The sequence below is a fragment of the Fibrella forsythiae genome (assembly GCF_017353175.1).
In the GTDB taxonomy this organism is placed as follows: Bacteria; Bacteroidota; Bacteroidia; order Cytophagales; family Spirosomataceae; genus Fibrella; species Fibrella forsythiae.
Genome location: NZ_JAFMYW010000006.1, coordinates 114,735 through 172,405, shown reverse-complemented (window position 1 = coordinate 172,405; position 57,671 = coordinate 114,735). Strand labels below are relative to the sequence as shown.

Sequence of the window (57,671 nt, the reverse complement as noted above, 5' to 3'; positions counted from 1 at the left end):
CATAACCGAGTAAGAGAATATTCATTGGTACTATAAGGTAGTAAAAGCTACTTTTTAAAGTTCATGGTTAGCCTTATCCCCGGAACAGGTCCGGAGAGCGAGGGTAGAACGGTTGGTTCGTATTTCAGGGTGAGACTGTCTGACAGGTCAAACGTTTTCAGGTGGGCTGTTACGTTGGCATCAACCACGTTCAAACCCCAGAACAGCGCCGTAAAGATGATGTTGTAATCACGCCAGCGCCGGAAATAGTCAACGCTGGATTTTAAGTAGTTTAATGGACGCGATTGACCGTAGACTATAGCCACTTTTACACGATTCGGATCTTCTCCAACTGCTACTGGCTTACTATATGCTTCAGTATATCCGGCCAGAAAGGCTTTGTATTTGGTCGTTAGGTCAACAATGAAAAAGCCGAATGTACCAAAGCCAGCATAAATCACGGGCACTTTCCATTTCTGGCCGTTATAGATCTGACCAAGGCCCGGTAAGGCTAATGACAGCAGCGCAGCTCGCTTCGGAACGATCTTTCTGATCTCTTCATTCACTTTTGCTGATAACTGAACGGTATCGGTCGCCACACTATCCTCATCATCAACGGCCAGTGAATCGACCAGCATGGCGTTGTTGTCCCTGGCCATTTCAGGCGTAAGCGTATCGCTTTTCGCTGGCACGCCGGGCCTGATAACAGGGCGTTGCTTTGTTGTGTCGGGCGTTTGTGCCCGTAACGTACCCAGTGTGGATACACTCAACAAACTGATCCAGAGAAAGAGAACGTATCCGGCCGGTCCGCCAGTGCGATGGAGGCGCTCAGAAGAGATGTGCCTGGAAAGATGAAACCTGTTTTTCACTTACATACCCGGTAATAACGCGACCGGCGCGAACGTTTGTAGCCATGCTCGTAACGTAAACGCCGGTCGAAATGACACTGTACTGTTGTTAAAGTAACTTAAGCCGAGTAGTTCAGGACATTTAAAATGCGATCAAGATCTTCCTGAGAGGTAAACGGAATCTTGATTTCTCCGGTGTGTTTCTCGTCGGCTTTAATAACCACCTTGCTGCCAAACATAGAGGAGAGCCTGAATTGAAGGCTACGCATTTCCTGCTTAGGCAATGTTGTCTTACGAGCCGGTCCGTTGTCTTCAGCCATCGAAAGGTTCCGCACGGCTTCTTCAACCTTACGGACCGACCAGTCTTCTTCAATGATCTTGTTGAAGAGCTTGATCTGCGTTTCGGGGTTCTCGATGTTGATGATCGCCCGGGCGTGGCCCATCGAAATGCGTGTGTCGCGCAGAGAGGCCTGAATGGCGGGCGGTAATTTCAGCAGCCGGATATAGTTATTGACTGTTGTCCGGTTTTTACCGACGCGTTCACCCAGTTCTTCCTGTTTCAGGCTGCATTCGGTAATGAGCCGCTGGTAGGAGAGGGCAATCTCGATCGAGTTCAGGTTTTCACGCTGAATGTTTTCGATCAGGGCCATCTCCAGCATTTGCTGGTCATTCGCCGTCCTGACGTAGGCCGGAATGTGCAGCATACCAATCAACTTGGATGCCTGCAACCGGCGCTCGCCCGAGATGAGCTGGTAATGGTCTTTACCCAATTGCCGTACCGTGATGGGCTGAATGATTCCCTGTACGCGGATCGAGTCGGCCAGTTCGTTCAGCGCCTCCTCGTCGAATCGGGTGCGGGGCTGAAACGGGTTGGTTTCAATCTGATCGAGACTAATCTCGGTCATGGTGCTGATCGACTCGTAGGGCGATGGCTTGGTTTGCTGCCGTCCGTCGCTGTCTTGCAACAAGGCACCAAGCCCCCGACCAAGGCCCATCATTTTATTGTTTTTTGGCGCACCCGCCTTCGTATTTGTCGTGTTCATTACGAAAAAGTGTCTTCTGTTTTCTGTTTTCCGTCTTCTGTTGCGTTGCCGTGCTAGCGTCAGGTACGTTGATTGGCAGAGCAACAAAAGACGGAAGACAGAAAACTCTTTAAACTGTTTCCTGCGGCATGAGGCCGTTTTTGACCAAAATCTCGCGCGCTAAATTCAGGTAGCTTATAGCACCTTTGCTGTCGGCATCCTGCGCCAGTACGGGAACGCCAAAGCTTGGCGACTCACTCAACCGAATATTCCGGGGAATAATCGTGTGAAATACCATCTGCTGGAAGTGAGAGGTTACTTCACCTACCACCTGGTTCGAGAGCCTCACCCGCAGGTCATACATCGTAAGCAGAATGCCTTCGATGGCCAGATCCGTGTTGAGGCGTGACTGAATAATTTTGATCGTATTAAGCAGTTTGCCGAGCCCTTCAAGCGCAAAGTATTCACACTGTACCGGAATAATAACCGAGTCGGCAGCGGTAAGGCTGTTGATCGTAATCAGACCCAGCGATGGGGAACAGTCGACGATAATGAAGTCGTAGTCATCACGAATCTGATTCAGCGCGTCCTTCATCTTGTCTTCCCGGCTTTGCAGGTTGATCATCTCAATTTCTGCCCCAACCAGATCGATGTGGGAGGGAAGTAAATCAAGATTGGGGAAGTCGGTCTGAATGATGGCGTCGCGCGTCTGTACGTCTTCAATCATGCATTCGTAAATGCTGTTCTCTATCTCCTTAGGGTTATAACCCAGCCCGGAAGTGGAGTTTGCCTGTGGGTCAGCATCGACAATTAGCGTTCTAAATTCTAAAGCGGCCAGACTGGCAGCCAGATTAATCGTTGTTGTGGTTTTACCGACGCCACCCTTTTGGTTGGCAATGGCAATAACTTTACCCATGGGTTTGTTCGTTGCAGTCCCAAAGATGCCGGAACCATGTTAGCTTTCCAAGAAACGTTTCACGAAAATGTTTCACAAAGCAATAAAGAGTGGAAGATAGAAAGCGAGAAAGAGCGACTATATCGACAAAGTCTTCGGGCAGAGCCCTCACTCTTGCCCTCATTTGCTCTTTCGTTCTGTAAGTCTACGCCCACACCTTAGCGCCCTCAGTACAATTTTTACACATCTCAATATCGGCCCGGCTCTGAATTAGTGTTTGACGGAAACGGCGGTACGCGTCGCTGAACCATACCTCACGGAAGCTATGGTCCTGTAACGTACCCAGCTGATGGTCAGCGTCTTTATCGAAACAGCAGGGCACTATTCGCCCGTCCCAGGTCATCACGCAGGAGTGCCACATGCGCCAGCAATGGTCGAGTAGCGCGTTCTTAATGCCGAAGGTTCCGTCTGGTTTAGGGGCATAGCGGCTGTACTTTTCGATGGTTGGCATGAGGTCTGAACCATGTTCGTAATCGTAGATCTGAGCCGTTTTCAGTTTTACCTCATCGACACCCAGCTCACGGGCCAACTGATGCACTTCGGCAATCTGATGTTCGTTGGGCTTCACCACCAGGAATTGAAAGATCACGTGCGGTGTAGCCGACTTTAACTCTTTCTTCCAGCGAATCAGATTCCTGGTGCCTTCCAGCACCTTGTTCAGATTTCCGCCAACGCGGTACTGTTCATACACGTCCTGCGATGTACCGTCAATGGAAATAATCAGGCGGTCGAGGCCCGATTCGATGGTCTTGCGGGCGTTGTCGTCGGTGAGGTAATGCGCGTTGGTGCTGGTGGCCGTGTATATGTTCCGGTCGGCGGCGTATCGAACCAACTCCAGAAAGTTTGGGTGCAGGTACGGTTCTCCCTGAAAATAGAAGATCAGGTAGAGTAGGGTATCGTGCAGTTCATCAATGGTCCGTTTAAACATGTCCACGCCCAGCATACCCGTTGGCCGCGTGAATGAGCGAAGGCCACTGGGGCATTCCGGGCAGCGCAGGTTGCACGAAGTTGTTGGTTCAACAGATAAGGAAACTGGCAACCCCCGTTGATTAGGTAAGCCTGACTGGCGGGAAGCGTAAAAGCTGGTCAGCACCTTCAAGGCATTGGCAATGCGCCGTGGGGTGAGTTTTCCGGCAAAGTTCAATCCGTCGCGGGTACGTCCCCGAAGTGATGAGCGCGTCATATTCGTAAAGATACGACGTACCTGGCATGAGCGCTGTTAAGAATTGGGACAGGGTTTGTTTTTGACAGGCCCGACAACAGCTGCCCAGGTCCGATCCTGTCAAAAACAAAGAAGGTATCCGCCAGAAGCAGATACCTTCAACGAGTACAACAAAACCACAGTCCGATGGGCCATAACCTGGGCTACGAACACAACACCTAAGCCTGTGGGTCTGTCGTTATATTTTAGTTCAGAGTTGAAGTGTTTATAATCGCCCGACTGAGGAAGTCAATCTCCTGAATCAGCCGCAGCGCCAGAAAAAAACCGTGACTAAGCGTCGATCAGGAACTCATCGTGCTGGCTGACATCGAGGCCTTCTTTCTCGTCGGCTTCTGATACGCGCAGGGGCAGAATCAGGTCAGTAACTTTCAGCAACAGCAATGACATAACGAAAGCGAACGCCGACACAACGACCAGTGCGATCAGGTGGGTGGTAAACAGTTTGGTAACACCGTAAGCCAGTCCTTCATCAACAACGGCTGCGTTAACGCCTTTGCTGGCGAAGATGCCGGTCATCAGCATACCAACCATCCCACCAACACCGTGGCAAGGGAACACATCGAGCGTATCATCGAGCGTTGATTTAGAGCGCAGATGGGCAACGAAGTTCGATACCATCGAAGCGATCGTACCGATGAAGATCGCCTGTGGAATGGTAACGAAACCAGCGGCAGGCGTAATGGCAACCAGGCCAACAACAGCACCGATACAGAAGCCCAGAGCTGATACTTTTTTGCCTTTGGCCGCGTCGAACAGCACCCAGCCAAGGCCAGCAGCAGCGGCAGCCGTGTTGGTCGTAGCAAAAGCGATAGCGGCCAGTGGTGAAGCACCTACTGCTGAACCGGCATTGAAACCAAACCAGCCGAACCACAGCAGGCCTGTTCCCAGCAGCACATACGGAATGTTGGCTGGTGGCAGGAAGTTAGCGTTTACGTGGTTCTTACGGCGCTTCAGGTACAGAGCACCGGCAAGCGCGGCCCAACCGGCCGACATGTGTACAACGGTGCCCCCAGCGAAATCAAGCACGCCCATTTTGAACAGGAAACCTTCTGGGTGCCAGGTCCAGTGAGCCAGTGGAGCATATACGAACAGGCTGAACAGGATCATGAACAGAACATACGACCGGAAGTTGATCCGCTCGGCCATTGAACCGGTGATAAGGGCAGGTGTGATAACGGCAAACTTCAACTGGAAGAAGGCAAATACAACCAGGGGAATCGTTGCCGCTAATGACCAGGGCTTGCCATCCAGCACACCTTTAAACATCAGGAAGGTGCGCGGGTCACCAATGAAACCACCGATTGAGTCACCGAAAGCCAGGCTGAAACCACAAACGACCCAGATAATACTGATTACGCCCATCGCCACAAAACTCTGAAGCATGGTTGAGATCACGTTTTTGTTGCTCACCATACCACCGTAGAAGTACGCCAGACCGGGCGTCATCAGAAGAACAAGGGCTGCCGCCATAAGCATCCAGGCAGTATCGCCGGAGTTTATGCCTTCAGTCACGATTGTTGTTGGCACCGACGGACTGAGAACAGCCCATAAGCTGATAGCCAGCAGGATAATCAGAGGAACAATTGCAGGTTTTTGCATGACAGTTAACTGGTTTTGTTGTAAAAGGAAAATTGTTTGTGTGTTTGTTGGTTTGCTGATGTCGTCGTGTCGCAATCAGCAAACCAACTACAGACGAACAGTTTATTTTAGAACTTGAAGATCGCAGCCATCCCAAGCGTAGCCTGGCTTTTGCTTAATGTGCCGTCGTTCATTTCAAACTTGTTGGCCGAATAGCTGTCCAACCGGAACTCAGGCTTCAGTAACACGTGACCGTTGGCACCGGTAATGTTGCCTGTGATCGTGATCGAGTTTACGCTGGCACCGGCACCAGAGGCATCGGTCAGCGCCCGTGCTCCGTTTTTGTTGTCGAATGATTCGTAGCGAATACCCAGGCCAAACTTATCCGTGAAAGCATAGTTTGAATAGATGGCGGCACCGCCCCACGTTTTGGCAGACGTTGGCCCGCCATAGTTCTGATAGTCACCTGTTTGTGAACCGGCGGCGGCGTTCAGGCCAAGGAAGAACTTAGATGTAACCTGGTAGGTAGTCGTCAAGTCGAAGAGTGAATAGCTGGCATTGTCAGCAGAGACAGCTACGCCCGTTCCGTTTGCATTCGGAATGTCTTTCGACGCTTCGTTTGAGACAATCGCGTTCAGGTATACATTCCAGCCGGTGGCAGGCGATACGAACAACTGACCAATCAGGCCTTTCTTCTTATTGTTATCAACCAGGTTATCCACGTTGTTTACCAGACCAACCATCAGATACGCTTTGTCGCTGAACGCATACTGCGCTTTCAGACCGATGTGGTAGAAAGGACCATTGTTGAAGAGGTTAGACAGCGAGTAGTTGTAGTTAACCGGCGCATCGATCACTTCGTAACCAATATGCGTACCGAACTGACCGGCTGTGAATGACAGTTTTGGCGTTGCCTTAAATACAATATACGCCTGCTTGATAGCAAGGGCGGTTGACCCCTGACCCAGCGGACCTAAGTAGTTACCATAGTTTCCTAGGTCAGCGAAAGGCCCGAAAGTGAGGTCCATAACGGCGTCAACTTTATCGGCTGTATATACCGCCTTAGCCTGAATCAGACCAATGCCAAACTGGCCGGACCGCTGGTCGAACGCACGAGCATTGCCTACGCCTGTGCCATTTAATCCTAAGTTAGACTGGCTTCTAGGGTTATTGAAGTTTCCGAAATAATACGTGTCGAGGTAGCCTGAAAAAGTAAACTTACCAGTGTCGTCGCCATCGGCTTTAGGTTTAGCCGCCGTTGGTTGAACGACTGCAGGCTGAGGCACGGTAGGTGTGTTAACACTAGTTGTATCTGTTGCGTTAGCTACTAAAGTTGAACTTGCTAGAAATGTAAGTAAAAGTGATTTTTTCATGCTGTTTGTTTTGTTAGACTCGACGATAGTAGTAGTTAGGTTTCGTGCAAATTTTATCTAACAAAATGGTCTGTGCAAGGTTTTGTCCAATGTTTTTAGACCAAAAAGACCGTAAAATAGAATATTCATTAAATAATAACATTAAATAAAGACAAAAACATAAGGTTCTACCTATAATAATGCAACTTTTAATAAATTCTGTGTTTTCGCGTAAAGGCAAAATATTCTATTGATCATGAAATAAGCTAAAATTTTCTGGAATAGAGTCAAAACAAGTCCGGTTGTGCCAAAAGCAAAAGAGCCCTGACTGTACAGCCAGAGCTCTTCATTATATAAAGCAGATAAAAACTAGGATCGACGTTCGCTCATCAGGCTACTTTGCATCGTACTCCGTCCATAGTGCGCAGGGCATTCAATAAGGTGTTGGCCGGAAAGACGCGGATCGTTCGTGACAGTAGATTAACTTCCACTGGTTCCTCCGGGTCTTGTACTTTCATCGAAAGCGTACACGTACCTGGATGGGCTTTCACCAGGTTGTTGATTGTTTCGATCAGCTCTTCACTCAGGTACGCCAGATTGATGGTGATGGCCAGTTCCTTACACATCTTCTCCCGAATTTCGCTCAGGTACCGGATACTTGTCGGCTTAAATTCCAACTGATCCGAATTCCAGCGGTTTTGGGTTTTGCCTGACACGTGCAGGAACAGGCCCACTTCCACATACTGCGCCATACGGGCATAATCGTCGCCGAAGAGGGTCATCTCCATTGATCCCTGATAATCTTCGAGTTTGAAGATCATGAACGGATTACCATTTTTGGCAATGCGAGTCTGCACAGCCGAAACGATACCTCCAATCTTTATATCGGGCGCGTTGGTCTCGTAAACCTTGTCCAGCGTGCAGTTGCAGAATCCGTCCAGCTCTACCTGAAACTCATCGAGCGGGTGACCGGTGATGTAAAAGCCAACGACGTCTTTCTCGTATTTCAGTTTCTCAATCTGATTCCAGATCGGAACAACCGCTGGTCGAGGCCGGGGCATCGCTACGTCGTTTCCGGCACCGCCACCGAAAAGCGACACCTGAGAAGCGGCTTTTTCGGCGTGGTGTGTGTTGGCAAACCGGATGATCTTCTCAATAAACGTTGCATTATCGCCCGGGACAATCTCAAAGTATTGTGCTCGATGAATGGTCTCGTCGAGCGCATCGAAGGCTCCGGCATAGGCCAGCGATTCGATTGTTTTTTTGTTGACCGTACGCAGGTTGACCCGGATAATGAAGTCGTAAATATCTTTATAAGGCCCATTCTGGGTACGTTCAGCAATGATGTTTTCTACTGCCGCATCGCCCGAGCCCTTAATCGCCCCCAGCCCAAACCGGATTTCGCCCTTCTTGTTCACCCCGAATACCCGTTCTGATTCATTCACGTCGGGGCCAAGCACCGGGATGTTGATGTTTTTACATTCTTCGAGGAAGAACGTGATTTTCTCGATGTTACCCAGGCACGAGGTCAATACCGCCGCCATGTATTCTGAGCGGTAATGGGCTTTTAGCCAGGCCGTCTGGTACGCCACGAAGGCGTAGCAGGTAGAGTGCGACTTGTTGAAGGCATACGACGCGAAGGCTTCCCAGTCGGTCCAGACTTTGGCGCAGGCTTTCAGGGGCAGTTTATTGGCTTCGCAGCCGTCCATAAACTTACCCTTCATTTTGTCCAGTGTGGCGCGGTCTTTCTTACCCATCGCCTTCCGCAGAACGTCGGCATCACCTTTGGTAAAGTTGCCCAACTTCTGCGACAGCAGCATCAGTTGCTCCTGGTACACCGTAATCCCGTAGGTGTCGGCCAGAAACTCTTCCATCTCGGGCATGTCGTAGGTAACTGCCTCGCGACCATGCTTCCGGTTAATGAAGTTTGGAATATACTGAATCGGGCCGGGGCGGTAGAGGGCGTTCATCGCAATCAGGTCCTCGAAGCGGTCAGGCTTCAGGTCCTTCATGTACTTCTTCATCCCGTCGGATTCAAACTGGAAAATGGCGTTTGTTTCGCCCCGCTGGAATAGTTCGTAGGGTTTCGGGTCGTCGAGCGGAATCTTGTCGATATCGATAACCAGCCCGTAGTTCTGTTTGATGAGCCGGAGACATTCTTTGATGATCGTGAGGTTCCGCAGACCCAGAAAGTCCATCTTGATAACCCCGGCATCTTCGATTACTTTCCCCTCATACTGCGTGATGATCAGGTTGGTATCTTTCGAGGTCGAGACCGGAACGATATCTGACAGATCGCTCGGGGCAATGATGATCCCCGCCGCATGAACCCCCGTGTTGCGCACTGTACCTTCGAGTCGACGCGCCTGTTGCAGTACGTTCTGCACCTTGTCTGTGTCGATCAGCTTCATGGTCCGGCCAACACTCTGATCGCCCGACTCGAGCGCGCGCATTTTCCTGACGTTCTCTACTTCATCGGGCGAGATGATGTTCGACAAGCCGCCGGGTCCGTCAATCGGATCTTCAAAAATCCGTTTCAGGGTCATATTATACGTCGGCTTGTCGGGCACCAGCTTGGCCAGCGCGTTGGCGTCGTTGAGGGGCAGGTCCATCACCCGCGACACATCTTTGATGGCCGACTTGGCCGCCATGGTGCCGTAAGTGACAATGGCCGCTACCTGTTGCTTGCCGTACTTATCAACCACGTAATCGATCACCTTCTGACGACCTTCATCGTCGAAGTCGGTATCGATATCAGGCATCGACTTCCGGTCGGGGTTCAGGAATCGTTCGAACAGCAAGTTGTACTTGATCGGGTCGATGTTGGTAATTCCGATGCAGTAGGCCACCGCCGAACCCGCCGCCGAGCCACGACCGGGTCCAACCATCACGCCAATGTCGCGCCCGGCTTTAATGAAGTCGGCCACGATGAGGAAATAACCCGCAAAGCCCATTGTCCGGATCGTGAACAATTCAAAGTCCAGTCGTTCCTGCACTTCCTGCGTTATGTCGACATACCGTTCTTTGGCACCCTCATAGGTCATGTGCTTCAGGTACTCCCACTGGTTCATAACGTCGTCGGCGTGCTGCTGAAACTCCTTCGGGATCGGGAAGTTGGGCAGCATAATGTCGCGCTTCAGTTTCAGCGTATCGACCTTTCCGACAATCTCATTCGTGTTGTCGATGGCTTCGGGCATATCCTTAAACAGCGTGGACATTTCCTGGGTGTTCTTGAAATAGAACTGATCGCTGAAGAACGCAAAGCGCGTGTTTTTGGGCATCGCCTCGTCGTCGCTGAACTCCTTCATCGACGGCGTGCTCTGCTTTTCGCCGGTGTTTACGCACAGCAGGATATCGTGCGCCACCCAGTCGTCCTGATCCACATAGTGCGAATCGTTGGAGGCAATAATCTTAACGTTGTACTTTTTGGCAAACTTCACCAGCACCTCGTTGGCCTTGATCTGATCGGGAATTTCGTGGCGTTGAAGCTCCACGTAGTAATCTTCGCCGAACCGGTCGAGCCACCATTTGAACTCGATCTCGCCAGCTTCTTCGCCCTTTTTCAGAATGGTCTTCGGCACCATGGCCCCAATGCAGCAGGTTGATGCGATAAGGCCTTCCTTATACTGCTCAATCAGAGCTTTGGTAATACGCGGATACTTACCGTACAGGCCTTCCATGTAGCCCAGCGAGCACAGCTTCACCAGGTTTTTATAGCCCGTTGCATTCTTGGCCAGTAACAACTGGTGATACCGAACGTCTTTCTTTTCTTTCGTGAATTGTTTAACGTGGTGATCCTCAACTACATAAAATTCGCAGCCGACAATGGGTTTAATGCCCTGCTTGGCGGCTTCGGCCACAAACTCGAACACGCCGAACATATTGCCGTGGTCGGTAATAGCCACGGCGGGCATATTATCCGCTTTTGCCTTCTTAATCAGCTTCTTAATATCTGCCTGCCCGTCGAGCAGTGAATATTGCGTGTGGCAGTGGAGATGTGAGAATTGCATATCTAAGAAATGTCTATAGCCGGATTTAGCCGAGCTTGAGAACGGTAGGCTTGGCTCTAGTAAAATTAAGCGAATTGATGAGGGGATTTGTGCCCTGCGTTAGCAGAAATATTTCGGGTTACACTGAATGGGAAGTGTAATGACGTTACCAATCAACAGATTAGCCAGTTACAGAGGCTTAAACTAATTCTCAGTCATCAGGCGACATGTATCCTGGTAGTCGAGCCTGTCTGGCGATTATCGGATAATTATGCATTCATCCAATGCACAAGTAAGTAAACGACAGCCGAAATGTGTCGTTCATCGGTTGCAGGAGTCAGGTAAGGTCTAACTTTTGGGCATAAGTAAGTATGAATGTGCCTTGATTGCCGTAAAATGCAGATATTGCTCATTCAACCGAAACAGTGGAGAGACGCTTCCGCTGAAACGTAGCCTCAACCACAGTTATGCCCTATCTTTTACTCCACACTAACTCGTTGATGGCTGTTAGTTTAGCGTTGGTGATGGGGAGTATGTGGGTTTTTGTTCGAAAATCGCCCGTCGAAACGCTCACCCGAAGCTGGTTACTGGTGTTTTACTTATGCCAGATGGTGTGGCAGATCAGCGAATTCTTTCACTACGCCGTTCATCCAGCGTACATTGGGAGCTTACCCTACAAACTACTGCTTACCTGCTGGACATTTCCGGCCCTTGCCCTGGTCGAAATTGCTTTTGTGCAGTTCAACTATGTCTTTCTGGACGACACGTTCCCCAAAGAGCGGCGTGTGGTGAGGTACCTGTCGTTTGGGCTGGGTACGTTGCTGTGTCTGTTTACAGTCTGGAATGAGTTTTTCAACAACAGCAATCTGGAATCACTCAATTTCGCCGGATTTCTATACGGCTCGCTAACGAACGTATGGGCACTGATTGTCTGTACGCGTAAGGCCATCCGGCTTCGTCAGCAAGATTCGCCAAATACCACGGGGGTGCGCTGGATGACGGCAGTTAACTGGATTTTTGTCGTCATGTGTCTGGTCGTCATATCGGTCGGCTTCTATTCCAACGTAGGCTACTGGACGTACTCAACGCTGCTCTGGTTTGGGAATCTGACCGAAATTATCGTTTATCTGACGTATTCGGCGGTTCCTACCAGCCTGAAGGTGAAACAGATCGGGTTCACCCAGATTTCGATTGCGTCAATACTGCTAACGGTCATGCTGGTGTTTTGCCCGCCGGTCGATATCCTCGATTTGCCCGCCCGTGTTGCCCAGCAGGATAGCCTTCTGAAAATTCTGCTTCTGATTGTTGGTACTGCCTCACTGAATTTCCTGCTCTTGCCTCGCCTGATCAACGCAGCCTTAACGCAGCCTGTACTTCGCCTGCTCGACGGTGTACGACATGTGAATGCGGGTGATCTGACAGTACAGGTCGTTCAGTCGACGCAGGATGAAGTTGGGGTGCTCACGCAGCATTTTAATCAGATGACTCGTTCGTTGTATAATGCACAAACTGAACTAACCCGCTATGCACAAACGCTGGAAGAACAGGTGGCTGACCGAACGGCCGAACTTCAGGCCGATAAAGCACGCATTGAGGAGCAGTCTGTTCAACTGCAAACGGTAATGCGCGAACTGCACCATCGGGTAAAAAATAATCTGGCTATCGTTTCGGGCTTGCTGAGCTTACAACTGAACCGCCTTGAAGACGAGCAGGCCATTAAGGCTTTTCAGGAAGGGCAGCGGCGTATTGAGGCGATCTCGCTTATTCATCAGCGGCTCTACCAGTCAGATGAGCTCACCAGCATTCATATGGGGCAGTTCCTGGAAGAGCTTACGCACAGCATCATGCAGGCGTATGGGTATTCGCCACAATCCGTGGCGTTACATATCGATAGTGACGTTGATGTGCTGGATATCGATATGGCGGTCCCTATGAGCCTCATCATCAACGAATTATTAACCAATTGTTTCAAATATGCGGTGCCAAACGTACGCGAGCCGAAACTGTCGGTATCCTTGCTGAAACGGGAGGGGCTGTTACTCGAAGTAGCCGACAATGGACCGGGCATTGATTTGCAGATGTGGAACCGGCCGACAACCTCATTCGGGAAACGGCTCATAAAAGGGCTAAGCGAACAGGCCGGCGGAACCCTCACCGTTGAGAATCTGGCACCTGCACTCGAAGAAATCAGTTTCCCGACCAGTGGTCAACCAGCTATATACAATCACACTGCTGCTCAGGGAACCCGGTTCAGGCTGTATATCCCTGAGCAGCATCTAACGCAATAACCGGCTCTAAAGCTAGCTACATTCAACTGACAGGAAGTCAACGATTGCCTCGGCAGTGAGTTTCTGCTGCTCGCCGGTTGTCATGTTTTTTACCGAAAGCTGACCTGATTGTACTTCGTCTGAACCAATCAGTACAACGTATTTAATCTGCTTCTGATTGGCGTAATCGAGTTGTTTTTTCACCTTCGCTACATCAGGATACAACTCAGCAGGTACGTTTGCCGCCCGAAGCCGACTAAGTAGGGGTAACGCAATGGAGCGACCGTCGGTGTCCAGACACGCCAGCAACACCTGTGTTCCCTGCGCTGCCGATGCCGGAAACAGGTTGAGCTCCTCCATCACATCGTAAATGCGATCAACGCCGAAAGAGATACCAACACCCGACAGGCCCGGCATCCCGAACGTACCTGTGAGGTTATCATAACGCCCTCCACCACTGACGCTGCCGATTGACACGCCATTCGCTTTCACTTCAAAAATAGCTCCGGTGTAGTAGGAGAGCCCCCTTGCCAGGGTTACATCAATCTCAATTAGTGCGTCGGCCAGGCCCAGCCCATCAACTAGCTGAAGCGTTTCTTCCAGTTCGGCTATTCCCTGTTGGGCCAACGCCGATTCTGTAAGCCAGGTACGTAGCGTAGCGAGCACATCAGTGGGCTTACCGTTGATCGTAAAGAGCGGTTGCAACGCAGTGATATTGTCGTCTGAAAATCCCCGCTCGCGTAACTCGTCGATTACTTTTTCCTGGCCGATCTTATCGAGTTTATCAATGGCAACGGCCAGTGTACTTTCTTCACCAGCGCGGCCAATGGCCTCGGCTATTCCAGCTAAAATCTTGCGGTTATTAATTTTCAGCGTGAAGTCAGCTACGCCCAGGTTATGGAATACCTCATGTACCATGAGCACGATCTCGGCTTCGCAGAGCAGCGAATCGGTGCCTACCACATCGGCGTCGCACTGGTAAAATTCACGGTAACGGCCTTTCTGTGGACGGTCGGCGCGCCACACGGGTTGCATCTGATATCGTTTGAAGGGCATTGGCAGGGCGTGCCGGTTCATAACAACGTACCTGGCAAAGGGCACCGTCAGGTCATAGCGCAACCCCTTTTCGGCCAATCGAGAGGTCATCTTTTTGCTGCCCTGGGCCAGATCAGTTTCGGTGAGGCCCGCCGCAAAATCGCCGGAATTCAGAATTTTGAACAGGAGTTGATCGCCTTCGTCGCCGTATTTCCCCGTCAGCGTCGACAGGTTTTCCATGCTGGGTGTTTCCAGAGGCTGAAAGCCGAAGCGCCGGAATGTTTGCCGGATGGTATCGAAAATAAATAGCCGTTTGCTCATCTGCTCCGGCCCAAAATCACGCGTTCCTTTAACAACTGATGGTTTCATGCCACAAAGGTACGATGGCCGCCCGAATGGCACGATGTGAAGATAGAACTGCCGTATACATTCGCCTATTTTTAGAACCATCTGATTCCGCGTAGCTTTGTCATCTTCAACAGGGCTCGCGGGGGTGAGCCCGACAGACTGGTCATTTCGGCAGTGGATGGTCGGTGATTTGGGCTGAACGTGCCAATTCAATCGTGTGTAATGCTTTTTAACTCGCTACATTTTTTACTGTTTTTCCTGTTTACCACGCTGGCCTATTTTAGTTTGCCATTGCGTGGTCGCTGGGTTTTGTTGCTGCTGGCCAGTTGTTATTTCTACATGGCCTTCATTCCGGTTTACCTGCTCATTCTGGGTCTGGTGATCCTGATTGACTATGTTGCCGGCATTTATATTGAACGATCGCAGGGCCACAGGCGGAAGTTACTGCTCATTATCAGCCTGGTAGCCAACGTTGGCCTGCTTGCCTTTTTCAAGTATTACGATTTTTTTCATACACAGATATCGTTGCTGCTGGGTACCGTTGGCATCACACACTCTGTTCCGATGCTGGGCGAACTCATACCCGGCATTGTGCTTCCCATCGGCTTGTCATTTCATACATTTCAGTCGATCAGCTACACAATTGAAGTTTACCGGGGCAACCAGAAGGCCGAACATAATATTGGGGTGTATGCGCTTTATGTGCTCTTCTACCCGCAATTGGTAGCTGGCCCCATTGAACGCCCCCAGAATATTCTGCACCAGTTTCATGACTTTCAACCCTTTGACTGGGCGCGTGTCCGGTACGGGTTGATGTTGATGGCGGGCGGCTTTGTGAAAAAAGTAGTCATCGCTGATCGAATGGCACTGGTGGTCGACCCCGCTTTCGCCCACGTCGAAACAACCAACGGCGCAACCTTTATCATAGCAGCGATCTTCTATTCTATTCAGATCTATTGCGATTTTTCGGGCTATACCGATATCGCCATCGGTGCCGGGCAGGTGCTGGGAATCAGGATGATGAAGAATTTCGATACGCCTTATCTGTCGGCCTCCATAGCCGAATTCTGGCGGCGGTGGCACATTTCCCTGTCGAGCTGGTTTCGCGATTACGTCTATATTCCGCTGGGGGGCAACCGGGTATCTACTGCCCGAACGTACCTGAACACGATGACCGTATTTGGCCTGAGTGGCCTCTGGCACGGCGCCGACTGGAAATTCATTATCTGGGGTCTGCTGCACGGCTTTTACCTGGTCGTAGGGCAATTGTGGTCACGCCGATCAACCGACACCAGCGAAGCGGTTCGTCGCGAATCGCAGCTAAAGGGGATGGCGGTTCATCGGCTAAATCAACTGCTGACGTTTGCCCTGGTTACCCTAACCTGGATATTTTTCAGAGCGGCCAGTACCAGTGATGCGTTTGTTGTGCTGAAAAAAGTATTGACGGCCAATTTGTCGGCACCCGTTCAGACGTCTGCTTCGCTGACCGAACTCTGCTTCTGCGCCCTGCTGATTGCTGCCCTACTCTTCGAACCCCGCTGGATTGCCTTTACCAAACGCCTCTCAAACGGGCACTTCTGGATCACGATCATCGGCCTGCTGCTGCTCTGCTATTTCTTCGGCGTATTTACGGCCAACCAATTCATCTATTTCCAGTTTTGATTTATAAACGTATGATTACCAGGTTGATACGCTTGGGCTTTCTGGTTATATCGGGCATATTGTTTGTGGTGGCCCTCTCGCCACCAATGCAGCGGTGGCTTGATCAGCACGGCTTTATTCCCAACCAGTATAGCTATGGCGATTTGTACAATATGTCGAATCTGCCGGAGTTTAAAGAAACGGATATTTATGTCAATGGCGAGCTTACCGACGCCGACAGGCCCACCAAACACTACCACGACGTAGATGTGTATACACTAGGTGACAGCTTCACCAACATAGACACCAGTTTCTATGCAGGCCATCGCAATTTCCACCGGTGGGTTGGTAATAAAATCCCCCTGAAAGTATCTCTGGATACGACACGGACGAATATTCTGGTCGTTCAGATAATTGAACGAGTGCTGCAGGAGCGAATGTATTCACCTGAGTATGAAGCCATATTTATAAACGGTGGTTTTGTGCCCAGTTCAGCCTCGCATCCAGGTGCTGGCCAGATTCAGTCGGCCGAATCGCCCAAAGAGGAGCCAAATACATCCTGGTTACTGACCCGGTTTGGAACAGAAATTAATCAGCGAATCGAATTCATACTCTTCAACGGTCCGTTGGCCATTCGTTTTAAGGAAGCGAAAGCAGAACTTCTGTTCAAACTGTTCGGGCGAACGGCAGGGACGGCGGCGTCGAAAGACAAAAAACACCTTTTTTACAAAGTAGAAGTCGATTCGACCACGAGCTACAGCTCATTCTATCCGATCACAGATAAGCGCCTGGATACGCTGGTTAGCAACGTCAATTCACTTCGTCGGCATTACCTGCAAATGGGTTTCAGGGAAGTATACCTGTGCCTGGTGCCTAATAAAGCAACTATTTTGGACCCTACATATGGCACGTATAACCATCAGATTGAGCGCCTAGAAGCAAATCCCCGTTTAGAAGCGCCTATCATCTCAACAATTGACACCCTTCGGCAACATCCAGACTGGTATCACCTGGGCGACGGGCACTGGAACCGGCAGGGGAAGAAATTCTGGCTCAGGCAGGTCAACCAGAAAGCTGCCTTGTGGAGCTCGATGCGCGAGAAGTAAAACGTGTACTTTAATTTAATCTGATAATGGACGTAAAAGACAGTAACGGAACGCTTTTGAGCGATGGTGATGCCGTGACCCTGATCAAAGACTTGAAGGTCAGAGGATCATCGACCATATTGAAACGCGGCACAACAGTAAAGAAAATTCGACTTACCGACGACCCCGATGAGGTAGACTGCCGGATTGGTGGCACGGCGATGGTGTTGCGTACCGAGTTTCTGAAGAAGGTGTAGGTGAGTTTATTGTGAGGCAAAATTCAGGGCCAATACCGATTTTTTGCCTGAAAATGCCTACTTTTGCGTTCCAAAAATTTGAACCGTCAATTAACGATATATCACAATGGGAGTTACCAAATTACTTCGGAAAGGCCGTAAAAACCGCGCTATTGCTAATAACGCTGTTAAAGCCATCAAACAACTGACACTGAAGCCAACCATCAAAAATGTTGATGTAGAAGCAATCAAAGCGTCTTTCGCCGAAAAGAAAGCAGCATAATGGCGTGTCAGTTTTTAAGTGGCAGTATGAGTTGTTGCTCCAGTAAGTAAACAGCGTCAGTTGACACTTGAAGATTGATCGTACGTTTTAAGAGGCTCCGTCCCGCTTAGGTGACGGAGCTTTTCGTTTTTTATTAACCTCTTTCAGGCGGCGTTTCAACTCTTGCCGGATAATCTGGCGTGTGTCGATCATCACCCGAAAGCGAATGGCGGAGCCGAAGATCGACAACCCTCCGTTGATCAGAATAAGGCTATAGGTACCTTTCAGGAACCATCGCATAAAGGGTGCGCCAGTTTGCATATCATAACCGGCACCGCTAAATACACACAGGCCAAAGCCAATCAGCAGCAGCCCGGTGGGCGCCATGATCAACCACTTTGTGCGGGCACTCATGCGTTTTACCAACCGCTGTCCGGGGGGCTTCGGGGGATTAGCCATGTACTACGTCAGGGGGTTCTGTAGAATAAAGAGCTGCAAAATACAGCGTTTCAGGTACCAGTCGGCTTTCTGGCGTCTTCATTCCCCTTTTTTTGCGGAAATAGGTGTAACCATTCACCCACAAACCCGAAACCGTAGGCCGAAAGCTGGGTAATGGCTGCCTGTAGACTAAGCCAGCCGATCGGTAAACTCTTTTCCTGCGTTGTGGCGTCGACCAAAACCAGCAGCGCAAAAAGCAGATAAACAGCTGCACCCAGTTTGGCCAGCGGTAACCAAATAATGGCTAACAAGGGTAAGCTTACCCAGCCAAGTGTGAACAGAACGGGGAACGTGTGGACAAGTTTGATTGGAATGCCAAACGATCGCTGTAGTTGAACACGCGTACGGCCAAAGTCAATGATCTGCCGAAAGAAGGCACTTAGAGTACCCCGGCGTTTGTGAAAAACAACGGCATCAGGAATAAGCCCCACCTTGTAGCCGAGGCGAATTAGCCGGGTGCTCAGTTCCATGTCTTCACCCATATCGCGTTTGGCAAATCCGCCGGTTTGGGCAAATACCTGCCTCGACATCCCCATGTTGAATGATCGGGGTAGAAAAATACCGCCCACGTTCTGTTTTTTGCCTCGAATGCCACCGGTTGTAAATACCGACGTCATTGCATAACTGATCGCCTTCTGGGTATCTGAAAAATCAGGACTTGCTCCGTCTGGCCCGCCGTAGGCATCCAGGGGCGTATGCTTCAGGTACGTATCAACGGTTTCCAGGTACGTTGGTGGTACCACCGCATCGGAGTCGAAGACAATGAAATAATCGCCGGTAGCGCGCTCGAAACCGTAATTCCTGGAAAAGCCCTGGCCTGTATTGGGCTTGTCGTAGTAACGTACCCGGAGCTTGTCCAGGTACGTCGCCACCACGTTGTTGGCTTTATTCGTTGAGCCATCTTCAATTACCAGCACCTCGAAATCCGTCTTAGTTTGCCGGGTCAGGCTATTCAATAAATCAGCCAGCTCGTCGGGACGATTATAAACGGGAATGATAATTGAAAAGGTCATATTCACGATGAGTCCGCTTAGCTGATTGCCACCGCTAATGATTCTTCGCTAGCCTGAATCACCTGATCGATCAGCTCATCAGTTAAGGCGGTCGAGGCAAACAGACTTTCGTACTGAGCAGGAGCGAGGTACACGCCCCGCTCGAGCATAGCATGGAAATACCGGCCGAACTGAGGAATGTCTGATGTTTTGGCTGAGTCCAGATCGGTGACCGGTTTGTCAGTCATGAAAAGGGTAAACATTGAGCCAATCTGGTTCACCGTGTAGTTCAGCCCCAGTTTAACGGCGCTGGCCCGGAAACCATCGGCCAGGCGCCGACCAACTTCATCAAGACGTGTGTATACCTCGGGGTGGTTGTTCAGATGGTGAAGCATAGCCAACCCCGCCGACATGGCAATGGGGTTACCTGATAACGTACCTGCCTGATACACAGGCCCCGCCGGTGATACCATGTTCATGATATCGGTACGTCCGCCGTAGGCCCCAACTGGCATACCACCGCCGATGATCTTGCCCATGGTGGTCATGTCGGGCAGTATACCGAAACGTTCCTGCGCTCCCCCTTTGGCAAGCCGGAAGCCAGTCATTACTTCGTCGAAGATCAAGATGATGCCGTGTTTTATGCAGAGATCACGAATTCCCTGCAGAAATCCTGGCTCAGGCAAAACGCAGCCCATATTACCCACTACCGGTTCCAGAATGAGAGCGGCAATCTGATTAGGATTGGCATCGATCAAACGCTCAACGGCAGCCAGATTGTTATAAGGTGCCGTCAGGGTGTCGTGGGCAGTAGCTTTCGTTACGCCAGGGCTATCAGGCGTACCCATGGTCATGGCTCCGCTACCGGCCGCAATAAGAAAGGAATCGCCGTGGCCGTGGTAGCAGCCTTCAAACTTGATTAATTTGTCGCGTCCGGTAAAGCCACGAGCCACCCGAATGGCGGCCATAGTGGCTTCCGTTCCCGAATTGACCATACGAACTTTCTCAACGGAGGGCACCATTTCGATGATCAGTTCGGCCATTTCTACCTCTTTTCGTGTTGGCGCGCCGAATGAAAATGAATGCTGAATGGCGTCGCGAACGGCTTTTTCAACTGGTTCAAACGCATGGCCGAGAATCATCGGCCCCCACGAATTGATCAATTCGATATACTGCCGATCGTCTTCATCGGTGATGTAAGCGCCCTTCGCTGATTTAATAAACAGGGGATTTCCACCTACCGCCCGAAAAGCCCGCACCGGTGAATTGACACCGCCGGGAATCAGCAGCTTTGCTTTCTCAAAAAGTTCTTCGCTCTTCATAGTGAATGAGCGAATGAGCAGATGATTGCATGAACGAGTTAGGCGTTGCCTATGCAAATTGGAGGGCATAGGCACTGTATTAATCACTCGTTTTTCTCATCTGCTCATTCGCTAATTGATTTTTACGAACCGGCTGCCATCAAACTTAATAATGGGAACAACCTGATTATCATTTGATTTAGAGTAATCGAAGCCTGATAGCACGTAGTCGTCGCTTACGTCTGATCGCATCAGCACTTTTGATCTGATTGTTCCTCGTGCCAGTTGGCGGCCAAAGAACAGCAGCATATCGTACCCCTGCGCCGCAAACGTTGACGGAATGATGTTGCGCTTGGCCAGGTACGTTTCCTGAAACACTTCAGTGGGGCTGCGCTCGATATCCATGAACTCCGGTGCAACCAGGTACAGCTCCCGTCGTGTGAAGGTCGACAGCGAGTTCCGGAAATAATTGAAAGCCGGGTAGGTGGCAATCAACGGACTTGATATGCCCCGCTTGCTCAGCGCATCCAGCATAGCCGTCCCGTCATCGTTATTGCTGCTGGCAAGGAAAACATGGCCAGGTTTATTTTCTTCCGTCAACTTCATCTTAGCCGCCATCGCCGTAGCATTACCGATCAGACGCCGGAATTCGACCACTTGAAATCCCTGAGCCTTCAGGGTAGACTGATAAGCTGATGCCAGCAACGAATCTTTGCGGGATGCTCCGAAATACACGGCTGCTTTCCGGATGGTTGTTATTTCTTTGGCAAAGTTGGCGGTTTCAATGGCCTGCTGTGTGGTTGATGGCTGGGCCAGGAAGGCATTGGGCTGGTTCGCAATAAGTTCGTGATTAGTGGCGATAGGATTCACCAGGGGAATGTCATTCTGGGTTGCAAAGGCTGAAACCAGCCGATTTGGCTCGGTGTAGAGTGGCCCGATGAGCAGGTCGTTCTGGGCGAACGACGCGTTGTTCAACAAATCCAATGTCTGATCGGCGTCATTATCGATGTCATATGCGAACAGATTAACGATGATACCTTCGGCCATGAGTTTGGTCTTAGCCAGTTTCATGCCTTCATACAGATCGTATACATACTGATTTGAGCGTCCCCGTTCAGTAGTGTTGAACCGATTTACCCGAAACGGGAATAGAACACCTATATTAAAATAGCCTTTTGCCTTGGCTTTGTCAACACGCGCTGTTGTGGCTGGCTGGCTTACAGGTACGTTCGGTTCCACAGGCCGGCCAACTGGAGGCTTGCTGACGGGCGTTGGGACAATGCCATACCGATTGGATAGACGATCCGATAACTCCAGATCTTCCTTATCCGACGACGTTCGTTGGATGAGGTCAACCAGCGTTCGGGCGAGCGTTTTGTTTTTCGGGTACTGTTTTTGAAGCGCTTTAAGTCGATTCAGGTCGCTGATCCGGGGCAGAAAGGTTTGCTCCATTCGGTCGAGATCATTCCTCAGGTCGGGATCGGCGATCAACTGCGTGTAAGACAGGCCTTCATCGTATAGCCCCTGTTCATACGCTGCTGCGGCGGCCAGGTAGTAGGCTTCTTCTTTCTTGAGCCAGTTTGGGAACCGATCGATCAGTTCTTTCAGCGTAGCCCGGGCTGCTTCGTAGCGCTTTTGCCGGTACGAGGCATCGGCATAATAATAATAGGCGAAGGGCGCGTAACTACCATCCCGTTGCATTACCGGCTGTAATTCAGCTCGCGCCTTATCGTAATCGCCCATTTGTACCAGACGAACGCCAGCCTTATAGCGCCGTTCTATGTCTTTGTTTTTCTGAGCATTACCTTCTGTGCTTGCTAGGAATCCGGCCCAACAGAGCGCAACTAGTTTAATCTGCTTCCTGGTCATAACTGTCAGTGGAACGCGAAAAAAGCAACGCCTTCGCTGCGTTGCTTTTTTCGCGTTGCCAGTTTAGGCATTTTAAGTGATCCGCTGCCAATTGTGGAACACGGCGGTTTTGATGCGGTTATGACGTAACAAACCGGCTAAGGCAACTGATACACAAACTTATTTTTTAGCCCGTTTTTTGGCCTCTTCAGCTTGCTTGCGGGCATCTTCGGCAGCTGAGAGCTGTTTCTGAAGCATCTCCTGGAACTTCGACTTCTTGCCACCACCAGCGGCAATCTTTTTTCGGTTCTCATCGAGCATGGCTTTCAATTTCGTTTCGTCAACGAAATTCCGGATGAGGAGCTGCTGGGCAATAGTGACCACGTTTGAAACAAAATAATACCAGGTCAGACCCGCCGGGAATGAGTTCAGGACGAACATAAACATGACCGGAAAAATGTAACTCATGGCCTTCATATTCACCGGACCAGGCTGTTGAGGCGTTGTCTGGTTATTATAATAGGCATACGCAATACTCGAAATGGTCATCATCACCGTGAACAGGCTCAGGTGGTCGCCAACGAACGGAATGGTGAAACCAAACTTGATGAACGAGTCATACGTAGACAGGTCGGGCGCCCACAGGAAGGTTTTCTGCCGTAATTCAATCAGGTTCGGAAACAGCTGGAACAGCGCAAACAGAATGGGCATGGTGGCCAGCACCGGAATACAACCGCTGAGCGGTGAAACGCCCACCTCCTGATACAGCTTCATCTGCTCTTGCTGCTGCTTGGTCATATCATCGCCAACCCGTTCTTTAATAACGGCCAGTTCAGGAGCCAGCACCCGCATTTTAGCCATGCTGATGTACGATTTATACGTCAGCGGAGTCAGGAGAAGCTTGACAAAAACAACCAGGCAGAAAATCAGCAGACCGTAATTGCCAATGAATTTCTCGAGGAAATTAAAGACTGGTACAAAGAAGTATTTGTTGATTGGCTTAAGAATTGAGTAGCCCAGATACACGTTCTGGTCGAAGTCAGGGGCAACGCCCTCTTTAATGATCTGGAAATCGTTGGGGCCGTAATAGTAGCGGAACTGGCCTTTACCCGATTTGATGTCGGCGAGCGGAATGCTTACGTCGGCAATCGCCGTTTTCACGGTGCTGCTATCGGCAAGGTCAACAATGGTCTGAAACTTCGCCTTGTTCAACTGCGTATTCTGGGCTATGAACGCAGACAGGAAGTATTTGTGCTTGATAGCAAACCACTTAACTGGATCCTCTACTACGGCCTCGTTGCTACTTTCGTTTTCGGCCAGGTGGTCGAAATTGTCTTTCGTTGTCAGGTAGTTGATAGTAGCCGCACGGCGGTTGTTGCTCAGGTCATTCTCGAACTGCGGCATCCGGTCTTCCCACAGGAACCGTACTTCTGCAGTTGCAGGTACATTATCTATGTTGCTGGCTTTCAATGCATAGTCGATCGCGTAGCCGGTAGCCGGAACAGTGTATGACTGTTCAATAGCCTGCCCATTGCCTGCGTTGGCCCGGAAGGTGATTACCTGCGGTTGGCCCGAAACGGAGCCACCCTGTGAGGTGGTCTGATAATACAACTCGTGTAGATCGACTTTGCCCGTTTTGGTAGGCATTTCAAGCACTGTACGGTTCGTTTTGGCATCGACCAGCAGGAGTGGCTTATTGTCGAACGTCTTGTATTTCTTCAGGAGCACTTCTTTTACCCGGCCGCCCAGCGTACTGAAGGTTACTTTAACTTCCGGATTTTCAACAACGATATCGCGGGCTTCGCCAACTGCTGCTGGAGCAAAATCGCCAAACTGGGTACGTGCGGCGGCTGAATCGAGCGGGGCGGCGGCGGTAGAAGCGCTTCCCGGTGCTGGCTTGGTTGTTTTAGTGATTTGGGCCGGTTTCTTTTCCGGCGGGGGTTTCGGTACCAGGTACTGGTAACCGACAAACATGGCCAGAATAAGGAGCAGGCCAATTAGTTGATTGCGATCCATTTTTTATGTTTACAGTTTTCTGTTTTCTGTTTTCTGTTTCGTGTGGCACAGGAGCAACAGGCACCCGCAGCAGGAGACAGCAGACAGAAAACAGCAAACCATATTTCCGAGTGCAAAATTACGCCAATACGTCCGGTTAACCAACAAGGGTTTCGGAGGTCGCGGGCGTAGCATATGCCTGCCGGTGATCCGAGAAGGCCATGGCGGCTTTTACAAATTGCACAAACAGGGGCTGAGGAGCCATAACCGTACTTTTCAGTTCAGGGTGGAACTGAACACCAACAAACCAGGGGTGTTTGGGGAGTTCAACAATCTCGATCAGGCCTGTTTCGGGGTTTGTACCCACAGCGCGCATTCCGCCTTTTTCAAACTGATCGGCATAGGCGCTGTTGAATTCATAGCGGTGCCGGTGCCGTTCGCTGATAAGCGTTTTACCGTATGCCTGATAGGCCAGCGAATCTTTTTTAATCTTGCAGGCGTACGCTCCCAACCGCATAGTGCCGCCCATATTGACCACTTTTTTCTGGTCTTCCATCATGTTGATGACCGGGTGTGGCGTTTCGGGGTTCATCTCATACGAGTGCGCATCGGCCAGGCCCAGTACGTTGCGGGCGTATTCGATCACGGCGCATTGCATGCCTAAGCAGATGCCGAAGAAAGGAACGCCGTTTTCACGGGCATACTTAATCGCGTTGATCTTGCCTTCGATACCCCGTTCGCCAAAGCCCGGCGCCACCAGAATACCATCTAGATCGCGCAGGCGATCTTCTACAGCCGCTTCATCAGCCAGATTTTCTGACTGAATCCAGTCGATATGCACTTTGCACTCATTCTTCGATCCGGCATGAATGAACGATTCGGCAATTGACTTGTAGGCGTCGTGCAGTTCTACGTATTTACCCACCAGACCAATACGTACCTCGTGGGTCGGGTTCTTGAGGCCGTTCAGGAATCCTTTCCAGGCCTCAAGGTCGGCGTCCTGGTCATTATACAGGTCAAGCATGTACAGTGCGCGCTGATCGAGCCGTTCCTTTTTCATTAGCAGGGGTACGTCGTAGATCGTCTCGGCGTCCATTGCCTCAATTACCGAGTTCACCTGTACGTTACAGAACAGCGCAATTTTCCGCCGGATGTCCATTGGAAGGGGATGTTCGGTTCGGCAAACGAGGATATCTGCCTGAACACCCGACTCCTGAAGCATTTTTACGGAGTGCTGCGTTGGTTTTGTCTTCAGTTCACCCGCCGATTGGAGGTAGGGTACCAGCGTGAGGTGAATGATCAGCGTATCGTGTTCATTCAGTTCAAACTTAAACTGGCGAACTGCCTCGATGAAGGGCAGCGACTCAATGTCGCCCACGCACCCGCCAATTTCGGTGATCACGATATCAAATTCTCCGGAGTCGCCCAGTAAACGCAGATTACGCTTGATCTCATCAGTAATGTGCGGTACCACCTGCACGGTTTTTCCAAGGAAATCACCTTTGCGTTCGCGGGTGATTACGTTGTTGTAGATGCGCCCAGTGGTGATGTTGTTGGCCTGCGATGTGGGTGTGTTCAGAAACCGTTCGTAATGACCCAGATCGAGGTCTGTTTCAGCGCCATCATCGGTTACGTAGCATTCGCCGTGTTCATACGGATTAAGCGTACCGGGGTCGATGTTGAGGTATGGATCGAACTTTTGGATGGTGACCGACAGACCGCGTGATTGAAGCAGTTTGGCCAGAGAAGAGGCAATGATGCCTTTTCCTAAAGATGATGTTACCCCGCCGGTAACAAATATGTATTTCGCGGAAGTTCGCGTAGAGTTGGTGCCCGTTGCCGCCATGAGAATAATCAGGTTGAAGCGTTACGGGGTATAAAGATACTACTAAGCAGGGAGGAAAAAGGAAAGCATCGTCGGAAATAATCGGTTAGGCTTTGTCAACGGCTACCATTTATCCCACAAATCCCCGACTCAATCATCTGACAGTGACAGCACCATACTCACCTGACTGCTTCGCTAAATTTTTTTTAGTATTTGACTTACCTCATCACAAAGCGCCAGTGAATTGCCGGCGTTTCAGGCTGGAATTGGTGAGGTGCTTACGAAAGGCGTTCGGAGATATAGGGCGTATTCCAGGGATGGAGCCTATTTCGCCAGTGATACTGCCTGGGTTGCCTGAGCTGTTCTACAGTCGTATGCAAGTGAAGTAGCAGGAATGCCGTATTTTGCGTACCCATATTTTTCTTTGCATGACGAATTCTGATATAATCGACAGCCTCGAACTCACAGCCCGTCTAATGGAACTTCATAACGGAGATCCATTTCGGACGAAGGCGTTTTCCGGGGCTGCCTTTTCCCTCGAAAAAGTAACTGAGGATCTCACCGGGCAATCGGTGGCTGATCTGATCAAGCTGCCGGGCATTGGTAAAACGGTCGCTACCAAAATCCGTGAATTTGTAGAGACCGGTCATCTGGCTGAATTGGATGAACTGCTGGCACAAACGCCGCCCGGTGTGCTCGATATGTTCAGGATTAAAGGCTTGGGTGTGAAGAAAGTAAAGACGCTCTGGCATGAATTGGGCATCGAAACGCTGCGTGATCTTCGGCAGGCCAGTGAAACCGGACGCGTGGCCGCCATTAAAGGGTTTGGTGAAAAAATTCAGCAAAACATTCTCGATAACCTCGATTTCCTCGAAAGTCAGTCGGGGAAAGTCCGAATGGATAAAGCCGATCGGTTAGCCATTCAGCTTCGCGATGAACTGGCCGAGTTGGGTAGGGTAGAAGTGAGCGGTCAGGTACGTCGGCGGTCAATCGAAGTAGATACCGTGGAGTTACTGGTTGAATCAGATGACCCGCTCGCCGTTCAGATGTACCTGAATGCTAAGCCCGGATTGACTCAGGACGTGCCTGCTTCGTCGCCCTTCACATGGCGCGGACGGGCAGAAGGAACCGACGTCCGGGTCGCTATTATAACGTACCCGGCAGCGCAGTTTGATCAGCAGTTGTTCATTCGATCTGCTTCTGGAGTACATCTGGCCGAAACTGGTCCAACAGGTAAAACGTTGCTGCAAAGCGCTACGAACGCCTCGGCCGGATCAACGGAAGAAACGATCTATGCGCAGGCGGGGTTGCCTTTTGTGGTTCCTGAAATGCGTGAGAATGAGCAGGCGTTTAGGTGGTCGCAACGTCATCAGCCTGATGAACTGATCACTTGGGATGATTTACGGGGTACATTGCATAACCATAGCACCTGGTCAGATGGAAAGCATACCCTCCGGCAGATGGCCGACTATGCCCGCGAGCTTGGCCTGCAGTACTTCGGTATTGCCGACCATTCCCAGACAGCCAGCTATGCCGGTGGCCTCACGCCTGAGCGGGTTGCTGCCCAGCAACTGGAAATCGATGCGATCAACGCTGACTATAAAGCTGCTGGCCTGGAATTTCGCATTCTGAAAGGGATTGAATCTGATATACTTGGCGACGGTTCGCTGGATTATACCGATGAAGTATTAGCCACGTTCGATTATGTAGTGGCTTCTGTGCACCAGACCCTGAATATGACCCAGGAGAAAGCTACTGCCCGGCTGTTGCGGGCCATCGAAAATCCGTATACCACCATTCTGGGGCATCCAACCGGTCGGCTGCTGCTGGCCCGTGAAGGGTATCCACTCGATTTCAGGGCTATTATCGATGCCTGCGCTGCTAACCGGGTTGTCATTGAAATCAATGCCAGTCCTTACCGGCTTGATCTCGACTGGCGCTGGATCGATTACGCCATGAATCGTGGCGTATTGTTGAGTATTAATCCGGATGCTCATGAAATGCGCGGATTACACGACATGCAGTATGGCGTATATGCTGCCCGCAAGGGCGGGTTAACCCGCTCAATGACATTTAATGCATTTACACTCGACCAGATGAATCAATACGTGGCGAAGTGAGTTTAGAGAGTACGGAAAACTGGAAAAAGTACTATTTTTGCAGACCGTAATTTTGATTTAATCAGATTTAAAGCCGTAGCGCCGATTTTCTGTATAAACTTTGTGCATTGAATTACACTCCAGCCAGTCTGAAGCGTATTTAATCCTTAAATCCGAACATTCATCATAAAAGTGTTTGGTTAGACTGGCATCCTGTACTTAATTTAGACCCCAAAAATTAGCTCGTAGCTTCCTTGATCGTACACAGTTACAACTGTCGCCAATATGAGAAAACTGCAATGCCCTAAGTTTGAACTGGGCGAGACCCTCACCGCTGAACAGAAGAATTTTTTTGACAAGCACGGAATAATCATCTTTCCGAATTTCCTGAACCGTGATACTGTAAAGCTATTTTTAAGTGAACTGGCCCGTATTGAGCAGGAATGGCTCGCCGATGGTCGGGATAAAATCAACGGCGTTCCCCTCAAATTCGGGCGTGACGAAGCCGGTAACAAAGTCATCCAACGGTCGTGTTTCCTGTCGCACGCCAGCCAGGTGTTGCACGAGTTTTTGCAGGATCCGCGCTTACAAACCGTTGTTGACCTGCTCCAGCCTTATGAAGGCCGGATGGGTGAAAACGAAAAAGACGGCCTGGTACTGAACAACTACGTTCGGACACCAAGCAGCCAGTATTCGCAAATGGGTTGGCACACAGACAGCCCCCGCGATATTTTTCTGGGTCAGCGCATTATGCCGATGCTCAACGTAGGTATCCACCTCGATGATTGCCCAATGGAAAATGGTGGTCTTCGGGTTTTACCTGGAACGCATAAGCAGAGCACGTTCCGGATGCTGTTTGGCAAGAAATACTTTGTCGACAATAATCCCGACCCTCGCGAAGTAGGTCTGGACATTCAGGCTGGTGACCTGACCGTACACGATGGCCGTATCTGGCACCGTGTGCAGCAGTCGCCGCTGATGGGTGAGGCTAGCCGCCGCCGGGTGATGTACGTACCTGTGGTTACGGGTAAATACAAGCCGAAAAACGAGTTCAGCAAAACGCCATTCTACCACCGCTTCATTCAGAAGGTGAACATTTAATAGGTTCCTACCCATTACGTTTGACTTTTCATGACAAATCCTTTCGAGTGTTTGTCATGAAAAGTCAAACTTTTTTTATGTCCTACGCACTCATCACCGGAGCCAGCCGGGGTATCGGTTTGGCCATCGCCGCCGAACTGGCCCGCCGTAAGTATAACCTGTTGCTTGTAGCCCGTTCAGGCGATCAACTCCAGAAATTGGCGCAGCAACTGGCCGCCGATCATAACGTAAAGGTCGATTCACTGGCCGTTGACTTGTCAGATGCCGTGGCCCCGCAACAGGTAATAAATTGGTGTAAGACGAATAAGTACGATGTGTCGGTGCTGGTCAATAACGCAGGTTATGGATTGAGTGGTCAGTTTGAACAGTATTCGCTGACTGACAACCTGGCAATGATGCAGGTGAATATGACCTCGCTGGTGCAGCTAACCCAGCTGTTTTTGCCGGAACTACGTCGACAATCCCGTGGCTATATTCTGAACATAGCCAGTTCAACGGCGTATCAGGCGTTGCCCGGCATGAGCCTGTATGCGGCAACGAAAGTGTTCGTGCTGAATTTTAGTCGTGGCTTGCATCACGAACTGGCAGGTACGTCGGTGAGTGTGACCTGCATTAGTCCCGGTGCTACCGATACCGGATTTAACGACCGGGCACAGATTAACCAGAAAGCGCGGGACGCTGCCAAGAAGATCACCATGACGCCCGACGATGTGGCTCAACAAGCAGTAGCCGCCATGCTGGCCGGCAAAGCAGAGGTGATTACTGGTGGTATCAATAAACTCGGCGCTTTCGCAGCCTGGTTGCTACCGAAAGGGCTGGTTGAAAAAACCGCTTACAAAATTTATAAAGAATCCTGATTCAGTACGGTCAACTCCGTGAAAGGAACCGGTCTATTGACACTTTCTTCCAGTGAAATAAAGGTTTCGGTGCGCTGAATGCCACCAACCTTCTGAATTTTGTCGTGAAGTACCTGACGAAGGTGGAGCGTATCCCGGCAAACGATTTTAGCGAAAATACTATAGATACCCGTGGTATAGTGAATATTCACAACCTCGGGTATTTTCATGAGCTGCTGAGCTACATCTTCGTATAGGGAGCTTTTGTCGAGGTAAATGCCCAGAAAGGCGCTGATGTCCCAGCCAAGTTTGGTGTGGTCGATGATGAGCTGCGAGCCGCGCACAATACCCATGTCTTCCATTTTCTTCATACGAACGTGTACGGTGCCGCCTGAAACAAAGATCCGTTTGCCAATCTCGGTATAGGCCATGGTGGCATCCTGCATTAACAGATTAAGGATTTTCAGATCGACGTTATCAATTTCTAAATTTTTGGCCGGTTTTTCCATATTGGTTTTGATGAATTGACAACAAAAATAGATTTTTTTTATCTAAACCGTAAATTTTGAGTTATTTTAATAAAATACTTGCAATGAAATGTGCGTGTCTATTATCTTTGCATTGTCAAGTTAATCAGGGAGTTGAGACGCCCGGATACGTAAACAGGACAACGTTTTTTTTTCATTGTAGGGTGTCGAAATTGGCAGACGTGCCCTCCTGTCTCGGGGGTGGTGATAAGGGATAAACGCAGCATAATGCCGCTTTGCGGAATTCGTTTCTTCGGAGCGACTGGGGTTGACCACCAGATGTTGTACTGTAGCTAACCGCACCGTGGGTGGTTCGAGTCCCCCTCCTACAGCTTTTTGGTTTTTAGTTTGTTGATGAAGTGTAATTACGACACGCCGGCTCAAATTGAGGCCGGCGTTGTTTATTTTGGGGCAGTCGAACGTCAATAGTCGGAGGTCGTTCTTAGTATTGCTGACAGATGCGTTGTCGGCGATCGGGTAGCCAATGTCTGCAATGCGCTTCCATCGAGTGTCAACCTCTTTTTATGACTGCCCCAGTTCTCTTTGGCGTTCTGCTGCTCATCATTGCGGGCGTACTCACTTCGGCCGCAAGTTCCCGGCCTGTCTGGCAACGATTCTACGGCATCGTCCCGACAACCCTTCTCTGTTATTTTTTGCCTTCGTTACTCAATACGGCTGGTTTGACCAGGCCGGAATCAGTAGATGCACTGTACTCCGTTGTCACCCGGATGTTGCTGCCCTGTAGCCTCGTCTTGTTTACGCTTGGCGTCGACGTGCGGGCGTTTCGTCGGTTAGGAAGGAAAGCCGTATTGATGTTCGGAGCGTCGGCTGTCAGTATTATGCTGGGTGGTCCGCTGGCAGTGTGGTTGCTGGCGTATGTAGCTCCGTCGCTTGTTGGTGGGGTGGGCCCTGATGCTGTTTGGCGGGGCCTGGCTACGCTTGCCGGTACCTGGATTGGCGGTGGTGCCAACCAGACGGCGTTGAAAGAAGTGTTTAAGCCGGGCGACGCTTTATTCTCTGCCATCGTCGCGGTCGATGTGTTTGTAGCCAATCTTTGGCTGGGTACGTTGTTATACGGTGCTGCCCGAGCACCGCGCATTGATCGGTGGCTCCGTGCGGATGCGTCGGCCGTTGATCAGGTACGTCAACAGGTGCAGCAGCAGGCCGAGATGAGTCTCAGAAACCCGACTACAGCCGAACTGGTGCAGATACTGGCGGTGGGATTTGGTTGTACGGCCTTGGCTACGGCCATTGCTGACCCACTGGCTTTGTATATCAACCTGCACTCACCGATACTGAATCGGTTTAGCCTGGGTACGTCGTTTTTCTGGCTGGTTGGGCTGGCAACCGCTCTGGGTGTAGCGGCTTCATTCACCCGTTTACGGAATCTGGAAGGGGCGGGGGCGTCAAAACTGGCTAGTGTGTTGCTTTATATCATGATTGCCACCATTGGCCTGAAAATGAACGTACTCGCCATAGCCGACCAGCCGGGGTTGATCATTGTCGGGCTTGTCTGGATGGCCTTTCATGTGCTGTTGATGATCGGGTTCAGCCGGCTGATCCGAGCGCCTTATTTCTTACTGGCCGTAGGCAGTCAGGCCTGCATCGGTGGCCCGGCAACGGCACCTATCGTGGCGGCGGCATTTCATCCATCATTGGCCCCTGTAGGGGTATTGATGGCCATTCTGGGATACGCTGTAGGTACGTACATGGGCTACGTCTGCGGCATTCTTATGCAACTGGCAAGCCCCTAAAAGCAGTTTACTGTCTTCCGTCGTCTGTCTTCTGTTGCGCTGCTGTTCATCGGCAACGTACCCAAGCGGCGCAGCAGAAGACAGGCGACGGAAGACGGTAAACTGCTTTGTTTAGGAATAATTAACACCCCCGTTGGCCCTTATTTCGCTATTTTTGGGCAATCATTACGTTCAATCCCTATACAAACATGCTTTCCTACAAACGCCTGAATAACCTGACTGGCTGGGTCATTTTCGCGGTGGCATTACTTACGTATGCCTTAACCGTTGAACGCACCGCCAGCTTCTGGGACTGTGGCGAGTTCATTGCCTGTGCCTATAAACTCCAGGTACCTCACCCACCAGGCGCACCCTTCTTCCTCCTGCTGGGGCGTCTGTTCTCCTTTTTGGCGGGGGGCGACGTTACCAAAGTGGCCTATTGGATCAACATGGTATCGGTGCTGTCGAGTGCAGCCACCATCCTGTTCCTGTTCTGGACTACGACCATGCTGGTGCAAAAGACCCTTTCAAAAGCAGAGTCTGAGTATACCACGGCCGACACGCTGCTGGTCGTTGGGTCAGGTGCAGTTGCTGCTCTTGTTTACACGTTCTCGGATACCTTCTGGTTTTCGGCTGTTGAAGCCGAGGTGTATGGCCTATCGTCGTTCTTCACAGCCATCGTTGTATGGGCAGCACTGCGTTGGGAGCGGATCGAAGATGAAGCTACGGCAAACCGCTGGGTGCTGCTGATCGCGTATCTGACCGGCCTCTCCATCGGCGTTCACTTATTGAATCTGGTTACCCTGCCAGCGCTGGCATTGTTGTTCTATTACAAACATTACAATCGACTGTCGCCCCGCGATATGATTGCAACCCTGTTGTTGGGTGTGATGCTAATGCTGGGGCTCGTGCTGCTGGAAAGCGTGATCTGGCGGAGTATCTACATGGCAGTGCTGGTTGGGGCGTTCATTATGGTGATGCGTACATTACCGGCCACCAAATACACCCAGCCAACTACCTGGGGCGTTATTCTGTCGTTTTGTATTGGCATGGCCTTCCTGGGGGTTATCAATGCGGGTGTTATTCCTGGTCTACCAAGTTCGGCTTTCGCGGTTGAACGGTTTGCCGTGAACACATTGGGCCTGCCCTTCAATGTAGGCGTTATCACGTTCGTTATCATTTTCTTCAGCGCGCTGATTTACCTGATCATCTGGTCGGGCCGGAAGCGGAACGTGGCCCTGCACACGGGTCTACTGGCCTTCGCATTCGTGCTGATCGGTTATGCGTCGTTCATTCAGGTACTGGTGCGATCGAACTACAATACGCCGATCAACGAAAATGATCCGAGTGATGCACTGAACTTCATCTCGTACCTGAAGCGGGAGCAGTACGGTAGCCGCTCGCTGACTTACGGCCCCATTTTTACGGCCGAACCTACCGGCCAGGAAAGCGATAAGAGTAAGCTTGAGCCGGTATACATGAAGAACAAAACCGGCTATGAGATCTTTGATTACAAGCCGGTATACACCTACGAAAAAGGGGATCAGATGCTGTTTCCACGGGTGTGGAGCAATCAGCAGAATCACCCGCAACTGTACCGTCGCTGGCTGAATCTGGCCGAGGGACAGAAACCGACTTTTGGTGATAACATCAATTTCTTTATCACCTATCAACTGGGCCATATGTGGGCACGATACCTGATGTGGAATTTTGCCGGACGGGAAAGTGACATTGAGGGCGCTGGTTACCTAACGCCTTTCTCCAGCAATAAAGATCTGCCCGAAGTGTTGCAGAATAACAAAGGCCGCGACAATTTCTACATGTTGCCCTTAGTGCTGGCGCTGCTGGGTATCGTTTATCAGGCATTCCGGCGGCGGGGCGATTTCCTGGTGGTGATGCTGCTGTTCCTGTTCACGGGTATTGCGCTACAGGTTTTCCTGAACTCACCACCGTCTGAACCTCGTGAGCGTGATTATATCTACGTTGGTTCGTTCTACTTCTTCGCCATTTGGGTAGGTCTGGGTGTTACATCGATCGCAGAAGGACTAAACACGTTCATCAAGAACGCCACCCTCCGGAATGCGCTGGTGCCTGCCGTATTCCTGCTGGTGCCTGTGATGATGGGCATGAAAAGCTGGGATAACCACGACCGTTCGAACCGTTACCACTCGGTTGATTTCGCTAAAAACCTGCTAAACTCCTGCGCACAGAATGCCATTCTGTTTACGGGCGGTGATAACGATACGTTCCCGCTCTGGTATGCTCAGGAAGTAGAGGGTATCCGCCGCGATGTACGGGTGTGTAACCTGAGTCTTTTGGGTACAGAGTGGTACATTCAGCAGATGAAGCGGGATACGTATGAGTCGAAGGCCCTGCCTATCTCGCTCGATATGGAGCAATTCAATAAAGGTAAGAACGACATCGTGCTCTATTACGCCAATCCGTCGGTGAAGAGCGGGATCGATCTGCGCCAGTACATTAGCCTGATCAAGCAGAACAGCCCGGCTATTCAGGTGCCGCTGACAACCGGCGAAATGGCTAATACGCTGCCTTCGTCAACGCTGTTCCTGCCAATCGACAAAGCGGCAGTTGACAAAGCGGGCTTCGTTCCGGCCGAGCTGCGCCCTTATCTGAAAGACACCCTCCAGTGGACAATCGGTGAACGCAATCTGTACAAGCCTGACCTGATTATTCTGGATATGATTGCCGCCAACAACTGGCAGCGCCCGATTTATTTCTCGGCTACGCTGGGCGGCGAAAGCTACCTGAACCTGCGCGATCATATGCAACTGGAAGGATATGCCTACCGTCTGATGCCGGTGGCTATTCCGGGTGTGCAGGATGGGTACGTTAATAGCGACGTCATGTACAAGAACATGATGACCCGGATGGCCTGGCGCGAGATGAACAACCCGAATACGTATTACGACGAAACCTTTAAGGGATCGCCTGTAGTGTCGGCCCGGATTGCCTTCTTCCGATTGGCCGATCAGCTTCTCCGGGAAGGCAGGAAAGACCAGGCTAAACTGGTATTGGAACGCAGCCTGAACGTACTTCCCGATAAGAGTATTCCCTATGATCAGGTATCTGCGAGTTACGTGCGGCTCCTGCTCGAAATCGGTGATACCAAACAGGCTACTGACATCGCCGACACAATGAGCCGTCGGGCCGATCAGAACCTGACTTACTACGAAAAAACAGGCCGAACGGCGGGCGAAACCAATGCTGATCTGTACGGATTGCAAATGCTGTCTGAGGCCTACAAGGAAGCGAAGCAGCCGCAGTTGGCCAAGAAATACGAGGACCTGCTGCAAAAGCACCTGGCAATCGTTGGTAATTAACCTGAAACGGCCTCTGAATAGGGGCCGTTTTCTTTTTATCTTTGCACCAACTCAGTAGCATAATCAGTTGCGCCAGATTTTCTGGCCCTTAATTACGTTTTGACAATCATGACACACGACACGATTTCGACCATTGGCACCCTGATTTTTTACGCCGTACTACTTATTGCTTCGTTTATCACCGGTCGCTGGCTGGTAAGTAAAGAGCGGAATTATTAGTATTGTTCAACGGTTTAATGTCTAAAGTCCAACAGCTGGTTTAGTCTGGCGGTTGATCTTTAGACATTTTCTTTTTGAACCCCCGTTAACCCTTCCCTCAGTTATGCTTGGTGCGATTCTCACCTGGATTTACCATCGTTTAGGCTGGAAAATCGTCGGCCCACATCCAACGGTTCCTAAAGCGCTTTGGGTGGTGGCTCCACATAGCACCAACTGGGATTTCCCTATCGGCCTTTGGATTCGCCACGAAGTAGGTTCATACGTGGGTTTTCTGGCCAAGAGCTCACTGTTTACGTGGTATGGCGGCTGGTTTTTTCGTGCGCTGGGTGGCACCCCGGTGTATCGGGATAAAGCGAATAACCTGGTCGACGCCGTGGCCGATACTTTCAACCGCCATAAAGTGCTTCATATCTGCATCACGCCCGAAGGGACCCGAAGTGACGTGAGCAAGCTGAAGACCGGATTCTATTACATGGCTCAGAAAGCCAACGTACCCATGATTTTGGTTGGCTTCGACTGGACTCGCAAAACAATTGTGCTAAGCAAGCCTCTGTACGTAACTGGTGACTATCAGCGAGATATGCTCCCCTTCTACGAATTCTTCGCCAGCCTGGCCGAACCCCACAAAACCTGGTTACGCAACTGGGAAAAAACCGGCGAAATCCCTAACCCGGTATCTGTTTCGGCAGTAAAGTAAATTTCCGACCATTCTGCATCTGTTTTATAGGCTAACTTCGTTGAGTAGGCATATATTACGCATTCTATGTAGTATCTATATAGAGTAAATTGCGTTTTCCTGTCCATAACCTACTCGACGACAGCCCATGCTGCCTAAACTGGAACACTACCCGGTGAATTGGGTAGATGGGATGAAGATCGCCCGCAAGCACTTCACTGATTTCGAACACTTTGTCAGTGACCATCTGCGTGATAGCAGTGCCCTTGGGCTGACAAATTATAACTACGGATTGCTGGCGTCTGATGCACCGGCTTTTAGTGTTCAGGTGATTACTGACCGAAACCAGAATGTACGCATTCAACTCAGTAACTGCCGGGCCGTTACTGGAGCTGGCTGCCGGATCGAGGTAGTCAATCAGCCACTTGAACTGGCGACAAGCTTGCAGGCCATTCTCGACAAGTACAACATGCCGATGGCCGATGAGCTTCAATTTCTCATTGTCCTGTCGGTCGATCTGTATACGCGTCAGCCGGAGGGGGTGCCAGCCAATAACGAACCATTTCCCAGGCCACCGTTCACCATTCCGACCTACACGTTGGCTATCTTACCGAGTCATCAGCCTGGTGTAGACCGCAGTGCCGACTCACCACTAAATGGGCAAAATGGGCAGGCTACACCTACACCGGCTTATCCATCAGCCTCGTTCGAAGCATATCATATAGTAGTTGGTCAGTTGATGGCCAAATATGGTATTCTGAGCAATGATGAATCATTCATACCTTCTTGTGCGGCCATTAGCGCACACACAGGCCTATTGGCCTGGGCCGAAAAACTAAACAAAACGCTATCTGAGATCCAGCGCGATGCCTATCAGATTGTGGCGAAAGTAGTCAGGAAGCGCCGGACAGAACAGGCTTTTCGGGCCGGCCCCCTGGCTGAACAAATACGTATTCTGGCTGAAAGCGTAGCCGAAAGCCTCGATGATCCGTTGAACCACCTGCAGTTTGGCGGCCGCGAGCAGTCTCCCATGCATTACATCAGGTACGTTACCCGCGCCACCCGGCTGCTGAAAACAACGCTTGATTGCCTGTGTGAAGAAGACAAGAATTCACCATCCCTGGGCCGCGAACTGGTATTGCCTTACTTCCAGAGTTGGACAAACGTAGAACCTGCTACGGTCGAGTCGGCCATAAACGGCGTTATTGCCAGGCAGTACAGGCATACGCAACTCCAGCAGCATCTGCCCCTGATTGACCGTTGTTGGGACACTATCCGTGTGATTTTCAAGCGGATGACTGAACTGGAATACATTGGACAGGAAAATACGGATTACGATTTCGATACTCAACGCCGGTCAACTCACCGCGCCGACCGACCTGCCGATCGGGTGAACGATCCGTTTGGGGGCGGTTATAATTTTCAATAATTCGTTTGTAACGATCTTATCATCAGTTAATTACTATGGAACCTATCAACAAGGCCGAGCGTAGTGCATCCCTGTTCAACTTTGTGTTGGTCTATCTATTAATTACAGCCGTGCCAGTGGGCATCACGTATCAGTTGGCCAAAAAATCGGGCGGAAGCAGTCTGAACCAGAAAGCCGTAAGCGAGCAGCAATCATTGGCTACTGAAATGACGGCCTTGCAGTCGTACGTGAAAAAGATGGAAGACATCGATACGCGGCGTCCGGCCGAAAATGCCTCCAACGAAACCTGGAATGTGTGGTTACAGGAAGCAGAGAAACAGAACAGCGAGTTCAAGAGTCGGGTCGATATTTTTCAACGCAACAATCGGTTTACCGGCGCTCGGCTCACCATGCGCGATAATGCTTGTTCGTACCTCTATCGCATTAGCATCGAACGCCGCAACTACCTGTCGAAACGAGCCGCTCTTTTGGATCGTCGTGATGACTCCGATGCCCTGGGCAAAGCCGAAGCAGAAAAGAAAGAATTGCAGGATAAAGTAGACCAGCTCAAGGCGCAGAACGACCAACTGGTTATTGCATCTAATGCGGCGGTAGCAGCTAATCGGGGCGGCGGTGGCGCTGCAACGCCGGATTGTGGCCCGCTGAAAATAAAGATCGAGGAGTTGAACGATCAACTGGCCTATAACGCTGCCATTGCCAAGAAATCGCAGGCTGATATGCTCAGTATGGGCAACGATGTAACGAAACGGCGGCAACTCTATAGCCAGTCTCGACAAAGCCTGGAGAAGCTCACGCAGGATCGAAAATTTGATCAACGCCTGAAACAGCAGGCCGAAGAGAAACTAGACGAAATAGATCGGACCCTGCTCGCCCTGAATGCCAAGTAGCGGACTAGCGATATCGACAGGCAACAGAAGCGCAGCGAAAAAACTCAGCGTATGAATCGAGTGGTATCCATATATCCCCCGGTGGGGTTCACAAGGCAGGGACGCCGAGATAACAACGAAGACTACGTGGTGCCTGCCGTTGGTCGGGCCACACCCGCCGACCGCCTGTTTGTGGTTTGCGATGGCGTGGGAGGCGCACAGCGTGGCGAACTGGCCAGTTTGCTGGCGGGCGAAACAATAGTAGCCTATGCCCGTATGCACCAGCAGGAAGCCGTAGATTCTACGTTTATACGTGCCGCCCTGCTCACCGTAGAAGAAGCATTCGACCGGGCAATAGCCGAAGAGACTGACGCTAATCTGGCCGGCATGTCAACCACCTTGACGCTGCTTTGCCTGCACGACCGTGGCGTTACCATTGCCCACATTGGCGATAGCCGGGTATATCATATTCGTAATGGACAAATTCTGCACCAGACTAACGACCATTCGCTGGTGAACGAGCTGGTGCGGGCAGGTCAGATATCGCCCGACGAAGTGGCCACGCACCCGCGCCGCAACGTTATAACCCGGGCCATTCAGGGAAGCGCTAATCCCACGCAGGCAACCGTTTATGTAACGCAGGATGTAGCTCCCGACGATTATTTCTTTCTCTGTACCGACGGCGTTCTGGAAAGTATTACCAATGACGAGCTCACCCAGACGTTGCTGAGTCACACGCTCACCGACAAGCAGAAAGTAGAAGTAATGCTCGATAACTGTGCGGATCAATCGCGTGATAATTATTCTGGATACCTGATCCGGGTCGCCGAGACTGAACCAATCGAGCCATCACTCCTGTCCGATGATGTAGTTCCGATTGTATTGCCTCAGGTTCAGGCGCAGCTATCGCCACCAGATTTGACCCTTGCGCAATCGCCGGTTCAGGAGCCTGAGCCCGAACCGACTGCCAGTGCTGTGACTGTAGCACCTGATTCGTTTCAGTTTACGATGGATGATGAGGAAGAAGCACGCTGGCGACAGCAGGAAAACCGTACCTGGATTCAGCGTTTATTTTCGTAGCCTATTCATTGGTCGTTGATTTGTCATAACCGTGGAATACCGTAAACAGCAATTTCTCACCTACGACGAATTCACCCGGCAGTTTGCCTGTGACTATGCTATGCCTCTGGCCAGGGGCGGACATGGAGAAATTTATCGGGGCGTTGATCTGGAAACCAACGAAGAAGTCGCTATCAAGCGTCGGTTATACAGCGTTGATGACAATGCCCTGACCCTCGAAAAAGAATACGCCAATACCCAGGCTGTACCCGTTAACCGGTTTGTGGTGCGCTACCTCTACTACGGCCGCTATGCAACTCCGTTTGGTACTTACGAATTTCTGGTCATGCGGTATTACCGTGACGGAAACCTGACCAACACGGCGCTATCGTGGGCGGGGTTGTCGAATCTGCAACAACAGCGGTTCGTCTCTGAATTTCTGCTTGGCCTCTCGCACCTGCATACGCACGGTATTGTACACCGCGACATCAAGCCCGAAAACGTGTTGCTGGTCCGATATAGCGACTCGGAAGGTATTGCCTACCGGCCGGTGATCGTTGACTTCGGAATCAGTAAAATGATGACCGACCACCCCGAAGCAGCGCGGGCTTTTGTGCAGAATAGCATGCGTATCGGCACTGTAACCTACATGGCCCCTGAGCAACTGCGAACCGAAAACATTGATTATAATGCTGATCTGTGGTCATTCGGTATCATTCTGTACGAGTTAATTACGGGTAAACACATGATTGCCCGTAAGTCATTTCCGGAAACGCAGCGTGAAGAGGCCTATGCGTTCTGGCGAATGGCTACTGAAGAACGTTTCCCGGATGACCTGCGAACAGTGCCCCAACCGTATCAGCAACTAATTCGCAAATGTTTGATCGTAAGTCCCGATGAACGGGTGCAGTCGGCGCGGGCATTACTGGATTTGCTTGAATTACAGCCGCGTATCAATGACGCCGAACAGGCATTTCGCCGTCAGAACTGGGAGGCCGTGATCGAGGCGCTGGATCCAGTCGTAGATAAAGCCGACATTCCGGAGCTGACCGCCAGGCTGCAACAAGCCCGAATGCAGGCAGCGCTAATCCAGCCTATCAACCAACTTGTTGAGGAGCCACCGACCAACACCGCCGACAACGTACCTGATCGTGAAGCGGAGGCGGCTACGTTGCCAGACCCTACGGGTACACCTGAACAGCCGGAAAGTAATCCCGAGAGTAAGCCGGTTCCGTATACAGCCCAAACCGAGCTGTTCGATTCGTCTGTTGACCCATTTCTGCCGGGAAAATCGGCTTCAGCCGTGGATGAAAATTCGCCTGCCGATACACCGGATTCGCCGGCCAGATTAGGCAGCGCCCCAATATCGTCAGGTACGTACCCTGAAGCATTCGGCAACGTACCTGGCGCTACACAGCATTTCACTGCCGAGTTCGATCCGTCGATGGAGATCGAAGAGCAGGCTAGCGCTAACGAAACAATTGACGCTGGGCAGCAACCGGAAGCTGAAATCGACCGGGCAATTAGTGAGCCGACCGCCGCAATCGACGATCTCCCAACCCCGGCGTCAGCAATGTCGGCTGTTACAGAGCCTGCCTCTGATTGGGCTGAACCCAAAGCAGCAGCAAACAACGTACCTGATCAAGCTGCTGATCACGCTGCACCAGACGGTGAGCAACATACGGAGGCATTCACACCTGTACACACAGAAGTCGGTAAACACCTGGTAACAAAACCAGCCACTACGAACGTACCTGAACCACCTAAAAATGCACTGGCACCGGCTACCAGCCTGATTGAATCGACGAAGAGTCGGCTGAAAAAAGTGGCTACCCGCTTTGACTCCGACCGGGTCAACAAGCGGGTGGGAGAGGTATATGAAGCGGCGAAGAAATCGAAGAACCGGCCGTTACTGATTGGCGGTGTGGTGGTTATCCTGCTGTTGCTCTTATTTGCCGTTGATACGGAGCCATCTGCCAACGGAAGTGTGGTGCAGCTCGACCCGAACGAATCATACGCCACGTCACTAAAGCGTTTTCAGCAGTATTCCAGAACCTACGAAAAGACAGGCGAATTGAATCCGTACGTATGGGCTTTCGTTCATTGTAATCCCGTGTACGACGATAGCCTGCGAAAGTCGGCAGTACGGCGGGCCGAGTTGATTCGTACGCAGCATGAATTGCTGTTTGGGACGTACTCGGAAGATATTTCCAAGTTGAAACGAATGGAAATGAAAAAAATGTCGAACAACCAGGTAAGCTGGGAAATTCGCCCGCGCAGTTTGTCAGACGAGAACTGCCTGCCTAAAAAATAATCAGCGGGTCATCATTTGGCGTAGCGTGCTGACCATCGCGGCTCCCGTCCGTTCTGATGCGCCCGGTTCGCCCATTCGCTGCTGCAAATCAACGTACCCGGCCAGCACCTCAGCGCGTCGAGCACCGCCCGGAAGTATAGCGCTTAATTCGTCGGCCGTACGCGAAGGCGTGAGATCGTCCTGGATAAGCTCCGTAACTAGCGGGTTGTCGACAATCAGATTTACCAGTGAAATGTAAGGTACCGCAATGACACGGCTGGCAATGGCATAGCTCAGCCACGACGTTCGGTAGCAGACAACCTGCGGTACGTTCAGCAGCGCTGTTTCGAGAGTTGCCGTGCCCGATGTTACCAGGGCGGCCGTTGCGGCGTTCAACAGATCGTAGGCTGCGTCGGCAACGCGTTCAACAGATGCATAATTGGCCAGAAGCCCGTCATACAGTTCATCAGGCAGGTTACTAACGGTTCCTACCACAAACCGGTAGTTCGGGAATTGGCGGGTCGTTTGGAGCATAACGGGCAATATGGCCGTAATCTCCTGTCGGCGGCTACCCGGTAGCAATGCAATCAAGGGCCTGTCGCTCCGATTGAGTTGGGTAACGGCCGCCTCATTAGGCTGGTGATTGGCCAGTGCATCGAGCAGCGGATTGCCAACATACTCGACCTCGTAATTGTACTGATTGAAAAACGTTTTTTCGAACGGAAGAATAACAAAAAGCCTGTCTACATTGGCTTTGATCGCCAGCGCCCGCCGCTGATTCCAGGCCCACACTTTAGGAGAGATATAATAGAATACCCGAATGCCCTGCTTCCTGGCCCATTTGGCCATACGTAGATTGAAACCGGCATAGTCGATCAGCACGAGCACATCAGGCCGGTGAGCCAATACATCCGCCTGGCAGTCGTGCATGTTCCGGCGGATGGTGCCCAGATTCCTGGCTACTTCCCAAAAGCCCATAAACGCCAGATCGCGGTAGTGTTTTACCAGCGTAGCGCCGGCATCCTCCATCTGCTCGCCACCCCAGGCACGCACCTGCGCATCGGTATCGTGCTCCCGGATTGCCCGAATCAGGTTGGCACCGTGCAGATCGCCCGAACGTTCACCAGCAATGAGGTAGTAGGTCATAGGTGAGTCAAGAAGTAGAAAGTAAGAATGAAGCGTGACGCAGCTTACACACGCACTATGCTGCTAGCGGAGCCACGCTTCATTCTTACTTTCTACTTCTTAATTATCGTTTACTCTCCGTAATAATCGACAAAATTCCGCTCTGTTTCGTACAGGCGAATCTGATGGAGCCGTGCTTCTGTCAGCGGAGAAAGTGCCTGATCGAGCAGGCGCCAGATCTCTATCACCAGAATCTCGCAACTGGCCATTTTACCCTGCATGAACGGTACATCCAGATTAATGTTTTTATGATCCAGTTGCTCGATGATCTCCCGTTTAATCACGTCACCCAGCACCTTCAGGTCAATCACAAAACCCGTATCGGGGTCCGGTTCGCCTTTTACCGTGACGATCAGTTCGAAGTTATGGCCGTGCCAGTTATGATTGGCGCAGGGACCAAATACTTCTTTATTGCGCTCCTCAGACCAGTTTGGGTTGAATAACCGGTGGGCAGCGTTGAAATGTTCTTTTCGACTTATGTATACCATTGCATCTGGTTAGTTTTCGGCGGTTACCAGACAACGCCGACTGTTTTACGGGCGCAAAAGTACGCCTTTTTGCCCGATAGCGGTAAAGTACAAACGACGCGAATAGGCATTTGCGCGAAAATTGGAGTCTGCTAATTGATAAAAACGGGTTACGTGAGTGTAATTTGAGCTGGACGACTAACCCATATAAGTATACATTCTGCTGGTCATGTTTCGTTGAGTCTTCTAATAGTACTATTTTTTAAAAGAATACGTTATAGTTTCCTCCTGTTAAAGCCCGTACCTTTACAGTCCAATTTCAGGAATTGTACATTTTATAGTTAGTAGCACATAGGCCAGACGTTTAACAGAAGTTCTCTATGATTATTGTGACGGGGGCTGCCGGTTTTATAGGCAGTTGTTTGATTAATAAGTTAAACGCGGAAAACTTTAATTACATCATCGCTGTCGATGACTTCTCGAACCCCGACAAGAAGGCAAATCTCGATGATAAGCATATCCAGGAATTTGTGGAGCGTGAGCAGTTTTTCAGCTGGCTCGACGCGAATTATCAAGAGGTTGAATTCCTGTTCCACATCGGTGCCCGCACCGACACTACCGAGTTCGACTACGCCGTTTTCGAGCATCTGAACGTAGCCTACTCGAAGAAGATCTGGGAAAAATGCATTGAGTATCAGATTCCCCTTGTCTATGCGTCATCTGCTGCAACCTATGGCCTTGGCGAGTGTGGTTACGATGATAACGAGTCGGTCATTCCCCAATTAAAGCCGCTCAACCCCTACGGAGAATCTAAAAACGAGTTCGATATCTGGGCATTATCGCAGGAACGGAAACCGTTCTTCTGGGCGGGGCTCAAATTTTTTAATGTCTACGGCCCCAACGAATACCACAAAGGGCGAATGGCATCGGTGATCTTTCATGCCTACCACCAGATCTCGAAAACAGACCGGATGAAGCTGTTTCGCTCACACAATCCGGATTTTACGGACGGAGGGCAGATGCGTGACTTTGTGTACGTGAAAGATGTAGTTGATGTGTGCCTGTTTCTGATGCACCACCGCCGTAACTCAGGTATTTATAACCTCGGCAGCGGCACCGCCCGCACCTTCCTCGATCTGGCAAACAGCACCTTCGCTGCCATGCACCGCGATCCGCAGATCGACTTTATTGATACGCCCATCGACATTCGCGACAAGTATCAATATTACACCCAGGCCAACATGGGTAAGCTTCGTTCCATTGGCTACGAACGCCCTTTTCATACGCTGGAACAGGGCATTACCGACTACGTACAGAATTACCTGTTGAAAGGCGCTTACCTGTAACGGTCACGTTTGTTTGGTAGGGCTATTTTATTCCCACATAACCTCGATAACCTGCGTTTTCAGATCGATGGTCGTCTGTTTCACATCTGCAGACCGGCGGAAAGTTATTTTCCCATTACTGACTTTCACAGCCTCCTGGTGAAGCACATGAGTTGCATCTTTCTTGTGAAAGAGGGAGACCAGGGTTTCAGCAGTATCAACTGGTAGCGTAAGCACTTTCCCCGAGGCATTGATTGACCGGGCGGTTTCGGGTAATTCCTGTCCCCGCAAGAGAGCCAGCGCCCGTGAGGCCTGCGGTACGCCATACCCCACGAAATTATTTCCGTACGGATACAGATGTGATGATTTCTCGATCAGTGTACGTACCTGGCGATTGGTTAACTTGGGATTCGCCTGCATCAGACAAGCAGCGAAACCAGTAATGACCGGTGCTGCCAGCGAGGTTCCGTAGAGCGAAAAGCAGGACACGTTCGGTTTCAGATAAGCCAGGGTTTCGGGGCCAATACTGCTATACCCGATGCGGTTCCAGAGCCGCGAATTGGTAGCCCCAACCGCAATAACACCCTCTGCATCGGCGGGCGTGCTAATGATGCGCCAGCTCCGGTCATCACCTTCGTTGCCTGCCGATACGATAATCAGCATGCCCTTTTTGTCGGCAGCCAGTTGAGCCGCCCGGCTGATCAGGCTGGTATGACCGTCCATCTGGGCGGGCTGGTAGTTTTCGCTGGGGTTCGAGAATCCTTTTGCGTAACCAAGCGATGTATTCACCAGACGAACGCCCAGGCTATCGAGCCATTCGATGGCTTGTACCCAATTGTCTTCTTCACCCCGAAATTCGCGGTTTCCAGCGTCGGTACGAGCCAGGTAAAACGTAGCGTCATACCCGAGCCCCAACTGTAGGTTACCCACCGGGTCGTAGCCCGCAATGGCGGCCAGTACTTCCGTACCGTGCATATCTGACATGGTTTCGAGCGTACGGAACAGATTATTCTTTGTGTTTGGCCGGTTTACATAATCACGTACCTGCCGGAAGCCCCCGCGAACGGCAATCGGTTTCAGAACGGCGGCTGAATCGGCCCCGAAGAAACCGGCATCAACCACGCCTACCTGCACAAAACGGCCTGTCAGGTTCTCCGTAGCGAAAGCTGCCGCCTGAATCTGCGACATAACGGGTGCCAATTTGGCCTGCTCTATATGGCCAGTTGAGCGACTGGCGATGGTGATCGACGGGTCAATAGGGCGCACCTCGCGTACAAACGGTAACTGGCTGACCTGGTGGTGTTGCGCGGGCGTTAGCGTGGCTGATACGGCGTTGAACCAGCGTGACCGGCAATTGATCTGAACGCCAAGCTGGGTAAGTTTGTCCAGGTAGGTAGCCGAGACCGGACGATCCGTATCGTCGATGGGCAACTGCAGGCTGCTCCGATTCGCAAGGGCCGATGGAGACAAGGCTGGCTTATCAGTTACCTGCTTATCGGTCAGCAAAATCCAGTAGGTTATCGGCCGGGCCTGTGTTGAGAGGCTAAGCAGAAGGAACAGAAGTAAACTAGATATACGCACAATTTTGTCGAATAGGGTTGCGGTTTTGGGTTGTAAGGCTGTAGTTGCAGCCTGAACGAACCTGGCAACTGACTGTTTCGGTCAGAAATAAGTGCAAGGTTAGTCAATACATCCTAACTGGTAAACTCGTTTTATGCGCTATTTGCCCATCAACAACTCGCTTTTTAGTGAAAATCGTCAGCGATTGGCCCAATTACTGCCAGATAAGGCCATGGCCGTGCTTAACGCCAATGATATTATGCCCACGAATGCCGATGGCTCGATGCCATTTCGGCAAAACAACGACCTTTTCTACCTAACAGGCGTCGATCAGGAAGAGTCGCGGCTGGTTGTATTTCCCCAACACCCTGACCCAAAATTCCGGGAGGTGCTTTTCCTGCGCGAAACCAGCGAGCATATCGAGATATGGGAAGGCCATAAACTGACCAGAGCCGAAGCCGAGCAGGTGTCGGGTATTCCGCAGAAACAGGTGTACTGGATGAGCCAGTTCGAGAGCATTTTCACGCAGATGATTTTCGAAGCCGATCAGGTTTTTCTCAATACCAATGAGCACACCCGCAATGGCCTGTCGGTACAAACTCAGGACGATCGGTATATCGACCAGTTCAAACATACCTATCCGCTGCATAAACTCGGGCGGTTAGCGCCACTGATGCACCAATTACGGGCCATCAAATCGCCGATTGAAGTGGAGCTGTTGCAACGAGCCTGCGACATTACCGATGGCATGTTCAGGCGGTTGCTCAAATTCGTGAAACCAGGCGTTTGGGAATACGAAATTGAAGCAGAGATGATGCATGAGTTTCTGCGCAATCGGTCGCGAGGGGCCGCGTATACGCCCATCATTGCGTCGGGCAAAAATGCGTGTGTGTTACACTACATCGAGAATTCGGCGCAATGCCAGGATGGCGATCTGATCCTGCTCGATCTAGGTGCTGAGTACGCTAATTACAATGCCGATATGACCCGTACGATACCAGTGAACGGCCGGTTTACACCCCGCCAGCGGGCCGTGTATGATGCTGTGCTGCGCGTAATGAAAGCAGCTCAGGCCATGCTGGTAACCGGCAACATCTGGGATGAGTATCACCGCGAAGTGGGGAAAATTATGGAGTCAGAGCTCATAGGTCTGGGGCTGCTTGACCGGAACGAGGTTGCCAAACAAGACCCCGATACGCCGCTCTACAAGAAGTACTTTATGCACGGCACATCGCACTTCCTTGGCCTGGATGTGCACGATGTGGGTAATAAATATCGCCGTTTCGAGCCAGGAATGGTTTTTACCTGCGAACCGGGTATCTACATACGTGAAGAGGGAATCGGTATTCGACTGGAGAATAATATCCTGATAACGGAATCGGGCAATATTGATCTGATGGCCAACATTCCGCTGGAAGCCGATGAAATTGAGGCATTAATGAATGCGTAACCAACAAAAATGGGGAGCGACCTGGCCGGAGCTCCCCATTTTGCTGATCTTATGTGTTGTGTAAGACTTGCTGCTGAATGACCGACTATTATTTAGCAGTCGCCGTCTCCTGAGCTACCAACGCATGGCTTAGGCTGCTAAAAATGCGCCGAACGGCCGTTTCAATGCGTTCCCAACCTTCGTCGGTACTTACGTCGATATCCACTACTTTATTACGATTATCACTGACCAGCGTCAGGTACGTTACCCCGCCCAGCACAATAGCTGTCAGGGCAGTTGGGTCATAAGCAGGAAACGGAGCCAGCTTATCAATTATCTTTTTGTACGACTCGTTGCGGAAAGCAGACAGGCGACGTGCCAGTTCTGTTTCGCCATTTTGCATCTCCCAGCGAATCAACTCCTGAGATGACTTCCGGCTTCTAAATTCGCGGGCCACTTTAATGACATACTCCGACCAAATCTTGCTGCGTTCCTCAAATCCTGGGTTCGACGGAACAGTATCAAGAAACCGTTCATTGAACATCGACAGGAAAAACCCGCGTTGAACATAAGCCTCCAACAGTCCGTTCCAACCACCAAAATACCGATAGATTAATACTTTGTTGACTCCTGCTTTTTCGGCTACGGCGTTGATACCTGCTTTTTTGGTGCCCTTTTCGGCCATTACATCACCCATAGCACGCAGAATGCGCTCCATAGTCATGGCCCGGTTACGTCTTTTTACTTGCTTCATAGTCACTCTGTTTTAGGGATGGTCACTCAATAAAGAACTCGTTTTACAACAAAGCTGTACAAATAGTATCATGTTACCAAGTGGTAACCTTAAAAATTATTTTACTGTAAGTATCACCTTCTTAAATAGTCGTAGATATTAGGCGCACATTAGTAAATATTAGTTGACTGATTATCAACTTTATGCCGGTTTAGTACCCAAATCTGCAACGATTTTTACATTCTATAAATATGACAAACGATTTTGAGCTTTACTAAGATGATTTATCACACGGACATGCTATCATATAAGTTTGTACCCACCCGTATTTTGATGTACGTATCTTTGCACCCAAGTTTTTAAATGAAACACAATCATACGTAGAATATGGCCAATGTGCTGATTATTGGTGCAGGTGGAGTAGGCAGTGTAGTGGCACACAAGTGCGCGATGAATGCAACAGTGTTCACGTCTATCACACTTGCCAGCCGCACCAAATCAAAATGTGATAAGATTGCCGACGAAATCAAGGCAATGCATGGTGTGACAATAGCAACGACTCAGGTCGATGCCGACATCGTTGCCGAGGTAATAGCCCTGATTGAACAGGTTAAGCCTTTTTTGGTGATAAACGTAGCGCTGCCTTATCAGGACCTTCCGATCATGGATGCCTGTCTGGCTACCAAAACCCACTACATGGATACGGCCAATTACGAGCCGAAAGATGTGGCCAAATTTGAGTATAGCTGGCAGTGGGCCTACAAACAGAGCTTTGAAGAGGCGGGTATCATGGCCCTGCTCGGCTGCGGGTTCGACCCCGGCGCTACCCAGGTATTTACGGCCTACGCGGCTAAGCACCAGTTTGATGAGATGCACTACCTGGACATCATCGACTGTAACGCCGGTAACCACGGTAAAGCCTTTGCAACCAATTTTAACCCTGAGATCAACATTCGGGAAATTACGCAGCCGGGTCGGTACTGGGAGGATGGCGAGTGGATCGAGATTCCGGCAATGAGCGTTCATAAGCCAATCGAGTATCCCGAAATTGGTGAGAAAGAGTCGTACGTTCTGTACCACGAAGAACTGGAATCGCTCGTCAAGAACTTCCCCACATTGAAACGGGCCCGTTTCTGGATGACCTTTGGCCAGGCGTATCTGACTCACCTGGAGGTGTTGCAAAATGTAGGCATGACCCGGATTGATGCTGTGAAATTTCAGGGTATGGACGTAATTCCTCTTGAGTTCCTGAAAGCCGTATTGCCTGCGCCAGATTCGCTGGGTGAAAATTATACGGGCCAAACCAGCATTGGCTGCCAGATAAAAGGTATCAAAGACGGGCAGGATAAAACCTATTACATCTGGAATAACTGCGACCATGCCGAAACCTATAAAGAGGTTCGCGGACAGGCGGTTAGTTACACGACAGGCGTTCCAGCCATGATCGGTGCGATGTTACTTGTAACAGGCGTCTGGCTAAAACCCGGTGTCTGGAACTGTGAAGAACTTGATCCAGACCCATTTATCGAGCAAATGAACAAACAGGGGCTACCTGTGCAGGATAAGATTCTGAACGAGGAAATTGTATAAGTAATCCGCAAAAGGAAATACGACAGACATAGTAACGGCGATCGGCTCATCTGGCTGGTCGCCGTTGCTATGTAGGTACGTTAGTGGCTGGTCGCCGCATCAACTGCCTGTTTCATCAGACTATCCACCTCTGCCGACCAGCTAGTGTATCGTTCGGAACCATAAAAATAGGCTGAGCTCGCAGTTGGGTGAGTGAGCGTAATTCCCCGTGAGTATGTGCTTTTCCAGTGGCTGGGTACGTTGACGGTCGCCTAGGCAAACGTAGCCTCATTTATTAGACAAACAGCTCCCTTAGATACTGCAGTAGCCCGGCTAAAGGGGAATTGGTAAACAAAAACCGGGTTTGTCGGCTGGTTAGTTGTCTGAATAATAACCAGATAGTCCGACTGATTAGCTCTGAAGTCTATAAGGGTGCTGCGGTCACTATAGCTATACCAGCCAATGCCAGCCACCAGGACAATGACTTCGGTAATAACCAATGGGCGGTATGGCAGGTAAAGTAGGGCCAACCTATCGAAGCCTATACACAGCAACGTGAAGAGTGCAATGACGGTAAGCGCACTGGCTTGCAATCCGCTGGAATCCCGCGGCATGGCCTTCAGCAAAAAAAAACGCCAACTGCTAGTAGCAAAAGTGCACCGACCACCAGAACAGGGGTAAGTTTAAGCAGTGTGAGATTCATGGTGAATGTGTGGATCGATTACTCGTTAACGTGATTTAGTGCCTGATCAAACCGGCGGTATGCCCACGCTGGTCCAGCCGCCATCGATAGTGAGGGTCTGGCCGGTGATGTGGCTGGCCTGCGGCGAAATCAGAAAAAGAATGGCCGCCGCAATATCGTCGACTGTAGCGGGGCGGCCCATCGGCGTAATGCGCGACCAGATCGGGATATACGTTGGGTCGTCGGTGGTTCGCTCGGTCAGGGTAGCACCGGGGGCAACCGTATTGATCGTGATACCATGCGGCGAAAGATCAATAACCGCCTGCCGGGCCAGCATCTGCAAGCCCGCTTTGGTCATGCTGTAGACGGGTAAACCCGGATGGCCCAGTTGCCCAACAACCGACGACATCAGCAGTAGTCGTCCGGCGCTTCCCTGTGCGTTCCGACCCTGCGCCCGCATCTGGGTAGCCGCTGCCTGAATCAGAAAGAACGTACCCCGCAGGTTCAGATTGACAATCGTTTCAAAGGCTTCGGGTGTTGTGGTGAACAGATCGCCAAAAACGGTGATGCCCGCGTTGGCGATGGCAATATCGAGCCGCCCGAACGTACCCACAGCCCTGTTGACCATTCCGCGAATAAACGCAACGTCAGACGCATCACCGGGGTAGGCCACGCACGATCCGCCAGCCTGGCGAATAGCCTCGGCGGCCTTCTCAGCCAGGGGGGCATCAAAATCGTTGAGCACTATATGGGCACCTTGCCTGGCCAACTGCTGAGCCACTGCAAAACCGATGCCCTGTCCGGCACCGGTAACAATGGCTGTCTGGTTCGTGAATTGTAAATCAGTCATTACTTAAAGAGCGGCCTTTGTAATCAATAGGTTGTGCTGTCGGGGTCCGATGGTATCTAGTTAGAGGCACTTGGCTCCCATAGTTCAATTTTATTGCCTTCGGGGTCCATGATCCAGCCAAACTTGCCATAGTCGTGCTCTTCGATCTCTCCCAGTACCGTAACGCCCTCCTGCCGAAGCAGATCGAGCAGTTCAACCAGGTTCTCGACCTGGAAGTTGAGCATGAATGTCTTTTCCGATGGAGCGAAGTAGGGGCTGTCTGCCGGGAAAGCAGACCACTGCGTAACGCTTTTCTGGTCAGGCGCATCGGCCCTGCGCCACTCGAAGCTGGCGCCGTATTGGTCTGTATTGAACCCGAGGTGTTCGCCGTACCAATCCCGCAGTTGATCGGGTTGATCTGCCTTAAAAAAGATGCCACCAATGCCGGTTACGCGTTTCATACTGTGTTGATCGAGGCTATATGAGGTTGATAATCAATGCGAATCGCGCTTAACAACGCTGCCGGAACTTCCCCGCAGGAAGTCGAAATCGGCTCCTTCGTGCGCCTGCGTTACATGCCTGATGAAGAGGTTAACGTACCCACGTTCGTAGCCAAGCTCGAGCGGTTTAAACTGGGCCAGGCGAAGGGCAAGGTCTTCGTCTGACACGTGCAGATGCAGACTTCGGTTGGGTACGTCTAGCGTGATCAGATCACCATTCTGAACCAGCGCCAGATTACCACCCACCGCCGATTCGGGCGATACGTGTAAGACAACCGTGCCAAAACCGGTGCCGCTCATGCGCCCATCCGAAATGCGGACCATGTCATGCACGCCCTGCGCTAAAATGCTGGCCGGAAGGGTCATGTTGCCTACTTCAGGCATGCCCGGATACCCACGGGGGCCAACGTTTTTCAGCACCAGTACACAACTGGCATCTAGCGGGAACGTACCTGCCGATAATGCAGGATCATCGATGCGTTTTTTGTAATCGTCAATATCTTCAAACACAACCGCCCGGCCCGTATGCTGCATCAGCTCAGGCGTAGCCGCCGACGGCTTGATCACGGCTCCGTTTGGACAGAGATTCCCGCGCAGTACGGCGATGCCTGAGTTTGGTTTGAACGGCTCGTCGAGGGTTGCAATCACCTCAGGGTCGTAACAGCGGGCTTCCGAACAGTTTTCGCCCAGCGTTTTACCGTTCACCGTCAGTGCATCAGCGTGCAGGTGGGGGAGGAGCTCGCGAATCAACGCAGGAAGGCCACCGGCATAAAACAGGTCCTCCACGAAATGTTCGCCCGACGGTTGCAGATTTGCCAGCAGCGGAATCTGTGCCGACAGCCGGTCGAAATCATCCAGCGAAAGATTCACGTCGTCGCCAAACGTACCTAGCCGACCGGCAATGGCCATCAGGTGCAGAATGAAGTTGGTCGATCCACCCAGTGCCGCGTTGATCATGATGGCGTTCTCAAACGCTTTGCGGGTTAGCAGTTTCGACGGTGTCAGCCCTTCGCGGACTAGTTCAACAGCCCGCATTCCGGTCATGTGGGCCAGCACTTTGCGGCGCGAATCGGCGGCGGGAATGGTGGCGTTATCGGGTAGCGACAGGCCCAGGCTTTCAACCATGGCAGCCATGGTACTGGCTGTACCCATCACGGCGCAGTGGCCCTGACTACGGGCCATGCTGGCTTCAGCCGCAATGAACTCGGCCTGGGTCATCTTACCCATTTTATAGTCTTCGGCAAACCGCCAGAGGTCGGACGTACCGATTTTCCGGCCCTGAAAACGACCCGCCAGCATGGGCCCACCCGATACGACCATCGTTGGAATATCGACTGAACAGGCACCCATCACCAGGGAAGGAGTGGTTTTGTCGCAACCGCACATCAGAATAACCCCGTCGATGGAGTTACCCCGAATGCTTTCCTCCACGTCCATGCTCGCCAGATTTCGAAACAGCATGGCGGTAGGCTTGATCTGACATTCGCCCAGCGACATCACCGGGAATTCAAGCGGGAAGCCGCCTGCTTCCCAGACGCCGCGCTTGATCGACTCGGCCAGTTCCCGAAAATGGGCGTTGCAGGGTGTCAGTTCAGACCAGGTATTACAGATGCCGATAACTGGTTTTCCCTCAAACTCGTGATGCGGGAACCCCTGATTTTTCATCCAGGCGCGGTAAATAAAGCCGTCTTTACCGGTCCGGCCAAACCATTCTTGTGAGCGCATTATTTAGTCTGGAAAGTCGTTTTTGAAAAAGTACTAAAGTCTTGAAAGTCGTTTCTTTGTCAGGTAATGCTACCTGATTCGTCTCGGAATTCCTGCATATAAGCTCATTTTTCAGACTTTGTACTCATACCCAAAACGACTTTCAAGACTTTGATTCACCAACCTATCGGCGTTTTCGATTCTGGCTATGGCGGACTAACCGTTCTCCGCGAACTCGTCAGCGTACTACCTGCCTACGACTACCTGTATCTGGGCGACAATGCCCGCACGCCCTACGGAACGCGTTCGTTCGAGACGGTCTACGAGTATACACTGGAATGCGTAACCTACCTGTTTGAGCAGGGTTGCCCGTTAGTGATCGTGGCCTGCAACACGGCGTCGGCCAAGGCGTTACGTAATATCCAGCAGCTCGATCTGCCCGGAATGTATCCTGGCCTTACATCGGGCGAACCTGCGTTGGGTACGTTGCCTACGCGCCGGGTGCTGGGGGTGATCCGCCCAACGGCAGAGATCATTGGGCAGTATACCCAATCGGGGCATGTGGGCATTCTGGCTACGAACGGCACGGTGACTTCGGAATCGTATCTGGTCGAGATCGATAAATTCTTTCCGGAACTAGCCATCACCCAGGAAGCCTGCCCGATGTGGGTACCATTGATCGAAAATGGGGAGTCGGACCATCCGGGTGCCGATTATTTCGTGAAGCAACACATTGACCGGCTGCTCAACCGCGACCCGCACATCGATACCTTGTTGTTGGCCTGTACTCATTACCCGTTGCTTTTACCCAAGCTGCGCGCCATTCTGCCCGATCATATCCAGACAATTAGTCAGGGGCCAATCATAGCGCAAAGCCTGGCCAATTACCTGGCTCGTCACCCCGACATTGCCGATCAGTGTAGCCAACAGGGTAAACGTCAGTTCCTGACCACCGATTCGCCCGCTGAATTCAGCCGCCAGGCCAGTTTGTTCTGGGGTGAGCCGGTGGTGGCTGGCAAGGTTGTTTTCTAAGCAACTCTACCGAATCTAGTTGAGCACTAGACCGCGAACTTGGCTTTGTAGCGAATTTTTTTGACCTTTGCACGTGTTCTCTACTTAACGGTAAGTCAGGCTACCACACGTTTGACGCGCTGTTTTTTATAGGAACACTTCTGCATTTATATGACTCCCGAACACGTTCATTGTCTGATCATTGGCTCCGGCCCGGCTGGTTATACCGCCGCTATTTATGCGTCTCGCGCTAACCTGAAACCTGTACTCTACCAGGGCGGTCAACCAGGCGGACAACTGACTATTACTACTGAAGTTGATAATTTTCCTGGTTATCCGGAAGGCGTTCAGGGTCCACAGATGATGCAGGACCTGGAAACGCAGGCGCGTCGGTTCGGAACTGATGTTCGCTACGGTCTGGTAACCAAGGTAGAGTTGGTCGAAAATCCGGGTCCCGGATGTCCACACCGCGTGTGGGTCGACGATACACACGAAATCACGGCCGACAGCATCATCATCTCGACGGGTGCCTCAGCCAAATGGCTGGGTTTACCTTCCGAAATGCGGCTGAATGGTCATGGCGTGTCGGCCTGTGCAGTCTGCGACGGTTTCTTCTTCCGTAATCAGGATGTAGCCATTGTTGGTGCCGGTGATACGGCTGCTGAAGAAGCCAGCTACCTCTCGAACTTGTGCCGCAAGGTATATATGATTGTTCGTCGTGGCGAAATGCGGGCGTCGCGCTTCATGCAGGCGCGTATCCAGGCAAAGGAAAACATTGAAATTCTGTGGCATACTGATACGCTCGAAATCCTGGGCGATAATGGGGTAACAGGTGCCCGGCTGAAGAATACGCAAACGGGGGAAGAACACGTTATTGACGTGACCGGCTTCTTCGTTGCCATTGGCCACAAACCTAACACCGACATTTTTAAAGGGTACGTTACGCTCGACGATCACGGTTACATTCTGACCGAGAAAGGAAGTACGCGCACTAACGTACCGGGTGTATTTGCCTGTGGCGATGCGCAGGACAACATTTATCGGCAGGCAATCACGGCCGCCGGTACAGGTTGTATGGCAGCTCTGGATGCGGAACGTTATTTGGTAACGCTGGAAATGCGTGGTGAGCCTAACGCAGCTCACACAACAACGGCAGGCGTTGATATGGCTGTTGGCGAGCCGGTTATAAGCTAACCTAGTAAACACGAAACCAATATTGAACGCAGACAACCGGCCGTCACAGCCCCATTTATGGACCCGTTGTCTGCGTTTGTTGTTCGTTTCATTTTATATCGTTGAATGAAAAAAACAGCAATGACATGGCTGGTGGCCATGAGTTGTCTGTGTGCGACCGTAACCGCACAGGCACAGGAAAGGGGGCGTTTTAAAAACGATACCAAGTTTACGCCCAAAACCAAAAACAATGCGCCTTCGCCGAATCAGCAACGGGCAGAAGAGGTGTTTGAACAGGAAACAACCCAGCTACGCTTCAATAGCCAGTTTGAACCCAAGAAGGAACTGAACCCGGTTGTCAGTGAAGATACAAGCAGTATCGATCAGGGCGAAACCAGTGTTGTTGAGGTAATTCAGGAGATGTCGGTAGGAGATGAGTGGGTCAAAATTGCTGACTACTACTCTGTCTGGGACTCGCGGAATATAGACCCCTACAACATTGACCCCCGTGACTTCGATCAGACTGTTGATCTACAGCTGTACGACCCTAAAGCAAACCATTACTGGTCTGCGCCGCTCGACGAAGGAAAATTAACCTCACAGTTTGGTTTTCGTTGGGGCCGCTGGCATACCGGTGTCGACCTTGACCTGGAAACGGGAAATCCGGTTTATTCTGCCTTCGACGGAATTGTTCGGGTGGTTGGCTGGGATGGGAACGGCTACGGCAGGTACGTGCTCGTTCGCCATTACAACGGCCTAGAGACATTGTACGGTCACATGTCGAAGCAACTGGTTGAAACGGGGCAACTCGTAAAAGCAGGTGACCAGCTTGGCCTGGGTGGCAGTACCGGCCGCAGTTCAGGGCCGCATCTTCACTTTGAAACGCGGTATGAGGGTAACCCATTTGCGCCCATCAACATCTACAGTTTTCCGGCAAACACGATCATTTCCGACCACTTTCTGTTAACGCCCGCAGTCTGGGATCACCTGCGGAGTAGTGCCCGTTCAACCGATCTCTCGTTTAAGCCTAAATTCAGACAGACCGTT

44 protein-coding genes (2 of these 44 cut by a window edge) are annotated in these 57,671 nt (G+C 51.1%); 21 read left to right on the top strand and 23 right to left on the bottom strand.

Annotation, left to right across the window (positions count from 1 at the left end; genetic code table 11):
• From dapB to dnaE, 8 genes are all read right to left on the bottom strand, one after another.
• Positions 1–25, bottom strand: the start of a protein-coding gene (gene dapB, locus J2I46_RS19480; protein WP_207330729.1) for a 4-hydroxy-tetrahydrodipicolinate reductase. Its footprint begins 710 nt before the window's first position; only the first 25 of its 735 coding nucleotides appear in the window; the start codon lies at positions 23–25; the stop codon falls past the left edge of the window.
• A 22-nt stretch (positions 26–47) separates the two neighbouring features.
• On the bottom strand, positions 48–848 hold the full coding sequence (locus J2I46_RS19475) for a DUF5683 domain-containing protein (protein ID WP_207330728.1): 801 nt from the start codon (positions 846–848) through the stop codon (positions 48–50).
• Between the two features lie 98 nt (positions 849–946).
• Positions 947–1,870 carry a ParB/RepB/Spo0J family partition protein gene (locus J2I46_RS19470; RefSeq protein WP_207330727.1) on the bottom strand — a complete coding sequence of 308 codons (924 nt, stop codon included), beginning with the start codon at positions 1,868–1,870 and terminating at the stop codon, positions 947–949.
• Between the two features lie 109 nt (positions 1,871–1,979).
• Positions 1,980–2,765 carry a ParA family protein gene (locus J2I46_RS19465; protein WP_207330726.1) on the bottom strand — a complete coding sequence of 262 codons (786 nt, stop codon included), beginning with the start codon at positions 2,763–2,765 and terminating at the stop codon, positions 1,980–1,982.
• 184 nt (positions 2,766–2,949) lie between these two features.
• The gene (locus tag J2I46_RS19460) at positions 2,950–3,987 is read right to left on the bottom strand and encodes a radical SAM protein (protein WP_207330725.1); all 1,038 of its coding nucleotides are present in this window, start codon (positions 3,985–3,987) and stop codon (positions 2,950–2,952) included.
• Between the two features lie 309 nt (positions 3,988–4,296).
• A complete protein-coding gene (locus tag J2I46_RS19455; RefSeq protein ID WP_207330724.1) occupies positions 4,297–5,625 on the bottom strand; it encodes an ammonium transporter in 1,329 nt (442 codons plus the stop codon).
• A 107-nt stretch (positions 5,626–5,732) separates the two neighbouring features.
• Positions 5,733–6,977 (bottom strand): outer membrane beta-barrel protein, encoded by a 1,245-nt coding sequence (locus tag J2I46_RS19450; protein ID WP_207330723.1) that lies wholly within the window; start codon positions 6,975–6,977, stop codon positions 5,733–5,735.
• Between the two features lie 368 nt (positions 6,978–7,345).
• Complete coding sequence (dnaE, locus tag J2I46_RS19445; RefSeq protein WP_207330722.1) at positions 7,346–10,966, bottom strand: DNA polymerase III subunit alpha; 3,621 nt, start codon at positions 10,964–10,966, stop codon at positions 7,346–7,348.
• A 446-nt stretch (positions 10,967–11,412) separates the two neighbouring features.
• Here dnaE and J2I46_RS19440 point away from each other — a divergent pair, with 446 nt between their 5' ends.
• A complete protein-coding gene (locus J2I46_RS19440; RefSeq protein ID WP_207330721.1) occupies positions 11,413–13,233 on the top strand; it encodes a sensor histidine kinase in 1,821 nt (606 codons plus the stop codon).
• A gap of 12 nt (positions 13,234–13,245) precedes the next feature.
• On the opposite strand, the gene hisS is transcribed toward J2I46_RS19440, so the two are convergent.
• Positions 13,246–14,616, bottom strand: a complete 1,371-nt coding sequence (gene hisS / locus J2I46_RS19435; protein ID WP_207330720.1) for a histidine--tRNA ligase — start codon at positions 14,614–14,616, stop codon at positions 13,246–13,248.
• A gap of 201 nt (positions 14,617–14,817) precedes the next feature.
• Here hisS and J2I46_RS19430 point away from each other — a divergent pair, with 201 nt between their 5' ends.
• From J2I46_RS19430 to J2I46_RS19415, 4 genes are all read left to right on the top strand, one after another.
• Entirely contained in the window at positions 14,818–16,257 is a 1,440-nt protein-coding gene (locus tag J2I46_RS19430; protein ID WP_207330719.1) for an MBOAT family O-acyltransferase, read from the top strand.
• An 11-nt stretch (positions 16,258–16,268) separates the two neighbouring features.
• Positions 16,269–17,342: a hypothetical protein gene (locus tag J2I46_RS19425; RefSeq protein ID WP_207330718.1), complete on the top strand. Its 1,074-nt coding sequence runs from the start codon at positions 16,269–16,271 to the stop codon at positions 17,340–17,342.
• 26 nt (positions 17,343–17,368) lie between these two features.
• Positions 17,369–17,578: a zinc ribbon domain-containing protein YjdM gene (locus J2I46_RS19420; protein WP_207330717.1), complete on the top strand. Its 210-nt coding sequence runs from the start codon at positions 17,369–17,371 to the stop codon at positions 17,576–17,578.
• Between the two features lie 106 nt (positions 17,579–17,684).
• Positions 17,685–17,840 carry a hypothetical protein gene (locus J2I46_RS19415; RefSeq protein WP_207330716.1) on the top strand — a complete coding sequence of 52 codons (156 nt, stop codon included), beginning with the start codon at positions 17,685–17,687 and terminating at the stop codon, positions 17,838–17,840.
• Positions 17,841–17,927: 87 nt separating this feature from the next.
• Here J2I46_RS19415 and J2I46_RS19410 read toward each other — a convergent pair whose 3' ends face one another.
• From J2I46_RS19410 to pyrG, 6 genes are all read right to left on the bottom strand, one after another.
• Positions 17,928–18,278, bottom strand: a complete 351-nt coding sequence (locus J2I46_RS19410) for a hypothetical protein (RefSeq protein WP_229379853.1) — start codon at positions 18,276–18,278, stop codon at positions 17,928–17,930.
• 50 nt (positions 18,279–18,328) lie between these two features.
• Positions 18,329–19,330: a glycosyltransferase family 2 protein gene (locus J2I46_RS19405; RefSeq protein WP_207330715.1), complete on the bottom strand. Its 1,002-nt coding sequence runs from the start codon at positions 19,328–19,330 to the stop codon at positions 18,329–18,331.
• A 17-nt stretch (positions 19,331–19,347) separates the two neighbouring features.
• The gene (gene hemL, locus J2I46_RS19400; protein ID WP_207330714.1) at positions 19,348–20,631 is read right to left on the bottom strand and encodes a glutamate-1-semialdehyde 2,1-aminomutase; all 1,284 of its coding nucleotides are present in this window, start codon (positions 20,629–20,631) and stop codon (positions 19,348–19,350) included.
• A 111-nt stretch (positions 20,632–20,742) separates the two neighbouring features.
• Positions 20,743–22,479 carry an ABC transporter substrate-binding protein gene (locus J2I46_RS19395; RefSeq protein WP_207330713.1) on the bottom strand — a complete coding sequence of 579 codons (1,737 nt, stop codon included), beginning with the start codon at positions 22,477–22,479 and terminating at the stop codon, positions 20,743–20,745.
• 159 nt (positions 22,480–22,638) lie between these two features.
• Positions 22,639–24,474 (bottom strand): membrane protein insertase YidC, encoded by a 1,836-nt coding sequence (gene yidC, locus J2I46_RS19390; RefSeq protein ID WP_207330712.1) that lies wholly within the window; start codon positions 24,472–24,474, stop codon positions 22,639–22,641.
• Between the two features lie 136 nt (positions 24,475–24,610).
• On the bottom strand, positions 24,611–26,299 hold the full coding sequence (pyrG, locus tag J2I46_RS19385) for a CTP synthase (RefSeq protein WP_207330711.1): 1,689 nt from the start codon (positions 26,297–26,299) through the stop codon (positions 24,611–24,613).
• A gap of 407 nt (positions 26,300–26,706) precedes the next feature.
• Here pyrG and J2I46_RS19380 point away from each other — a divergent pair, with 407 nt between their 5' ends.
• From J2I46_RS19380 to J2I46_RS19370, 3 genes are all read left to right on the top strand, one after another.
• Positions 26,707–28,398 (top strand): helix-hairpin-helix domain-containing protein, encoded by a 1,692-nt coding sequence (locus J2I46_RS19380; protein ID WP_207330710.1) that lies wholly within the window; start codon positions 26,707–26,709, stop codon positions 28,396–28,398.
• Between the two features lie 264 nt (positions 28,399–28,662).
• Positions 28,663–29,478 carry a phytanoyl-CoA dioxygenase family protein gene (locus J2I46_RS19375; protein ID WP_207330709.1) on the top strand — a complete coding sequence of 272 codons (816 nt, stop codon included), beginning with the start codon at positions 28,663–28,665 and terminating at the stop codon, positions 29,476–29,478.
• 77 nt (positions 29,479–29,555) lie between these two features.
• Positions 29,556–30,335: an SDR family NAD(P)-dependent oxidoreductase gene (locus J2I46_RS19370; RefSeq protein WP_207330708.1), complete on the top strand. Its 780-nt coding sequence runs from the start codon at positions 29,556–29,558 to the stop codon at positions 30,333–30,335.
• Here the strand turns inward: J2I46_RS19370 and J2I46_RS19365 are convergent.
• Positions 30,320–30,823, bottom strand: coding sequence for an Lrp/AsnC ligand binding domain-containing protein (locus tag J2I46_RS19365; RefSeq protein WP_207330707.1), 504 nt, complete (start codon positions 30,821–30,823; stop codon positions 30,320–30,322). The genes J2I46_RS19370 and J2I46_RS19365 overlap by 16 nt on opposite strands.
• Before the next feature lie 542 nt (positions 30,824–31,365).
• Between J2I46_RS19365 and J2I46_RS19360 the strand changes: the two genes are divergently transcribed.
• The 7 genes from J2I46_RS19360 (at position 31,366) to J2I46_RS19330 (ending at position 42,478) form a co-directional block, all read left to right on the top strand.
• Positions 31,366–32,595, top strand: coding sequence for a DUF819 family protein (locus tag J2I46_RS19360; protein WP_207330706.1), 1,230 nt, complete (start codon positions 31,366–31,368; stop codon positions 32,593–32,595).
• A 188-nt stretch (positions 32,596–32,783) separates the two neighbouring features.
• Entirely contained in the window at positions 32,784–35,915 is a 3,132-nt protein-coding gene (locus J2I46_RS19355) for a glycosyltransferase family 117 protein (RefSeq protein WP_207330705.1), read from the top strand.
• 322 nt (positions 35,916–36,237) lie between these two features.
• Positions 36,238–36,831 carry a 1-acyl-sn-glycerol-3-phosphate acyltransferase gene (locus J2I46_RS19350; RefSeq protein WP_207330704.1) on the top strand — a complete coding sequence of 198 codons (594 nt, stop codon included), beginning with the start codon at positions 36,238–36,240 and terminating at the stop codon, positions 36,829–36,831.
• A gap of 127 nt (positions 36,832–36,958) precedes the next feature.
• A complete protein-coding gene (locus tag J2I46_RS19345) occupies positions 36,959–38,239 on the top strand; it encodes a hypothetical protein (RefSeq protein WP_207330703.1) in 1,281 nt (426 codons plus the stop codon).
• Between the two features lie 35 nt (positions 38,240–38,274).
• A complete protein-coding gene (locus tag J2I46_RS19340) occupies positions 38,275–39,126 on the top strand; it encodes a hypothetical protein (RefSeq protein WP_207330702.1) in 852 nt (283 codons plus the stop codon).
• 51 nt (positions 39,127–39,177) lie between these two features.
• Complete coding sequence (locus J2I46_RS19335; RefSeq protein WP_207330701.1) at positions 39,178–40,185, top strand: PP2C family protein-serine/threonine phosphatase; 1,008 nt, start codon at positions 39,178–39,180, stop codon at positions 40,183–40,185.
• Between the two features lie 31 nt (positions 40,186–40,216).
• Positions 40,217–42,478 (top strand): protein kinase domain-containing protein, encoded by a 2,262-nt coding sequence (locus J2I46_RS19330; protein ID WP_207330700.1) that lies wholly within the window; start codon positions 40,217–40,219, stop codon positions 42,476–42,478.
• Here the strand turns inward: J2I46_RS19330 and lpxB are convergent, their stop codons facing one another.
• Both lpxB and J2I46_RS19320 read right to left on the bottom strand, forming a co-directional pair.
• A complete protein-coding gene (lpxB, locus tag J2I46_RS19325) occupies positions 42,479–43,603 on the bottom strand; it encodes a lipid-A-disaccharide synthase (RefSeq protein WP_207330699.1) in 1,125 nt (374 codons plus the stop codon).
• 110 nt (positions 43,604–43,713) lie between these two features.
• Entirely contained in the window at positions 43,714–44,130 is a 417-nt protein-coding gene (locus J2I46_RS19320) for a 6-pyruvoyl trahydropterin synthase family protein (protein WP_207330698.1), read from the bottom strand.
• A gap of 359 nt (positions 44,131–44,489) precedes the next feature.
• On the opposite strand from J2I46_RS19320, the gene rfaD reads away from it, so the two are divergent.
• The gene (rfaD, locus tag J2I46_RS19315; protein ID WP_207330697.1) at positions 44,490–45,455 is read left to right on the top strand and encodes an ADP-glyceromanno-heptose 6-epimerase; all 966 of its coding nucleotides are present in this window, start codon (positions 44,490–44,492) and stop codon (positions 45,453–45,455) included.
• A gap of 27 nt (positions 45,456–45,482) precedes the next feature.
• Here rfaD and J2I46_RS19310 read toward each other — a convergent pair whose 3' ends face one another.
• Positions 45,483–47,009 carry a S8 family serine peptidase gene (locus J2I46_RS19310; RefSeq protein WP_310589058.1) on the bottom strand — a complete coding sequence of 509 codons (1,527 nt, stop codon included), beginning with the start codon at positions 47,007–47,009 and terminating at the stop codon, positions 45,483–45,485.
• Positions 47,010–47,148: 139 nt separating this feature from the next.
• Here J2I46_RS19310 and J2I46_RS19305 point away from each other — a divergent pair, with 139 nt between their 5' ends.
• Positions 47,149–48,444 (top strand): aminopeptidase P N-terminal domain-containing protein, encoded by a 1,296-nt coding sequence (locus tag J2I46_RS19305; RefSeq protein WP_207330696.1) that lies wholly within the window; start codon positions 47,149–47,151, stop codon positions 48,442–48,444.
• Between the two features lie 88 nt (positions 48,445–48,532).
• Here J2I46_RS19305 and J2I46_RS19300 read toward each other — a convergent pair whose 3' ends face one another.
• Entirely contained in the window at positions 48,533–49,177 is a 645-nt protein-coding gene (locus tag J2I46_RS19300) for a TetR/AcrR family transcriptional regulator (protein WP_229379852.1), read from the bottom strand.
• A gap of 366 nt (positions 49,178–49,543) precedes the next feature.
• Here J2I46_RS19300 and J2I46_RS19295 point away from each other — a divergent pair, with 366 nt between their 5' ends.
• Positions 49,544–50,746 carry a saccharopine dehydrogenase family protein gene (locus J2I46_RS19295; RefSeq protein WP_207330695.1) on the top strand — a complete coding sequence of 401 codons (1,203 nt, stop codon included), beginning with the start codon at positions 49,544–49,546 and terminating at the stop codon, positions 50,744–50,746.
• Between the two features lie 728 nt (positions 50,747–51,474).
• Here the strand turns inward: J2I46_RS19295 and J2I46_RS19290 are convergent.
• From J2I46_RS19290 to J2I46_RS19280, 3 genes are read right to left on the bottom strand one after another with little or no spacing between them, the layout of a single operon-like run.
• The gene (locus J2I46_RS19290; protein WP_207330694.1) at positions 51,475–52,257 is read right to left on the bottom strand and encodes an SDR family NAD(P)-dependent oxidoreductase; all 783 of its coding nucleotides are present in this window, start codon (positions 52,255–52,257) and stop codon (positions 51,475–51,477) included.
• A gap of 56 nt (positions 52,258–52,313) precedes the next feature.
• A complete protein-coding gene (locus tag J2I46_RS19285) occupies positions 52,314–52,697 on the bottom strand; it encodes a VOC family protein (RefSeq protein ID WP_207330693.1) in 384 nt (127 codons plus the stop codon).
• Between the two features lie 33 nt (positions 52,698–52,730).
• The gene (locus J2I46_RS19280) at positions 52,731–54,461 is read right to left on the bottom strand and encodes an IlvD/Edd family dehydratase (protein ID WP_207330692.1); all 1,731 of its coding nucleotides are present in this window, start codon (positions 54,459–54,461) and stop codon (positions 52,731–52,733) included.
• A 153-nt stretch (positions 54,462–54,614) separates the two neighbouring features.
• Between J2I46_RS19280 and J2I46_RS19275 the strand changes: the two genes are divergently transcribed.
• The 3 genes from J2I46_RS19275 to J2I46_RS19265 form a co-directional block, all read left to right on the top strand.
• Complete coding sequence (locus tag J2I46_RS19275; protein ID WP_207331007.1) at positions 54,615–55,472, top strand: glutamate racemase; 858 nt, start codon at positions 54,615–54,617, stop codon at positions 55,470–55,472.
• A 150-nt stretch (positions 55,473–55,622) separates the two neighbouring features.
• The gene (gene trxB / locus J2I46_RS19270; RefSeq protein WP_207330691.1) at positions 55,623–56,645 is read left to right on the top strand and encodes a thioredoxin-disulfide reductase; all 1,023 of its coding nucleotides are present in this window, start codon (positions 55,623–55,625) and stop codon (positions 56,643–56,645) included.
• A 105-nt stretch (positions 56,646–56,750) separates the two neighbouring features.
• Positions 56,751–57,671, top strand: partial view of a peptidoglycan DD-metalloendopeptidase family protein gene (locus tag J2I46_RS19265; protein ID WP_207330690.1) — the 5' portion only. Its footprint extends 138 nt past the window's final position; only the first 921 of its 1,059 coding nucleotides appear in the window; its start codon is at positions 56,751–56,753; its stop codon lies beyond the right edge, outside the window.

What these genes read in the sequence shown, in the direction of transcription:
- J2I46_RS19470 (WP_207330727.1), bottom strand. Translation starts at nt 1,870, where the DNA reads ATGAACACGACAAATACGAAGGCGGGTGCGCCAAAAAACAATAAAATG.
- J2I46_RS19465 (WP_207330726.1), bottom strand. Translation starts at nt 2,765, where the DNA reads ATGGGTAAAGTTATTGCCATTGCCAACCAAAAGGGTGGCGTCGGTAAA.
- J2I46_RS19460 (WP_207330725.1), bottom strand. Translation starts at nt 3,987, where the DNA reads ATGACGCGCTCATCACTTCGGGGACGTACCCGCGACGGATTGAACTTT.
- J2I46_RS19455 (WP_207330724.1), bottom strand. Translation starts at nt 5,625, where the DNA reads ATGCAAAAACCTGCAATTGTTCCTCTGATTATCCTGCTGGCTATCAGC.
- J2I46_RS19450 (WP_207330723.1), bottom strand. Translation starts at nt 6,977, where the DNA reads ATGAAAAAATCACTTTTACTTACATTTCTAGCAAGTTCAACTTTAGTA.
- dnaE (WP_207330722.1), bottom strand. Translation starts at nt 10,966, where the DNA reads ATGCAATTCTCACATCTCCACTGCCACACGCAATATTCACTGCTCGAC.
- J2I46_RS19440 (WP_207330721.1), top strand. Translation starts at nt 11,413, where the DNA reads ATGCCCTATCTTTTACTCCACACTAACTCGTTGATGGCTGTTAGTTTA.
- hisS (WP_207330720.1), bottom strand. Translation starts at nt 14,616, where the DNA reads ATGAAACCATCAGTTGTTAAAGGAACGCGTGATTTTGGGCCGGAGCAG.
- J2I46_RS19430 (WP_207330719.1), top strand. Translation starts at nt 14,818, where the DNA reads ATGCTTTTTAACTCGCTACATTTTTTACTGTTTTTCCTGTTTACCACG.
- J2I46_RS19425 (WP_207330718.1), top strand. Translation starts at nt 16,269, where the DNA reads ATGATTACCAGGTTGATACGCTTGGGCTTTCTGGTTATATCGGGCATA.
- J2I46_RS19420 (WP_207330717.1), top strand. Translation starts at nt 17,369, where the DNA reads ATGGACGTAAAAGACAGTAACGGAACGCTTTTGAGCGATGGTGATGCC.
- J2I46_RS19415 (WP_207330716.1), top strand. Translation starts at nt 17,685, where the DNA reads ATGGGAGTTACCAAATTACTTCGGAAAGGCCGTAAAAACCGCGCTATT.
- J2I46_RS19410 (WP_229379853.1), bottom strand. Translation starts at nt 18,278, where the DNA reads ATGGCTAATCCCCCGAAGCCCCCCGGACAGCGGTTGGTAAAACGCATG.
- J2I46_RS19405 (WP_207330715.1), bottom strand. Translation starts at nt 19,330, where the DNA reads ATGACCTTTTCAATTATCATTCCCGTTTATAATCGTCCCGACGAGCTG.
- hemL (WP_207330714.1), bottom strand. Translation starts at nt 20,631, where the DNA reads ATGAAGAGCGAAGAACTTTTTGAGAAAGCAAAGCTGCTGATTCCCGGC.
- J2I46_RS19395 (WP_207330713.1), bottom strand. Translation starts at nt 22,479, where the DNA reads ATGACCAGGAAGCAGATTAAACTAGTTGCGCTCTGTTGGGCCGGATTC.
- yidC (WP_207330712.1), bottom strand. Translation starts at nt 24,474, where the DNA reads ATGGATCGCAATCAACTAATTGGCCTGCTCCTTATTCTGGCCATGTTT.
- pyrG (WP_207330711.1), bottom strand. Translation starts at nt 26,299, where the DNA reads ATGGCGGCAACGGGCACCAACTCTACGCGAACTTCCGCGAAATACATA.
- J2I46_RS19380 (WP_207330710.1), top strand. Translation starts at nt 26,707, where the DNA reads ATGACGAATTCTGATATAATCGACAGCCTCGAACTCACAGCCCGTCTA.
- J2I46_RS19375 (WP_207330709.1), top strand. Translation starts at nt 28,663, where the DNA reads ATGAGAAAACTGCAATGCCCTAAGTTTGAACTGGGCGAGACCCTCACC.
- J2I46_RS19370 (WP_207330708.1), top strand. Translation starts at nt 29,556, where the DNA reads ATGTCCTACGCACTCATCACCGGAGCCAGCCGGGGTATCGGTTTGGCC.
- J2I46_RS19365 (WP_207330707.1), bottom strand. Translation starts at nt 30,823, where the DNA reads ATGGAAAAACCGGCCAAAAATTTAGAAATTGATAACGTCGATCTGAAA.
- J2I46_RS19360 (WP_207330706.1), top strand. Translation starts at nt 31,366, where the DNA reads ATGACTGCCCCAGTTCTCTTTGGCGTTCTGCTGCTCATCATTGCGGGC.
- J2I46_RS19355 (WP_207330705.1), top strand. Translation starts at nt 32,784, where the DNA reads ATGCTTTCCTACAAACGCCTGAATAACCTGACTGGCTGGGTCATTTTC.
- J2I46_RS19350 (WP_207330704.1), top strand. Translation starts at nt 36,238, where the DNA reads ATGCTTGGTGCGATTCTCACCTGGATTTACCATCGTTTAGGCTGGAAA.
- J2I46_RS19345 (WP_207330703.1), top strand. Translation starts at nt 36,959, where the DNA reads ATGCTGCCTAAACTGGAACACTACCCGGTGAATTGGGTAGATGGGATG.
- J2I46_RS19340 (WP_207330702.1), top strand. Translation starts at nt 38,275, where the DNA reads ATGGAACCTATCAACAAGGCCGAGCGTAGTGCATCCCTGTTCAACTTT.
- J2I46_RS19335 (WP_207330701.1), top strand. Translation starts at nt 39,178, where the DNA reads ATGAATCGAGTGGTATCCATATATCCCCCGGTGGGGTTCACAAGGCAG.
- lpxB (WP_207330699.1), bottom strand. Translation starts at nt 43,603, where the DNA reads ATGACCTACTACCTCATTGCTGGTGAACGTTCGGGCGATCTGCACGGT.
- J2I46_RS19320 (WP_207330698.1), bottom strand. Translation starts at nt 44,130, where the DNA reads ATGGTATACATAAGTCGAAAAGAACATTTCAACGCTGCCCACCGGTTA.
- rfaD (WP_207330697.1), top strand. Translation starts at nt 44,490, where the DNA reads ATGATTATTGTGACGGGGGCTGCCGGTTTTATAGGCAGTTGTTTGATT.
- J2I46_RS19305 (WP_207330696.1), top strand. Translation starts at nt 47,149, where the DNA reads ATGCGCTATTTGCCCATCAACAACTCGCTTTTTAGTGAAAATCGTCAG.
- J2I46_RS19300 (WP_229379852.1), bottom strand. Translation starts at nt 49,177, where the DNA reads ATGAAGCAAGTAAAAAGACGTAACCGGGCCATGACTATGGAGCGCATT.
- J2I46_RS19295 (WP_207330695.1), top strand. Translation starts at nt 49,544, where the DNA reads ATGGCCAATGTGCTGATTATTGGTGCAGGTGGAGTAGGCAGTGTAGTG.
- J2I46_RS19290 (WP_207330694.1), bottom strand. Translation starts at nt 52,257, where the DNA reads ATGACTGATTTACAATTCACGAACCAGACAGCCATTGTTACCGGTGCC.
- J2I46_RS19285 (WP_207330693.1), bottom strand. Translation starts at nt 52,697, where the DNA reads ATGAAACGCGTAACCGGCATTGGTGGCATCTTTTTTAAGGCAGATCAA.
- J2I46_RS19280 (WP_207330692.1), bottom strand. Translation starts at nt 54,461, where the DNA reads ATGCGCTCACAAGAATGGTTTGGCCGGACCGGTAAAGACGGCTTTATT.
- trxB (WP_207330691.1), top strand. Translation starts at nt 55,623, where the DNA reads ATGACTCCCGAACACGTTCATTGTCTGATCATTGGCTCCGGCCCGGCT.